General features: G+C 51.6%; 40 protein-coding genes and 2 pseudogenes. 18 read left to right on the forward strand and 24 right to left on the reverse strand.

Annotated features, from left to right (window positions below):
• Positions 1-28 precede the first annotated feature (28 nt).
• Complete coding sequence (locus Q1A48_RS13030; protein WP_299945542.1) at positions 29-2,899, forward strand: serine/threonine-protein kinase; 2,871 nt, start codon at positions 29-31, stop codon at positions 2,897-2,899.
• 57 nt (positions 2,900-2,956) lie between these two features.
• Here the strand turns inward: Q1A48_RS13030 and Q1A48_RS13035 are convergent, their stop codons facing one another.
• Positions 2,957-3,457, reverse strand: a complete 501-nt coding sequence (locus Q1A48_RS13035) for a hypothetical protein (RefSeq protein WP_299945545.1) — start codon at positions 3,455-3,457, stop codon at positions 2,957-2,959.
• Between the two features lie 1,064 nt (positions 3,458-4,521).
• Here Q1A48_RS13035 and Q1A48_RS13040 point away from each other — a divergent pair.
• The 4 genes and pseudogenes from Q1A48_RS13040 to Q1A48_RS13055 form a co-directional block, all read left to right on the forward strand.
• Positions 4,522-5,436 carry a DUF6345 domain-containing protein gene (locus tag Q1A48_RS13040; protein ID WP_299945548.1) on the forward strand — a complete coding sequence of 305 codons (915 nt, stop codon included), beginning with the start codon at positions 4,522-4,524 and terminating at the stop codon, positions 5,434-5,436.
• A 33-nt stretch (positions 5,437-5,469) separates the two neighbouring features.
• Positions 5,470-6,534 carry a hypothetical protein gene (locus Q1A48_RS13045; protein WP_299945550.1) on the forward strand — a complete coding sequence of 355 codons (1,065 nt, stop codon included), beginning with the start codon at positions 5,470-5,472 and terminating at the stop codon, positions 6,532-6,534.
• A 717-nt stretch (positions 6,535-7,251) separates the two neighbouring features.
• Positions 7,252-8,220 (forward strand): NAD(P)-dependent alcohol dehydrogenase, encoded by a 969-nt coding sequence (locus tag Q1A48_RS13050; protein ID WP_299945553.1) that lies wholly within the window; start codon positions 7,252-7,254, stop codon positions 8,218-8,220.
• Between the two features lie 961 nt (positions 8,221-9,181).
• A pseudogene (locus Q1A48_RS13055) lies at positions 9,182-9,394 on the forward strand (transposase); the annotation flags it as partial.
• 136 nt (positions 9,395-9,530) lie between these two features.
• On the opposite strand, the gene Q1A48_RS13060 reads toward Q1A48_RS13055, so the two are convergent.
• The 17 genes from Q1A48_RS13060 to Q1A48_RS13140 form a co-directional block, all read right to left on the reverse strand.
• On the reverse strand, positions 9,531-10,121 hold the full coding sequence (locus tag Q1A48_RS13060) for a carboxymuconolactone decarboxylase family protein (RefSeq protein ID WP_299945555.1): 591 nt from the start codon (positions 10,119-10,121) through the stop codon (positions 9,531-9,533).
• Between the two features lie 17 nt (positions 10,122-10,138).
• A complete protein-coding gene (locus Q1A48_RS13065; protein ID WP_299945558.1) occupies positions 10,139-11,545 on the reverse strand; it encodes a sodium-dependent transporter in 1,407 nt (468 codons plus the stop codon).
• 895 nt (positions 11,546-12,440) lie between these two features.
• Complete coding sequence (gene glpQ / locus Q1A48_RS13070; protein WP_299945560.1) at positions 12,441-13,538, reverse strand: glycerophosphodiester phosphodiesterase; 1,098 nt, start codon at positions 13,536-13,538, stop codon at positions 12,441-12,443.
• A gap of 195 nt (positions 13,539-13,733) precedes the next feature.
• Positions 13,734-15,365: a long-chain fatty acid--CoA ligase gene (locus Q1A48_RS13075; RefSeq protein WP_299945562.1), complete on the reverse strand. Its 1,632-nt coding sequence runs from the start codon at positions 15,363-15,365 to the stop codon at positions 13,734-13,736.
• A gap of 102 nt (positions 15,366-15,467) precedes the next feature.
• On the reverse strand, positions 15,468-16,928 hold the full coding sequence (locus tag Q1A48_RS13080; RefSeq protein WP_299945565.1) for a M48 family metalloprotease: 1,461 nt from the start codon (positions 16,926-16,928) through the stop codon (positions 15,468-15,470).
• Positions 16,929-17,107: 179 nt separating this feature from the next.
• Complete coding sequence (locus Q1A48_RS13085) at positions 17,108-17,770, reverse strand: hypothetical protein (protein WP_299945567.1); 663 nt, start codon at positions 17,768-17,770, stop codon at positions 17,108-17,110.
• A 12-nt stretch (positions 17,771-17,782) separates the two neighbouring features.
• Positions 17,783-18,451, reverse strand: coding sequence for a hypothetical protein (locus Q1A48_RS13090; RefSeq protein ID WP_299945570.1), 669 nt, complete (start codon positions 18,449-18,451; stop codon positions 17,783-17,785).
• Positions 18,452-18,474: 23 nt separating this feature from the next.
• Complete coding sequence (locus tag Q1A48_RS13095) at positions 18,475-19,479, reverse strand: VWA domain-containing protein (protein WP_299945572.1); 1,005 nt, start codon at positions 19,477-19,479, stop codon at positions 18,475-18,477.
• The gene (locus Q1A48_RS13100) at positions 19,476-20,558 is read right to left on the reverse strand and encodes a vWA domain-containing protein (RefSeq protein ID WP_299945575.1); all 1,083 of its coding nucleotides are present in this window, start codon (positions 20,556-20,558) and stop codon (positions 19,476-19,478) included. The genes Q1A48_RS13095 and Q1A48_RS13100 overlap by 4 nt, the downstream gene beginning before the upstream one ends.
• Positions 20,548-21,852, reverse strand: a complete 1,305-nt coding sequence (locus Q1A48_RS13105; protein WP_299945577.1) for a hypothetical protein — start codon at positions 21,850-21,852, stop codon at positions 20,548-20,550. The genes Q1A48_RS13100 and Q1A48_RS13105 overlap by 11 nt, the downstream gene beginning before the upstream one ends.
• A gap of 49 nt (positions 21,853-21,901) precedes the next feature.
• Complete coding sequence (locus Q1A48_RS13110; protein ID WP_299945579.1) at positions 21,902-22,696, reverse strand: MotA/TolQ/ExbB proton channel family protein; 795 nt, start codon at positions 22,694-22,696, stop codon at positions 21,902-21,904.
• Positions 22,697-22,719: 23 nt separating this feature from the next.
• Positions 22,720-22,932, reverse strand: coding sequence for a hypothetical protein (locus Q1A48_RS13115; RefSeq protein WP_299945581.1), 213 nt, complete (start codon positions 22,930-22,932; stop codon positions 22,720-22,722).
• 9 nt (positions 22,933-22,941) lie between these two features.
• Entirely contained in the window at positions 22,942-25,032 is a 2,091-nt protein-coding gene (locus Q1A48_RS13120; protein ID WP_299945584.1) for a PEGA domain-containing protein, read from the reverse strand.
• Positions 25,033-25,313: 281 nt separating this feature from the next.
• Positions 25,314-26,867, reverse strand: coding sequence for a hypothetical protein (locus Q1A48_RS13125; RefSeq protein ID WP_299945587.1), 1,554 nt, complete (start codon positions 26,865-26,867; stop codon positions 25,314-25,316).
• A 215-nt stretch (positions 26,868-27,082) separates the two neighbouring features.
• Complete coding sequence (locus tag Q1A48_RS13130) at positions 27,083-28,312, reverse strand: hypothetical protein (RefSeq protein ID WP_299945590.1); 1,230 nt, start codon at positions 28,310-28,312, stop codon at positions 27,083-27,085.
• Between the two features lie 17 nt (positions 28,313-28,329).
• Entirely contained in the window at positions 28,330-29,478 is a 1,149-nt protein-coding gene (locus Q1A48_RS13135) for a hypothetical protein (protein WP_299945593.1), read from the reverse strand.
• 171 nt (positions 29,479-29,649) lie between these two features.
• Positions 29,650-30,945 (reverse strand): hypothetical protein, encoded by a 1,296-nt coding sequence (locus Q1A48_RS13140; protein ID WP_299945595.1) that lies wholly within the window; start codon positions 30,943-30,945, stop codon positions 29,650-29,652.
• Positions 30,946-31,557: 612 nt separating this feature from the next.
• Between Q1A48_RS13140 and Q1A48_RS13145 the strand changes: the two genes are divergently transcribed.
• The 4 genes from Q1A48_RS13145 to Q1A48_RS13160 all read left to right on the forward strand — a co-directional run bounded on the left by Q1A48_RS13145 (position 31,558) and on the right by Q1A48_RS13160 (position 35,452).
• Entirely contained in the window at positions 31,558-32,628 is a 1,071-nt protein-coding gene (locus Q1A48_RS13145) for a branched-chain amino acid aminotransferase (protein WP_299945598.1), read from the forward strand.
• 382 nt (positions 32,629-33,010) lie between these two features.
• Entirely contained in the window at positions 33,011-33,607 is a 597-nt protein-coding gene (locus Q1A48_RS13150; protein ID WP_299945600.1) for a Yip1 family protein, read from the forward strand.
• A 673-nt stretch (positions 33,608-34,280) separates the two neighbouring features.
• On the forward strand, positions 34,281-35,156 hold the full coding sequence (gene yghU, locus Q1A48_RS13155) for a glutathione-dependent disulfide-bond oxidoreductase (protein ID WP_299945603.1): 876 nt from the start codon (positions 34,281-34,283) through the stop codon (positions 35,154-35,156).
• 86 nt (positions 35,157-35,242) lie between these two features.
• Positions 35,243-35,452, forward strand: a complete 210-nt coding sequence (locus tag Q1A48_RS13160; RefSeq protein WP_299945606.1) for a hypothetical protein — start codon at positions 35,243-35,245, stop codon at positions 35,450-35,452.
• Here the strand turns inward: Q1A48_RS13160 and Q1A48_RS13165 are convergent.
• The 3 genes from Q1A48_RS13165 to Q1A48_RS13175 all read right to left on the reverse strand — a co-directional run bounded on the left by Q1A48_RS13165 (position 35,445) and on the right by Q1A48_RS13175 (position 37,524).
• Positions 35,445-35,933, reverse strand: a complete 489-nt coding sequence (locus tag Q1A48_RS13165; protein ID WP_299945608.1) for a hypothetical protein — start codon at positions 35,931-35,933, stop codon at positions 35,445-35,447. The genes Q1A48_RS13160 and Q1A48_RS13165 overlap by 8 nt on opposite strands.
• A 37-nt stretch (positions 35,934-35,970) precedes the next feature.
• Positions 35,971-36,222, reverse strand: a complete 252-nt coding sequence (locus tag Q1A48_RS13170; protein ID WP_299945611.1) for a hypothetical protein — start codon at positions 36,220-36,222, stop codon at positions 35,971-35,973.
• A gap of 360 nt (positions 36,223-36,582) precedes the next feature.
• Positions 36,583-37,524, reverse strand: a complete 942-nt coding sequence (locus tag Q1A48_RS13175) for a D-2-hydroxyacid dehydrogenase (protein WP_299945614.1) — start codon at positions 37,522-37,524, stop codon at positions 36,583-36,585.
• Between the two features lie 152 nt (positions 37,525-37,676).
• Between Q1A48_RS13175 and Q1A48_RS13180 the strand changes: the two genes are divergently transcribed.
• Entirely contained in the window at positions 37,677-38,579 is a 903-nt protein-coding gene (locus Q1A48_RS13180; protein ID WP_299945616.1) for an EamA family transporter, read from the forward strand.
• 19 nt (positions 38,580-38,598) lie between these two features.
• Here Q1A48_RS13180 and metG read toward each other — a convergent pair whose 3' ends face one another.
• Complete coding sequence (metG, locus tag Q1A48_RS13185; RefSeq protein ID WP_299945618.1) at positions 38,599-40,626, reverse strand: methionine--tRNA ligase; 2,028 nt, start codon at positions 40,624-40,626, stop codon at positions 38,599-38,601.
• A gap of 210 nt (positions 40,627-40,836) precedes the next feature.
• Here metG and apbC point away from each other — a divergent pair, with 210 nt between their 5' ends.
• Positions 40,837-41,988, forward strand: coding sequence for an iron-sulfur cluster carrier protein ApbC (gene apbC / locus Q1A48_RS13190; protein ID WP_299945620.1), 1,152 nt, complete (start codon positions 40,837-40,839; stop codon positions 41,986-41,988).
• 625 nt (positions 41,989-42,613) lie between these two features.
• Entirely contained in the window at positions 42,614-43,012 is a 399-nt protein-coding gene (locus Q1A48_RS13195) for a hypothetical protein (RefSeq protein WP_299945623.1), read from the forward strand.
• Here Q1A48_RS13195 and Q1A48_RS13200 read toward each other — a convergent pair.
• Positions 43,000-44,013: a rhodanese-related sulfurtransferase gene (locus Q1A48_RS13200; protein WP_299945625.1), complete on the reverse strand. Its 1,014-nt coding sequence runs from the start codon at positions 44,011-44,013 to the stop codon at positions 43,000-43,002. The two genes, Q1A48_RS13195 and Q1A48_RS13200, sit on opposite strands and share 13 nt — an antisense overlap.
• Positions 44,014-44,155: 142 nt before the next feature.
• On the opposite strand from Q1A48_RS13200, the gene Q1A48_RS13205 reads away from it, so the two are divergent.
• From Q1A48_RS13205 to Q1A48_RS13225, 5 genes are all read left to right on the forward strand, one after another.
• Positions 44,156-44,461: a hypothetical protein gene (locus Q1A48_RS13205; protein ID WP_299945627.1), complete on the forward strand. Its 306-nt coding sequence runs from the start codon at positions 44,156-44,158 to the stop codon at positions 44,459-44,461.
• Between the two features lie 696 nt (positions 44,462-45,157).
• The gene (locus Q1A48_RS13210; RefSeq protein ID WP_299945630.1) at positions 45,158-45,478 is read left to right on the forward strand and encodes a GFA family protein; all 321 of its coding nucleotides are present in this window, start codon (positions 45,158-45,160) and stop codon (positions 45,476-45,478) included.
• A gap of 129 nt (positions 45,479-45,607) precedes the next feature.
• Positions 45,608-46,195, forward strand: coding sequence for a flavodoxin family protein (locus Q1A48_RS13215; protein ID WP_299945632.1), 588 nt, complete (start codon positions 45,608-45,610; stop codon positions 46,193-46,195).
• Positions 46,196-47,159: 964 nt separating this feature from the next.
• The gene (locus Q1A48_RS13220; RefSeq protein WP_299945635.1) at positions 47,160-47,426 is read left to right on the forward strand and encodes a hypothetical protein; all 267 of its coding nucleotides are present in this window, start codon (positions 47,160-47,162) and stop codon (positions 47,424-47,426) included.
• 53 nt (positions 47,427-47,479) lie between these two features.
• Positions 47,480-47,974, forward strand: a complete 495-nt coding sequence (locus Q1A48_RS13225; protein ID WP_299945638.1) for a DoxX family protein — start codon at positions 47,480-47,482, stop codon at positions 47,972-47,974.
• A 93-nt stretch (positions 47,975-48,067) separates the two neighbouring features.
• On the opposite strand, the pseudogene Q1A48_RS13230 reads toward Q1A48_RS13225, so the two are convergent.
• Positions 48,068-48,364 (reverse strand): annotated as a pseudogene (locus Q1A48_RS13230) (integrase core domain-containing protein); the annotation flags it as partial.
• A gap of 11 nt (positions 48,365-48,375) precedes the next feature.
• Here Q1A48_RS13230 and Q1A48_RS13235 point away from each other — a divergent pair.
• Positions 48,376-49,125: a hypothetical protein gene (locus Q1A48_RS13235; protein ID WP_299945641.1), complete on the forward strand. Its 750-nt coding sequence runs from the start codon at positions 48,376-48,378 to the stop codon at positions 49,123-49,125.
• The last annotated feature ends 83 nt before the right edge of the window (positions 49,126-49,208 follow it).

The raw sequence follows: 49,208 nt of genomic DNA on the forward strand, positions 1-49,208 counted from the left end.
AAGGAACGTTAGTTCCGTACAGACCGCTTTGAGCGGTTCACGATTAAAGCCACCGGCTTTGCCGGTGGATATTTACTTAATTGTTACTTTACTTCAAAGAATTCAAAGCTTGACTATGAAAATCACCAAGGAAAGCTGGGAAAGAATACAGGCTATTTTTAGCCAGGTTCTGCAGCAGCCAGAGGAAAATCGCCATACTTTTATTCAACAGGTCTGTGGAAAAGACAGACAATTATGCCGAGAAGTTGAGCTTCTACTGGAAGCAGAGTGCAATGCGCCCACATTTCTCAAAACGTTCGTGCCAAAAGCTAATGCAATTCAAGTTTCATTGCCACTGATTAAAACGGGTGATCGCCTGGGTGCCTATAAGCTCTGTGAAGAAATTGGACGCGGTGGTATGGGCGTAGTATATCGGGCAGAGAGGGAAGAAGGTAATTTCAAACAGGAGGTGGCAATCAAATTGCTTTGTGCGGAGATGGGCGAAGGAAAAATGGGTCTTGAGCGATTCCAGCTTGAGCAGCAAACCCTAGCGTCCCTCAATCACCCAAATATCGTTCAGATGTTCGATGGCGGTGTTACAGAATACCAGCAGCCATACATCATTATGGAGTTTGTCCGCGGTGTAGATATTAATCGCTATTGTGACGAACATGCTTTGGATCTGCGGGCGCGTTTATCTCTTATCTTACAGATTGCTGATGTCTTGAGTTTTGCACATGGCAACCTGATTGTACATCGGGATATCAAGCCTTCCAATATTCTGATTAATAGCGAAGGGCAGGTAAAATTATTAGATTTTGGCATTGCCAAATTTATTTCAAGAGAGCTGGGAAAGGGATTGACGCAGAATGGTGAATTCGTAATGACGCCAGGATTTGCCGCACCAGAACAAATTAAAAAGAAGCATGTTACTATTAGTATCGATATTTACCAGTTGGGCTTAGTGCTCTACGAGCTGATAACCGGGCATAAAGCTTACAGTGACCAGGCAGGATCGCTGTATGAGTTAGCACAGATAATGTGCGAAGGTTGCCCTACATTACCCAGTGAAATAGCAAATAAGAATTTACAAAGAGGCGCTTTTCCAAGTAAAAAACTTCGTGGTGATCTGGATGCGATTGTGTTAAAAGCTCTGCGTGCAGAACCAGAACATAGATACAGCTCAATGCGGGGGTTTGCTACTGATATTCAAGCCCACTTGGACGGAAATTTGGTTTATGCACGCCAGGGGAGTTTCCGCTATCGAGTACATAACCGCATTCGCAGGCACTGGCGGGCGCTGTTTATATCTGTGTCTTTTCTATGTATTATAATGGCATACACAATAACGGTAACCATTCAATCACGTAGCGTTCAACGGGCGTTAGAGAGAAGTGTATTTGAGGCACAGAAGGCCCAGCAGGTATCCGATTTTTTAATCAATATATTTAAACACTCAGATCCGAATGTTTCTGGATTAGATAAAATCAGTGCTCAGCAATTGTTGGAAAATGGCCAGGAGAAAATTCATGCAAGTCTCAAAAAAGCACCGGCAATTCGTAGCCATATGCTGGGCGTTTTAGGGACAATTTATTATAGTCAAGGGGTATACAATAAAAGCGAGGAGCTGCTAAGGCAGGCTTTGGAACAACAGCGCAAGCTGACTAAAAATGATTCACTAAAACTTGCCGATACAATGACCAAATTGGCTATTAACCTGAGTTCTATGAATCAGTATGAGGAATCAGAACAACTATTACAAGAAAGTCTTGCTATTTATCAGAATAGTAGGCGGAAATCTGTGCTCGAAAGTAACAAAGTTAACCAAGCAGAAACTCTCAATGCATTTGCCAATCTATTTCAGAAGCGGGGAGATTTTGAAAAAGCGGGATTCTATTTTAAGAAGGCAATAGATTTAGTAGAGGAAATTCCTGGAGGACAGAATGAAATGGCCGTTGCTTTCAATGGACTAGGTAATATTCATTACTATCAGGGGCGTTTTGAGGAAGCCACGGCACATATGCGAAAAGTAATACGCATTCAAAAAATCATCCACGGTGAAAAACACTCATATTATACTATAGCCTTAAACAACCTGGCCACGATGCTTACGGACTTGGAGCGCTTTGAGGAGGCCGCTGAGCTCAGTAGGCAGGCTTTGTCTATTCAGCAGCACATATTGAGCGCCGATCATCCATATGTAGGTGATTCGTTGCGGGCCTTGGGTGTATTGTCTCATCGAAAAGGAGACTTCGAAACTGCAGTAATCTATTTGCAACAGGCCTTGCGTGTCAAGCGCTCACAAAACCAACAAATTAATATCAGAATCGCTTTTGTCTTGCTTTGGTTGGGTGCCGTTTTGCAAGATAAAGGCGAACTTGATGCCGCTGATCGACATTATAAAGAAATGATAGAAATTTTCCGGAAGTTGAAAGTAGCAGACAAAATTATGGGCCGAGGATTGTGCCAGCCTGCTTCTTTGGCGATGGCAAAAGGAGATTGGGAAACGGCCGGACAGCTTTATACCAGGGCTCTCGATTTATTGCCCGAAACCGGAGTGCGTACCTCTATAGCCCAGCTCGGCCTGGCCAGAGTGCTGCTAGCCGAAAATAAAGAATTATACAGAGCAGAAGCGCTAGCTAAGGCAGCTTTGACCAGCAGACAAGCAAAATTTACTATCGGCCATAGTATGATTGCTGAAGCCGAAGCGGTGCTTGGACTAATCCAAGCAGCATACACTCCCACTACGGCAATACTCCGATTAGAGTCTGCTGATACTATATTGCAATCTCACCCTTTGTTTTTAAAGCGTCATAGTATGCACAACCTTGCTAAGCAAGTTAAACAGGCACTGAAACATTTAAACAATCATAGCGAAATTCTGGAGGAAACAACAGGTGTGCCCGTGAGCACACCATAACTTTCAGTTGATTTCGACATGTTTGGTAAGGGGAAGTTCTATTTCCTCCGGGAAAACTTACAGTGGATCAGTTCTTTCTGGAGGACCCAGTGCTTGGCAGAGAAACACCGGCCTATAGGTTAAAAATAATTCTCCAGTTCTATTATGCGAGGGATATTTCCCAACTATAACTTGAGATGGTTCTGGGCAACCGATATAGCCAGGGACTAACCACAATTTATCACTCTGCGAGTTATTGCAACTGAAATACGTACTTCCACAAGAGACAACTGAGTGGCTTGGTAAACAAAATCCTCCTTGATCATAGCGTTGCCAAAATTCCGGGCACGCTCCCTCAGGTGCTTCTACTGGCGGATTGGGGCTTAGCAAATCCTGTAGATTTACACATTCCCTTATTCCCGGCGGACGGAAAAACCCCTGATTACATTCTTCACTATTATAAACTGGCAACACTATCTCTGAGTCATCATGATCTGTACTGAATGCTGCAGTATTACCTAAAGAAAAAACAAGGATAAAAATTAGTGAGATAATAGACCTTTCTGTGTACTGTTTCATATCGTTTATCCTAGATAAATAAGGTGTAAGTTATTTGTTCATATTGTTGATGTTAGCAATTCGTATGGTTCACAGCCCATACACAATTTAAATCTTTAAACAAAATTTGATGGTAAGGTTTGTGTATGGGTCACAAAACTTGTTGATAAGTTGGCTATAAGTAATCTCGCAATACTGGCGAGTATTCGTGTAATAATATTTATCAAAGTACCAATTCCCTATATGCTCTGAATGGGATAGGCGCTGATCATCATTTGTCCAATCCCATTATTTTAAAACAGAATCTAGTAAAAAAACCGGACAAATTTCTCGATCTTTTTAATCTGTTTTCTTTCTGCCAGAATTTGCTGGAGTATTTTTCGGGGCACTACCGTTGCATCGGAAGTCTCAAATTTTGTGACGGTCGTAGGATTTTCTGAGCCACCCATTGTATTCAATTTTCAGGTATAGCATTAGATCTGTACATATGGAGCCTGTACGGGTGTACCTAGCAGGTTTCTAAAAAGGCTTACTTTGTTTTCTTAGCCTAGGAAGGCCGCGCACCTTCTACAAAAAATCAAGCAGCCATACGCTTGACTGTCAGATCCAAGATCTCTATTTGGGATAGCAGGCTACTGACAAAGTATTTTTCAGCAGCCTGGTAACACATGTTTTCGCCGTCTTTCTCTATCACTAAATAACCGGATGCTCACTGGTTAGCTCAAGATTGAATCCGGGTATGGTGAAAGCAGAGTCAATGATGTCAAAGTGGAACAACTATTTAATAGTTGTCCAGGATAATTTTCTGCCTTAATAGGGCTGCGCCATCTAGAGAAAAGAACAGACCTTATGATCCTTCCGGTGACAATCAGTTTTGTCACTGAGGGGTGGATTGCGTTGTATTTTGTGCCAAGCATCAAATTAATGTCCGGTTCTTATCTTTGACTCTGTATTACCTTTTGCAAGTGTTGGTATTAATCCTTCGCTTGGAGTTTTTGTTTTTCCGAATCATAAGCATAAATCGGAATGGATTAATTGACTCTTATTCAATCCACAGTTAGATCAATCAAGAGGGAGAATGTAAAGTGATTAAATATATCAGGCGAGTTTCTAATCTGATTGTGATTATTTCAGCTGCAACATATTTTAATAGTATGAATGTATTTGCTATGGAGGCAAAAGTTTTTGCGATCAGTGACTTTGTTCCTGCCGCAGCTGGCGGCTGTAATGGTAATGATATGGCATTCTGGGATAATATGGTTGATCGATGGTACGACAAAATGGGGGCAAAAGGTCATATCAAAGACGGTCAGTATACAAATGGCTTTATGACTATTAAGCGTTTTTGTGATCCCGATATTATAACAGGGTGTAACGATCATAATTTCCTTGATGAAGCCGATGCGGCGATGATAGCCACCCACGGTTCAGATAGTGGAGATCATTGGGCTGGAACAATGCGTAGACCCTGGTCTGGACATTGCAAACTGGATGCGGGTGGAACTGCAACGGATATGGCAGTTGGCGATTTCGATTTAGAATTTATTCATTTTTCTTCTTCTTATAGCGCTGACGATGATAATTTATCCGGTATCCGCGAAGCTATGTACGATGTTTCCGACACTGCGGTAAACGGCCGACGCGCTCATCAATGGGATGGCTTTCATGGGGTTATGTGGATTTCTCCTTCTTTTGCGAATGACTACAAAAATTTCGCTGATGATGCACATTCGATTTCTATGTCTAGCGCATGGGTCAACAATATGTACGACTCAACTGTTGATTGTAATTGGAATGATCCTTTTAACTGGTTTGGGAGCTGTCAAGAACAATGTCCAGTTGCATACAGTATCTCTTCCACAATAATTAGCGTGGTCAATCGATTAAACAATGAGCGCTATAACAATGTATATTCTGATCCAAATGGAAAAAATTGGTATGCGTATAAGTATATCCGTAAATGTAATCCTATTGGTGAAACAGCATTCAATCCCAACTAGCAACTCCACTTAATTCATATAAGGAATGGTCAAATGAAAACTAATCTGATTGTCATGGGCAAGACTTTATATCTTATAGCGCTTTTTTGTATGCCAGTAGTTTTTGCCCAGGCCCAAGATAATCCTGGGAACGACAAAGATCTTTCCAGAGAGGATCTCGAGTATATTATTGAAAGAGATATGCCGAAAGTTCTGGGTGAGAATAATGTAGAGTTGCTCACACAAATGTTACAACCAAATCGTGGAAATTCTCTGTATGAAACCTTTGATGGAAATAAAGCTGTGAATTATCTTTTCAAAGGAAAGGATGTGGTTTATGGGAAGGAATGTGATAAAGAGCTTTATCCTCAGGGCCAGTGCGATGTGGTCAGCGGTTCTTCGAATGGAGAAGAAGAATATTCAAAGTTTAGCTTTAATAACAATTTGTCATTGGCTGATATTCGATTCAGCGACCGGCCCGCCTTCGGGCCAGCTAAAAAGGTGGAAATTTCTAACCAAGAAGCTTTTTATGCAGCTAAAAAATTTCTGATAGATATCTTTGGTATATCCGAAGAAGAAATTCCAACTGCACCAAGCAATGCTAGTAACCCCTACCCGGTGAAGACTGTGAATATGGCCTATTCTGATGGTGCTGGTAGTAGTGGTTTCTTGCCAGTGGAAAAATTGGTTTCTTTCCCTCGCGGTTTATTTGTTAAAGGAGGGCTGGGTTGGATACCCGGGCCAGGCCGTCTCAAAGTAACAATAGACGACCAGGGAATTAATACTGCATCTGTTTCGGGTTGGGCAGACTTGAGTGGCTATGGATTAAATCTAGATCCTAGAGATGCCAAATCACGCAGAGCACTGGTTTCCGAACTGGCTACCCGTTTGCAAGATGAGGGCATTAATAGTTTGAATTCAACCCGAGGCGTACTGGCAATCGCTTTGCCTGTTGGCGCAAAATCTCCAATTCCAGTTTTACGAGTATACGCTGCCGCTTTGGAGAGAGATTTAGATGAAAAATCTCAAGGTAATAATGCCTCTTCGGCCGGAGTTGTATTAGATATTCCACTTTTGGTCAGTATCGATGAAAGTAAATCGATAGGAGATGGGGAATAGCTTCTACTACTTATGATCTTTAGTGAATGGCTCCGCTACTGTTAATAGTGTTAAGCTCAGTTAAGCATGGCTGAGCTTGCTAAGGGAGGCTGTGCTTGATTCAATAATTACGATTGAAGAAACTGTCTTGGCTACAAGTCTCCAGCTGTGTGCAATCATCAGGGTGTGTTTGGCGCCAATTTCCGTGCTTTCTGCTCAAGTGAGTCCTGCTGCAATGGAAAAGAACAGGAGTAAAACAGATAGATTTTTTTTGAACATTTCAAGGCCGTCCCATAGGGGTATGCAAGCCTTTCTAGCAAAGGAATATGACCGGGACATATCAGGGTAAGGCGTGCAGTGTAAGGTGGAGATCGGAGGAATATAGAATATAAGCATCCTTCTTCGGTTTAGCCATACTCTGCCGCCAGAGCGGGAACCAGCTCAGGTCAGGCTGTTCGATCCTTCGCAGATTCGTCTATCCGATTGACAAAGTGACCCAACCACTGCCAACTTCCACATCTTACAGCGGACCGATGGAGCGACTTACGTTTCGCGAAGCATTCTCCAGGACTTTTCAGTCAAACCGAATAAAAAATGATTAACTTTGAATGCTCTCAACTTAAAACCTGGGACTTGATCAGTAAACAACTTCAGGAAGTTCGAGTAGAATACTTTGGATCAAGGATAAATAGGTAGTTTATAATTCCTATACCCTCACGGCAATTAAGAGAACACAGCATGAAAGCTGCAATCTATACCCAATATGGATCCCCCGACGTACTTCAGCTTAGAGATGTGGACAAACCCGTGCCGAAAGACACAGAAGTCTTAATCCGTGTGCACGCCACGTCAATTAACGACTGGGACTGGGGCTTGCTCAACGGTGATGCGGTCAACCGATTAATTAACGGAATTTTTAAACCGAAAAAGATGAACATACTTGGCTCCGACATTGCGGGTCGTGTCGAAGCTGTCGGTAAGGCGGTCACATGTTTTAAACCGGGTGATGACGTGTATGGTGACCTGGCGGGTCGATTTGGTGGATTTGCCGATTATGTTTGTGCACTGCAAAACCAGGTGGCCAAGATGGCAATAGGCATGTCCTTCGAGCAGGCCGCGGCGATCCCCCAGGCCGGGATGCTGGCGCTGCAAGGCTTGTTCGATATCCTGCCCTTAAAAGATGGACAGAAAGTCCTTATCAACGGTGCCGGAGGCGGAGTGGGCACCTTTGGTATTCAATTTGCCAAGCAATTCGATGTTGAGGTCACCGGCGTTGATAGTACTGGAAAATTGGAACTTATGCGCCGGATTGGGTTTGACCACGTTATTGACTATACCCAAGAGGATTTCACCCAAAGCGGTCGGGAATACGATTTAATTGTCGATGCCAAAACAAACCGCTCTTCGTTTGTCTATTTGCGTGCGCTCAAGCCCAGCGGGGTTTACGCAACGGTGGGTGGGCGTGTCCCACGTTTGCTGCAAGTCGCTTTATTCGGAAAACCCATTCAATGGTTAACCGGAAAACAAACTCGCATTGTTGTTTTGCGAGCGAATCGCGATTTGGCCTATATCAATGAACTTTTCGAGGCAGGTAAACTGACCCCCGTTATCGACGGCCCTTACACATTAAATCAACTGGCCGATGCGTTTCGCCATTTTGGCAGGGCGGAACACCAGGGAAAAATTGTGGTTACGATACCCGCTTGATCGTTTTGGTATGAGCTGAAAAAAGTGCACGATAACCATTCGTGAACATAAAACTGCTGGGCACCTTGTGACTACCATCTTTTTATCAGAGAAGCTTGCCCATTAACGACGCGCAGCCCCAAGCTCGGCCTGCAAGACAAGACAAGACAAGACAAGACAAGACAAGACAAGACAAGACAAGACAAGACAAGACAAGACAAGACAAGGACAATGTCATTGTATTTTTTTGACCGGAACTTCTAACTGAATAGAATACTGAAAATCGTCCAAGAATTTCTCTTGGGTAGTTCTCAGGACAGTAGCTTGGCAAAATTCATCATCGACAGTCAGAATCCAGAGAGGATGGACGTGTTTCGATTGGCATCCTAGCTGCAACTTGGGTCTCTTGAGTAACCGGGATTGGGATAACCTAGATTTATTTTATAAAAGGAGAATGACATGTCATTTAAATGGAATCTGGTCTATTGCAAACCTGGCCAGGATGAAAGAGTAGAAGTCAACCTAGGCAAATTGGGGGTTTGAGGTTTTCAGGCTCAAGTTTGAGATTTAATTTACCGCCTCAGCCCCCACCGTTGCTTGCCACAGCGCAAATGGGAAAACGTGATGCGTAATCCAACGATCATACAACACACGCGTAGCGGGCATATAGCAAAAACCCGACATGCGCATGGTGAGCCTCGCGTCAAGCGGCTGTTACGAAGAAGTCACCATTTCATTAGTGCGCAGTCATGGTGTTTGATGCACCCCGCACGCAGGCGAAACCGGCGTTGGTGTGAGTTGGCACAATTGCGGCTCATTGTGGGTAGCAACCAGCGCGCTCCATGCATTGGTCACAGGCGGAAAGGGTGTTGTTTCCGGATGCTTAATCCACAACGGCTCACGGGTTCTCAGCAGGGTCGCAAGCTAAATCTTACCAGGGCGAGAAGATAAGGCCAGTACCAGTAGTCGAGTGGCCAGCTTCGCAGACTTTTCTCTACATGCCGGTGTAATGGCTGAAGCGCATCAGCAGGATAAAGTCGAGCGTCCATGGCGCTATGTTTGTCGCCCTGCGGTTTCAGAAAAGCGCTTATCGTTGACGGCCAATGGACAGATTCGCTACGCGCTAAAAACACCGTATCGCAATGGTACCACCCATGTAACTTTTGAACCGCTGGATTTTATGGCTAAACTAGCGGTTTGATTTGTCTTAGTTTTTCAGCCGGATCTAACCGCTTTTTTCAGTAGCAGATCATGACCCGGCGCGTGCTCGAGTATGTCTGGGTAGAGCAACCGGTGGATCGGGCCTTTTAGCAGGCACAGTGCGCGCAGCTTCAGCCGTGCTTGCCAGGATTCCAACCCGTTGCGGCGAGGTAGCGCTGCCCCGACTCTGCAGCGGGCGCCTCCAGTTCCGTACCCATCGAGTCGTTCCAGCGGTTCAGATAACCAAACAGTGCAACCACAGCCAGAATTTCGACGATTTCGCCATCGTCCCAATATTTCCTGAGCTGTTCGTCAATCTCCTCGTTGACACCGTTCGGTACCGAGGAGGCCGCGATGGCGAAGTCCAGTGCGGTGCGTTCGGCGTCGGTAAACAGCGAGCTTCGGGGATATTCCCAGATGTGCTCGAGTTTCTCGTCCGGCTCGCCGTAACGCTGGGCAGCCCGGATGGTGTGGGCCTGGCAGTATTGGCAGCCGGCGGCATGGCTGGCGACATAGCCGATCAGTCGTTTCAGGCCACTGGTGACGCGCCCGTGGTTCTCCATCACCGCCTTGTTGAGATTGATAAAGGCTTTGGCGATCTCCGGGCGCCGTTGCATCGTGAGGACGCTGTTGGGACAGAAGCCGAGAGTCTCATTGAAGAAGGCGGCGAGCTTGGCGACCTCTTCATTGTCGTCGGGGGAGAGAGGGAGGATCAGCGGCATATGGTCTCCATTTTTGTTCAGAAAAGGCTGGCGATAAAGATCGCTGCGATAGCGACTGGCACAAAGTAGCGGGCGAGCAGCCTCCAAGTTGGATACAGCACACCGTTGGCGCTACCGAACTCTTCGCGGCGCAACTGCTCACCGACCTTCCAGGCCACGAAAATCGATACCAGCAGCGCACCGAGTGGCGAGGCGAGATTGGCGACCAGGTGCTCGAGCCCCTGGAAAATCGACAGGTCCCGCCAGGGCGGTATCCACGCGAGCGGCCGCACATGGGACCAGATATTGAACGAAAACACCGTCGACAATCCCACAAACCAGGCCACGGCCCCGGCACTGAGCGCAGCGCGCTTACGCGAAAGGCCGCGATGCTGTTCAAGCCAGGAGACGGCCGGCTCGAACATCGAAAAAGCCGACGTCAGAGCCGCGAGCAGCAACAGCACGAAAAACAGGGTGCCGAAGAGCGCGCCGCCCGGGATCTGCCCGAAAGCGACGGGCAGCGTTACGAAGATCATTCCGGGACCGCCAGAAGGTTCGAGACCGAATGCGAACACGATCGGAAATATCACCAGCCCGGTCAGGAGTGCGACCAGGGTATCGGCACCGGCGATAACACTCGCGGTGCGCGGAATCGATGCTTCGCGCCGCAGGTAAGAGCCATAGACAACCATGCCCGCACCGCCGACGCTGAGGCTGATCAGGGCCTGGCCGACGGCGAGCAGCAGCACGTCGGCGTCGAGTTCGGAGAAATCCGGCTGGAATAGAAAACGCGCCGCTGCCGCGCCGTCGCCGACCGACATCGAATGCACCACCAGCACCACCAGCAGTAGGGCGAGCCCCGGCATCATCCACTTGACCGCAACCTCGATACCGCGGCGGATGCCGAACGCGACCACCACTAACGTGCAGCTCATAAAGGCGCCGTGCCACAGGGCCTGGCGCAGCGGGTCGGCTTTCAACGCATCGAACAGCGCCGCCGAGGTGTCTGCTTCCAGGCCGGCGAAGCGGCCGCTCAATGCCTTGAACAGATAATCGAAGATCCAGCCTGCGACCACGCTGAAAAATGTCAGTAACAGGAATGTGGTCAGCACCAGCAGCCAGCCGAGTTGCCGCCACCGCCGGCTGAGCCCTTCGGTGGCGGCGATGCGCTCGAAGCAGTGATCGGGACTCGCCTGCCCGCGGCGGCCGACCATAATGGTTGCGATTAGCGCCGGCAGCCCTATACTCAGCACGAATAGCAGGTAGACGGCGATAAAGGCACTGCCGCCGTTCTCCCCCGCAACATAGGGGAATCGCCAGATATTACCGAGGCCGACGGCGCTGCCGAGCGCGGCCAGCACGAAGACCATGTCCGAAGACCACTGCTCGTGCCCTCTGCGGGCGACCTCTTCCGTCCTTGCAGGCTTCTGGGCGACCTGTTCCATTCCTGCATGCCTTTGTCGGTTTGGGAATAGGGAATATAAACACCCTTTTTTACCAAATTCAACGAACGGGACCCAGCGTTCGGAAATATCGTTTTCCAGCTTCTGTAAGAGCTTTCCGTGCTCCACGTTGCTGTCGCAGCCGCGAACACCAGCGCGCTGGAACTGGAGCTGCTTCCAAAGGTTTCCGCCACAATGACCACCTGCCCGAGGGCGGACAAAAAATCTTCTGAATGCAGGCTGCTTCAAAATAACGGTCACAGTGACTGAAATTCCCACTGGTATCTGGTCATATTGCCTGTGAAACTGCAGCACTATCCAGGTGGGCGTATCTCCAGGGGGTTCTCACTCCGCCGGTTGGTATACCTTTGCGGTGCAGCCAGGGCAGCGTCACTTCCAGTGTTGCGTGACTACGGTAGCACCAGTACAGAGCGGAAGCTCACTGGCTTGCCGTACTGGTTGCGCTTACACAGCCATGGTGTAGTCCATGTTTGGTTTTCGCGGTGATACCCGCGAACGCTGAGTTACATGGCGCTTCGCGGGTGGAGCGATAATCGTTGCGGTATTTTTTATCTGTTTATTTTTCTTTAGACTGCGTCGGTGAAGCGGCCGGGCACTTTGGCAGCAGACCTACCGTAATCCCTTTTTGTAAGGAATTCAATCAAGGTAAAGCTTTAGATGGCACTGAATTCATCTCCCCACCGGTTGGCGAGGTCTAATTCTGCGCACCAGGGCATCAGCTATCCGACCCCTGGGTATCCAGGGCCTGTTCGGTAAGGGATACCCGGGTCGCATTTCAGTATTGGAGTGCCCTTTTTAAATAAACCGCCGTCTACAGACCTGCAAGTACGGTGATGTAGGATTGGCGAGCTGGAATCCCACCTTTTCCCGATGGTTTTTACCTGGCGTGGGGTCGTACGCGCACGCTGGACAGATAATTCACCACTTTATCCGGGTGGTCAGTAAAGAGACCATCGACGTGCAGTTGGGTTATAGCGAAGTGTAAAAACCGGTTGAAGTTCTCAAACGCCTCCGGGATTTTTTCCGGATCGGCGCGGAAGGTATAGGAGTGTACCTGTAGCTGCCTGCGGTGCGCACGGCGCACAACATTGTTTGCACGGGGTTGGCCGTTTTTGTATTCCATCAGCATCGGGTACCAGGGGCCGATCCCGTCTGCATAAGTGGCGATCTTGCGCAACCCGCCCGGCTCCAGCATCCAGTCATAATCATAATGTTGGATGGCACCGTCAATTTCAATCTTTTTTTCCCCCCAGCTTGTTGCAGCAATCAGCTGCACCAGGGGCAGGTCCATACCTAGAGTCGGCATCAGTTCGAACTTGATCCGCTGTAGTTCCTCTGCATCAAAGCACTGTAGGAATACTTTTTGTTGCCCGCTGGTATAGCCGTATTGCTTGAGTATTTCCAGCGCAATGGCAGCAATATCCCTGCCCTCCCAATGGTGGAAATAGGGTTTTTTGATTTCCGGGTAGATGCCGATATCGTAGCCGAGGGATTTATTCAGCCCCTGTATCAGTTCGATTTCCTCCTCGAAAGTAGAGAGCTGGAAACTGGATTTCCACACAGGAAATCGATGCGGATACTTTGCTTGAGGGCCATCCTTCCCCATAACAAAAGCCTCGCTAACCTGCAATTTTTTTAACTCTTCCAGGGTGAAGTCAATGGTGTAGTAGTGGCCATCTTCCCGGGCGCGGTGGGCGAATACTTCGGCAACATCGGTGGTGCTGTCCAGGGTGATATCATGCATGACGATCAGGCGATTATCCTTGCTGAGCACCAGGTCCTGCTCGATATAATCCGGGCGCATGCCGTAGGCCAGGGATTTGGCCTCCAGTGTATGTTCCGGCAAATAGGCCGATGCGCCGCGGTGCGCAATCACCAGGGTGTTTTTGACGTTGCTCTCAGTGCTCTCCGCGCAAGTGAGCCCCGCCGCAATGGAAAAGAACAGGAATAAAACAGATAGAATTTTTTTGAACATTTCAAGGCCGTCCCATAGTGGTATGTAAGCCTTTCTAACAGAGCAATATGACAGGGATATATCAGGGCAGGGCGCGCAGTGTAAGGCGGAGATCTGTTGAGCCTGGTGTGGGGCACTGTGACTGGTTTCCCTGCAACCAGGCAAACTTTCAGGCACTTCCCGCCTACAGGGCGTGTTAAACATTTGGTTGGCTGATCACACGGTTTCTTCCCTGGGCCACAGGTGCTCTGTGAACTGTTGGCGCAGTGCTTTTTTACTGATTTTGCCCGTGGCTGTGTGGGGCAATGCGTCGACGATTACGCAGTCATCGGGAATCCACCATTTGGCGAACTGGTTTTGGAAGGCACTGAGAATTGTATCCGGGGCGAGGCTGGTGTTCGCTTCGGGTACAACTATCAGCAGTGGGCGCTCCGCCCACTTTTCGTGGGGTACACCGATCACGGCTGCCTCCGCGACACCTTCCAGAGTCATGGCGTAATTTTCCAGTTCGATTGAGGAAATCCATTCGCCACCCGACTTGATGACATCTTTGGTACGGTCGGTAATAGACAGGTAACCGAGGGGGTCTATGGTGGCGACATCGCCGGTATCAAACCAGCCATCCGTGGTCAGAGCCGATTCTTCCGCCTTGTAATAGCGCTCGCAGACCCAGGGGCCGCGCACTTGCAGGGCACCGAAGGCGCGGCCGTCGTGGGGCAGGAGGCTGCCCTGGGGATCGAGAATTCGCATCTCCACACCGAGCCCGGCCCGACCCTGTTTCAGACGCAGGTTTTTGGCTTCCTCTGGTGGGATTGACTCCGCTACTTGTGCGTTGTAGGTGCCGAGTGGGCTCATCTCGGTCATACCCCAGGCGTGGTGGGTGTAGACGCCGTGTTTCTGCTCGAATTCCTGCATGATGCTCCAGGGGCAGGCGGAACCGCCAACCACCACACGATTGAGGCTGGGAATGGTTTCGCCACTTTCGCGCAGGTATTTGAGCAGCGCCAACCAGACGGTGGGAACACCAGCGGCAATAGACACTGATTCCTCCTGCATCAGTTTGCTCAGGGTTTGTCCACACCCCATCCTGGGGCCGGGCAGGACCAGTTTGGCACCTACTGCCGGCGCGGCATAGGGGATAGCCCAGGCGTTGACATGGAACATGGGCACAACTGGGAGAATGGCTTCATTGTGCCGGATGGCAAAGGCATCCGGCATCAGCACACCATAGGTATGCAGGGCCATTGCGCGGTGGGAATAGAGCACACCCTTGGGCTTGCCCGTAGTGCCTGAGGTATAGCAGAGGGCCGCTGCACTCTCCTCGCGCAAATCCGGCCACTGGTATCCGCTCGACCCGGAAGAGAGAAGCTCCTCATAGCAGAAATAGCCCGATGGCAAATTTGCGGGCATATGCGCCCTGTCGGTCAGGACGATAATGCCTTCAACCGCGCTGAGTGTTTCCGCGATGGCCTGTACAAGTGGTACAAAGACCGGATCGATAAAAAGCCAGCGGTCTTCGGCGTGTTGGATAATATAGCCAATCTGCTCGGGGAAGAGACGCGGGTTAATGGTATGGCAGATGAGACCGCTGCAGGAAAGCGCATAGTAGAGTTCAAAATGCCGGTGGTCATTCCATGCCAGGGTGCCGATACGGTCACCACTGACTGCACCGAGCTCAGTCAGTGCATTGGCGAGCTGGCCCGCGCGTGCAAAAGCCTGTCGGTAGGTGTAACGATGTCTTGGATTGTCTGCGGTTACTGAGACGATCTCACTGTTTGGCGCATTGCCCAGTGCTTGGCGCATAATCCCGGTGAGAGTGAGTTGTGACTGCATCATCAAACCGTGCATCACTAACCTCCTATTATTGTATTTGTTGCGACCTGTGCGTCCAACGGATCAGGTGATCAGGTGGAGGAAGGCTGCCTGGAGTCGTGCGGATAACCGAGGTGATTACTGCACAATCTTGATCCACTGGCCGGATTTGGGTTCTCCACGGGGGTAGTACCCATTTAAAAGCCGCAGTTGCTCCTCTGCGTAATCACCGATTTCCATATGTTTAGCCAGGGAGGCAAAAGTGGTTTTTTCGTTTGCTTTTACATAGCGAAGACGCCTGATCTCTTTCTTCACCATATCAGTTTTGCGCAGGGGGCGGAAGCTGCGAATGCTGGTCAAAAACAGGTTGTCGTAGCCTTCGAGGGATTCTTTGTTCTCGATCGCGGGATCAGCTACCTTGCCTTCGAGCATAAACTGACGACTCCCATAGTAAATGACCGCGACTCTATCGGGCGCTGCACTCCCCTTTTTCGTAGCGGGTAATTTTCCTGTATGGCCCACAAGTCTATATTGCGTCAACTTTTCATCCTGTTCCAGTTTGCCTATAGCGTACTCTTCCCGAAGGGCCATATCCGCGGGCTGGTTACCATTGCGCTGGGCCACCTTGACGGTAATCGTTGCTTGGTTGTCCGGGGCAGTGCCAATAATTTCGGAGCGTTGGTTTGTCACTGTCCAGCCATCGGGAAACAGAAGGGAAAAACCCAGGCGTTTATGATTAAAACGGTTTTTTTTCGACTGTCTTGCATTGTCTCCATAGACCAGTCCATCGGTCTTCTCCCGGTAGTAGGCCACTTTGGTGGCACTGTCCGTTTCCGGTAATTTGCCCGCTGCTTTCACCACTTCCTGTAGGCGGATATCGTTGCGGGGGTGTGTGGAGAAGACACCGTGATAGGTCTGCTGCTTCTTGCCCTCTATGCGGGCGCGGCGCCGGGCAAAGGTCTCCTGGTCTTTTAGCAGGCCGATGACATTCATCATGGCTTCAGGGTCATAGCCTGCATTGAACATATACTGGGCGCCAAACCGGTCGGCTTCCAGTTCCATCTCACGTCCGTAGCCCTTTACTGCGGCAGTGGTCCACAAGTTGGCAACGTCGCCGACCACACCGCTGCCGGTGACCAATACCGAAAGTACCGATGCCACATTGGCGCCGGTGGCTGCCGTTTTCTGACGCACTGCGTGGCGTGCAGTGATATGGCCGATTTCATGGGCGAGGACAGCTGCCATCTCTGCCTCCGAATGCAGATAGGTCAGCAGGCCCCGGTTGATATAAATATACCCACCGGGCAGGGCAAAGGCATTGATATCCTGGCTGTCGATAATGGTGAAATGGTACTTGATGTCGGGTCGGTCGCTGGCGACGGCCACTTTTTGCCCCACATGGTTGACGTAAGCAGTGAGGACGGGGTCGTGATAAATCGGGGTGCTTTCAATCAGTTTCTCGTGCATCTCCTTGCCGATGGCGATCTCCTTATCCTCAGACATGAATACCAGGTCTGGTCGGTTCGTTGCCGGATTAAATGCGCATCCTGTATTCACCACAATCAACGTAATGGCGAACAGCCGGTAAAGATGGTTCATTAGCTTCTGCCTCCCTGAGTATTTGTTGATTCGGCGATCAACATTTATTTGGCTGTGCGTCCTGAAATACAATCCTTGCGGTAGCTCAAAGACCTGCACCTGTCTAGGGTTGGTGATGGTACCTCCCCGGTACCGGATTCCTGTTGCAATTTGTTTGGTCTTTTTTGAATTAGTACTTTTTACGAACTGGCGCCACGCAATGGCATCAAGAACTGTTGCAATTGTGCCGCCATGCCTTTACAAGCGTTGTTTTTGACTCTGGCAATCAGAGGAATCGGGATAACAATGGCGGGCATATAGGAGGTTCCCTTGGCATCCGCACTCAATTTTCCAGACAGCTCCCGGTCGCGAAAATCCCAGATGGAAGCTTCGTAATCGGATTCCTTGTCCCAGGTGCCGAAACCAAAGCAGCCCGCACCGCCAGTACTGATGGTGCAACTAATTGAGCCGGCACTGGCTGTCGTCTCCGTGGAGCCATCTATCCAGATTATATATTTTACCCCGTATGCCTCCATGCGCTCGCGCACACCAGCGTTTTCCAGCAGGCGATCGAGCGAGCGCACATGCATGGGCGCCGTGCGCGGCTCAAACCAGGGATACATAATGTCTACGAATTCCTTTTCTGGAATAATATGGACACCCAGCTCGGGGTTGTGCAGCTCGCTGCCAACACAGGAGATCAGGTCGGGTTCGGTTTCGTAGTCGCTGGAATGGCGGCGGCCCAGGATGACAACCGAGTCACCCATGGCAAGTTCGCCGTCGCTACGCCGGTACTCATCGATAACGATAGTGGTACAACCACTTAGGAAAATCAACGTAGAAACAAATACTGGCTTTAACACGACATACTCCCTCTATTCAAACTTTCTGGATTTCACTTTGAACTCCTGCAGAGATGCAGCCCTGAGTTTTCCGGAAAGGAACGCCCGAAGTTCAGGCACTTTTTCGAAACCCGTGTAGAGGGTTGCTCCCGCGTCACGCAGGGCAATATTGATTGCCTGGGCCAAGGCCTGTTCCTGGGTTTTCAGGAAGGCCGTGGGGGTTTTTCCATAGGCGGTAATCACCCAGTTGGCGAGCTGCTCCCCTTGGGGGTCGTAGGCATTGATCTCGTATTTGATCCACACTTCAAAAATATTCACCCGGGTTTCCCGCGGCATGGTGAATTGAAGCTCGCGCACTTCTGGCACTATGACTATTTCAACATTGGCGGGAATTTTTTGCGGAAATTGCGACAGGGAAACGGTATTGGAGAACATGGAGCTGAGAACAGTTTCAAACAGTTTCTTCTGCGCCTTGCCGGTACTGATATTCCATTCCTCGCGATCTTCACTGTCTTCGCGATAGGTGTAGTTCTTGAAACCCTCACTGAGAAAAATACCCACGGACAGTGGGATTTGTTCCCCTACGGGTGTAGGATAATCATCCGCCACTTGTACTGTATGGGAGCAAGATGACAATAACAGCAAGAGGCAGGCCATGGCCATCAGACGGATAGGGCAGTACTCCTTTATCCCGTGCTTCATATACTTCTCCAACTATCTGTTTGCTAGCGGAAATCGTTCAGCCCTACAAAGGTACCGCCATTGCGGTAGGTGAGTTCCCGCATAAGGGCTGCAAACCGAAGTCCGGTGGTTTGTAGATGGGGAGGGCGGGAAAACTGTATTGGGAAACCCACCGCATGAATGCGGATATTGCGCTTGTCTTCACCGTGCCGTGCATTTACCCGCTCTACTGCCAGCATGACATTGCGAATAGACTTGCCGGTGAATTCATCACCCAACACATAAATGCTGATTTTTTTGCTGGGATCGTAGAAGCTTCGCACCGCTTTTTGAATGCCTTCCACCGGGCTGGAGTTACTGAATGGGTTCCAGGTCTTGAGGCGCTTGAGGATAGCCTGACGGCGACCAGGGGTATCCGGAATCCACTTGTTACGGTAATTGAAAAACATGTAGTCGCCCATGTCGTTCATTACCTGGATGCCTTTTACCTCGGGGTAGAGGTCCAGCGTATTGACCATTTCATCCATCATGCGTTCCCAGCCGTAATTAAACATACTGCCTGAGGTGTCAACGATGAAAAGAATGTATTCACTGTCTACCGGAATCCCGCCGATGACATTATTTTTACGCTGGTAGTTCTCCCCAAGTAATCGGCGCATTTCATCAGTCATGGTTTGCAAGGCGATGGTCAGTTCGCCTTTCAGCCTGCCTTCCTCGTGTTGGCCTTCAGTTTTGCTGGCATAAACCGCCTGCAGCGCTTCAAGCTCTCCGCGCAGGTTGGCAATGCGCTTGCGCTCAATATCGATCTGTTCGCGCTTGGCATTGAGATCGCGGTTGAGAATCGTGGTTTCGCCGCGGATTTCCATCAGCTGTTGCTGCAATTCAATGACCTGGGCCTCCAGGTCTACCTCACTCTCTTCCAGAACAATGGGTTCGGCAGTTTTTGCAATCATCAACAGCAACACGATGGCGCCGAATCCGCAGCAGATCACGTCGAGAAAGGAAATACTGAACTCTTCCTGTCGCTTTTTTTTTCGTGAACCTATCATGGCCAGTCCCTTGACGGGGCCAGGAAGGAGCCCTGAGTCTGCATAGCCAGTTTCCAGAATTCGCTGGCGGCGAATGGATCTCCCTCCATGGGCGCCAGGATGATGTTGACGGGAATATTCTTGGGGAGCACTTTAACGGCACTTTTGAACAGATTGCGCCTGTTCCTACCGGAAATCGTGCTGCCTCTGGGCGGCTTCATTCCCTGGGTGGGCAAACCATCCGTAATCAGAATAATGTTGTCCGGTAAAGGCGTCATGGCGTGAATGGCGTTGAAAACCCTTTCCAGGCTGGTACCGTTTTCAGGTACTATCTCATTCAGCTCTTTGATGGCCTGATCCAACTGGTCGCGATCATCCACATTGAGCCAGCGGTCTTCCGTACCGGCAATAGCAGCGCGGAATGACGTATTAAAAGTATAGATCTGGTACCGGCTATCCGGCGGTAATTGTGCCGTTAGCCAGGAAACCGTATTGACCGCCCTGCGCCACTTCTCGGTTTGGCGTTTGATCCTTGATGACATATTTCGGGCGCGGATGATTTTTATCAGTTCGTCTCCCAGCATGGAGGCGGATGCATCCAGTAGAATAAGAATGCGGTTGCCTCCCAGACGCAGACCGGTGAGGTATTGGCGATCGCCATCGCCGATATACTTGCGTACATTATTGCCGAGCTTTTTGTTTTCCTTCTCGAGATTTTTCTTGGCCTGCTCTAGCTTTTTCAGCTTATCCCGCAGTCTTTTTATGTCCTCCTGTTCGTCGACACTATCCACTTCGGCGATATTGCCTTTTACCTCTTCTATTTGCTCCAGTATCCGGCGGGCGAGACCCTGTGTTTGGGCCAACTCATCGCTGGTGGTATCCAGGGTATTGCGTGCTTGCACCAGGTGTTCCTGGCCAAATTCGACTTCTTCCTGCAGCAGATTGACTTCGGCGCTCAGGTTCTCGGCTTCGATTTCAATCTCGTGATCTGAGCCATGCTTGATGATTAGGAAGATCAGGGCCACGGCACCAAACCCACAGGACATGATGTCGAGAAAAGAGAGGCTGAAAGTGGAAAAACGACGCTGTTTACGTCTCATAGTGCTCCACACTGATTGCGGTTATCGCATCGTGCCTATCCGCAATCCCAATTCTGTCGCCCGCATTTAGATTGATTGGCGCCGTAATTTCCTCTCCGTTGAGCATCAGGCACACACCGGCGTCCACCCGCAGAGCCAGCCTGCCAGCGTGGTTGGTAACCGTTGCAGCGGGGTGCTCAGGCGGAGTGGAGGTCACCTGAAATTTATCCTCGTGCCAGAAGACAAATAGGGGTTGATGTGCCCCGAGCGCGCGATGCCCGAACAGAAGATGTGTTGCCCCTATCTCAGATGGGCAGTCTACCTGCACGGTGACCTCGTTTTCGGGCAGGGCGCTGACACTATTGATCAGGCGTAGCGCCGGGGTGTCACTGCGCAGTTCCTTCCAACGTCTGCTAATTGATTGAACGATGCAATCTCTGGGAAGAAGATACATGCGTTGCGCCAGTTGGATACCCCCGGGGATTTCTGCCCAGCGATGTGAAATAAATTTTACACTGGCACTTTCCTCAAGGTTTTCAATCATTGCCCGCACCCGTGAAAGTATCGGGGTAGTGGCGTCCTGTAGCTGCCGAAGAGTGACTTTTGCCGTGCGGTCATCCAGTTCTGCTAGTACTTCTCCCTGTCGCATGGCGCGATTTACCCATTGTGGCATCAAATCGTACAGCTGTTGTTCGGACCCGGCGGAATGCAGTGGGTCAAAGCGGCATTGCATAACAAAAGCATCGGTAAATACGCGCGCCCAGGCTTCCTGGAAGTGATGCAAACCGGCATCGGCGATGGCTTCTGCAGCAGTGATTGTTGCCTGCTGACTCACCTCAATGCGGGACACCAGGGTCTGGTGCAGCTGTAATTCGACATGGAGCTGAACACCGGTGGGGGAGAGGTTTCCCGTACAGGCGGTGGCGGTGTCGACCAGGCCGACGACATGAATGCCGCTCTCTTTCAGCACGCCGAGCAGCAGCGCGAGCTGCTCACGGGTAAAGTTTCCGGGCACGGCGACAATCAATTCATCGGGCAGGTCGCAAAGTTCGCTGATCTCCTTCAGGTGGCAGTAGGCAAGATCCGCATGGTGGCGACAGCGCAGGTTCTCGGATTTCAGTGATTCAAGGCTCAATCTGTGCCAAAACTGATTGTTCACCTGGGTGGGGTGGCTGCGTGTGCGCATTTGAGCGGCGGTACCTACGTGGATACTCCGCGGTTCAATCACTGCTATACCTGGGCTCTCCAACACCTCTACAGTGCCGGAGAAAACCCTCAAACCACAGTCATTGATTTCAAGGACACCTTGTCCCATGGATTATTCCTCGCAGCGGTTAAACAAAATACTGGTGTTTGGTGCCCAGTTAGCTGATTTTTAAAAATCGCAGAAGGCGATTGTCACAGTAATTTTGTGTGTCCAAAACCAACCGTTCCTGCATCAGTTGTAACTGGTGGGTAAAAAACATAATGACAATACTGATGACCAAAGCGATGAATGTGGAGTTAAAGGCGACACCCAAACTCACGGTAACGCCAGCAATATCGCCCTCTACGGCCTTGTGTGCCTGCGAAAGTGCTTCGCCGATACCCCGTACAGTGCCGATAAAACCAATCGAGGGAATGGCCCAGGTAATGTAGCGGACCATGGCCAGTTCTGAATCGAGCCGGTCACCCTCGGTTTCACAGACCTCTTTGACTGAATTGGAAACTGCCGCCACATTTTGGGTTGACCCGAACCGTTGCAGCGCAGTGAGCAGGGCCCTGGGGACAAGAAAGCGGCGTTCACTCTCGGGCAGCGCCTGTATCGGGCGGGAGAGATCACGGGTGTCCTCGGGCAATATTGATGTGCCCTCGCTGATATTCAGCAGGGCTTTGTCGAGTAATTTCCGTTCACGCATACTGCGCTGGGCCTTCAGTATCATAATCGCCATCGCCCAGAGCATCAGTACAAAGCAAGCTTCCTGTTCGTAGTCGCGCATCACAATATAGATGGAACGCTGTTGCACGTAGGTCTCACCAGCAGCTTCGCGCGCTAATTGTTCTTCGATTAATGCATCGGCATTGGGGCGGATGATTGCAACATAGATCGCGTGAACAAGAATGATCGAACCCAGAAATGCAAATAACTGGAAAATAAATTCTGATGATTTAAAGTTCATAATTGTACTCTTGGAAATCCTTTCTATATATCCACGGGATAGGAAACCGAGAGGTCCTCGGAAATTTCCTCTGAGGCTTTGTAATCGTCAGAGCGTTTCCCATCACTTTTATTGTTCTCTACCTCATTTTTTTTTTGCACAACGGTATTGTCTGATACCCTTTCAGCGTCCTGTTTATCCTGGGCAAAAAGGGGGAGTGAAAGGAAAAGGAAAAGAATAAGATTGTTGCGGAACATGTCGCCCTCCTAGTTTATCCAGCGCGCTATTCTGAATCCGATATCATTGCGCGGTGCCTCTCCGTAGTCCCGGTAAGACAAACGCAACTCTGTCAGCCCTGAGTGGCGCCAACTGGAGCCGCGAATTACATGGTAGTCACCATCCTGCGGACCCATGGGATTTTCCTCACGGCGTGTTGAGAGGCCAGTACCGATGGTGTAGAGGTCGTGTATCCATTCTGAGACATTACCACCCAGGTCGTGAATGCCCAGGGGATTGGCGTTGTAGCTGGCGACGGGAGCTGTTGCCGCATAGCGGTCGCTGTATGTGCGCATGACGGTTGGAAGCAGTTTTGCAGCATGGCTGTCGGCATAATTTCCGGAGTTATCGCTAACTGGAAGCGTATTGCCCCAGGGGTATTTACGCATGGCGCCCCTGTCGTAACGTGCCAGCCAGGCCCACTCTGCTTCCGTAGGCAGACGGTAACCGTTTGCCGCAGAGTCGAATCCGATGATCCCCCCTTGTCCGGTCAGGTATACCGGCGTTAAACCGTCACGCTGACTCAGCCAGTTGCAGAAAAGAGTGGCGTCGGCCCAACTGATATTGACCACAGGCAGGTTATCGTTATCCAGGCTCACACCATTGACATGGCTTGAGCTGTGCATACGTTTATATTGGCGGTACTCTCGATTGGTGACTTCTGTAGTGCCTATATAGAAGGGACGGGTAAGGGATACTTGACGCATGACCTCATTGGCGCGGCGCCCCTGTTCACGACGGGAAGAGCCCATGGTAAAGACGGTATTGGGGCGCATCAATTTCATGGTTCCGCCCGCGCCGTGGCGAAACTCCGATGGCACCTTGTCCCAGCGTGCCTGTTCGGAAGAGAGGAGGACCGCGCGCACCGTTTGTTGCAGTTTGGCACTGGGTACAATACTGGTATCAAACTCTGCATACCCCTCCTTGCGCACGACGATACTGTGACTTTTGGCGGGGAGGTTGAAAGTCTGACCACTTATCCCGGCGTACTGTCCATCAATATAAACTTCGGCATCGGCGGGGACACTGGTTATATGGACCCTGCCATAAATCGCACTCAGGTTGATACTGAGATCGCGCTCCATGCCAGCACCCAGATCAATGGTGTGTTCGACCGAGGTATAGCCGTCCTTGAAAAAGCGCAGCCGATGAATTTCCCCTGACGAGAGTTCCAGTTTTAAGGGTGTGTGCCCGCGAAATTCACCATTGACGGTGACTCCTGCACCCTCAGGAACCGTGACAACCCGCAGCAGTCCGTCGGCCGGGCCCAGGTGCACCCTGGCCAGGGTCTGATCCACACCGGCAGTGACCGCCACGGGAATATCCACTGTCTTGTGATCCGGAAGTGAGACAGAGACAGTTTGATTTCCCTGGATTAATTCAGCAGTAAGTGGTGTGGTACCGAGGACGGTTCCATTGACCGTGACTGTGGCCCCAATAGGATTACTGCTGATATGTATATTGGCCCAGGCGGGGCGGAGCTTTGCCTGTAGGCGATGGGTATTGCCCAATCCCTCAATCTCTATCTCCTGTGTAAAGGGCAGGTAGCGATCAGAGAGCACGGTCACTTGCATGATCCCGGCGGCAACCTTTTCTACCAGCCCATTTTCGTTGCGCACCTCATGACCATTGATGAGTACTCTGATCGGTACCGCAGGGTCACTTTCCACCTGTAACCTGCCCGGTAATTTTTCCAGGGTAACAGTGTGGCGGCTGTGCCCATCACCAGTGACCTCTATTTTTCCACTTTTGGGTAGATAGCCCTCGGCACTGATGGTGAAGCGGTAACTGCCTGGCAACACCAGGTGACCATCACCCAAAGGGAGGGCAAGGCCACTAATACTGACGTTTGCATTGGCGGGTTTGGTATCGAAGATCAGAGACCGTGCACTCACCAGGTAAATGAGTGCGAGCAGGCCAAGTACCAGACAAAATGACACAACCAGGGCACGCTTGGAGAACAATAGGCGGGTGCGGGTGGCGTTTAGTTGTACTGGCGTAAAACCGATAGGTTCGATGAAGGGGGAGTCATCGAGCGCAGATTTTTCATCGCGGACAGGTACTGCCTCTTTCACTGCCATGTTTGCTTCCCTATCGCTGCGCACTTATGGACTTATCGCAATTGCTCTGGCGTCGGTACGCCTGTGCCGAAACGGATACACCGGTGTCGCGAAAGCGGAGGTGAATGTCTAACGGTGTGCAACAAAGCTTAGCTCGCAGGTACTGAGGGCATTGCGCCTGGCTGTCCGTTTGACACAAAATCCCTCTTTTCGCGACAACGAGCGAGCATTTCTATTTCGGTACCGCTACTCAATAATAACGTTATTTTTTAGAGTGGTACCCATGAGCAGGGTTCTTGTCTCTAGCTGTTATTGACGCCGTTTATTTTATCAGCGCACTGAATGACGATTTCTGTGACGGGTTTGCCGGGTATAACAATAAATTCACGCCGCACATCCCTGTAGCCTTCGCGAGTGCCTACAGCGGTATAGCGACCGGGTTTTAGTGCAATTTCGCGCTGGTCAAAGCTGCCCAGCCTGCCCACATGATAAATGGTGACGTGCGTGCTACGATCGGACTTAAAGCGGACAGGTAATGGAATCATTGCCTGTGTGAGCGCATGCTCAAGATCCTTGATTTGGCCTTGTAAGCGTGGCGTCTGTGCGTTGAGCGTGCGTGCATCTGCAAGCACCTGTCGGGCCATGGAATTGCGCTTTTGTTCGCCCAGAGTCAGGGGATCCTTGAGTAGGTCCTGCATTTTGTCATCGAGCCGGGCTCTTGCAGTAGTACGCGCCTTTCCCGTGATTGCGGCGACCAGACTGGCATCTTTTTTAACCAGGGTGGTATAGCTGAGTAAGGCCTCATGCCAAGCCTCCCTGTCTTCCTCTTTACGGGCTTGGTGAAATAATCGATCAATTTCTTCTCTCTCAGCACCATTGCGGGCCTGGGTCAGGCCAATGCCGGGCGCTTTGGCATGGGGTTGCAGTTTCTGTGCCTGTTTAAAGTATTTTTTTGCAGATGCATAATGCTTGCCCGCGATGGCGGCGTATCCTGCCGACATGGCATCCTGATAATTTCGCTCAGTAATCTCCAGGAGGACTTTTTTCAGCAATGCCTTTGCTGGCACTGTTTCGGTGTCGATAGCGAGTGCTTTTTGCAAGACATTTTTTGCCAGGTTCAGGTTTCCATCCAGATAAGCAGCTTTGCCATGAATATAGTTCCACCAAGCCAGGGGTAGCCGGTCTGAACGCTCGAGTCCCTTTTGTCCTCTGGGGTGGCGTTCAGAAATAGTCAGCACCAGTTTAAATGCGTCTGCCGCAGCTGCCCGGTTGCCCTTTTCGAGAGCCTGGTTTCCTTCAGTGATGTGTTTTTCCAGGCGGTCGGGGATACTCTCACGCAGTGATTCCAGAGCCTGCAGGGCTTCTCTGTATTTTTCCAGTGCTTGCAGGAATTGCCGCTTGCGGTAAATCCCGTCTGCCTCTAACGCGAGAACCTCAGCCGCGGTGAACTCCCCGAATGCCCATACTTTCACCCGTCTCTCCAGCAATTCTTCCTTTAGGGCGAGAATGTCTTGTAGCGTCTCCTGTACGTTTCGACGCTGCTGCATAATCTCCGCATCGCTATAAGGGGAAGCCTGCCCAGAATTGACGGATTTATCAGTTTTTACAGAAACCTTGTCGGTGTGCTCCAGGCCCAATTGCGGTTTGTCTATCACTCTGGGCAATCCCCAGAAGACCCCAACCAGAGCACAAACCAGCACAATACCAATGGATATTGGCCAATAGGATTTCCTCCGAGGATATTTGTCAACGCGCTCAACCGAGTTGTCGGGCTTATGCGCCTTCTCACCGCCAAAAGTGAATTCGGCTGGTTCAATGGGGGCTAAATCTTCCTTGGAGTGTTCGCGGGGCTGCATAATGGTTCCGCCGTGTTATTCATGTCTCCAGTGAAGATTTCGGGTGTTTTGAAAAGACAACCAGGTTAGTGTGGTAGCGTGTCGCACCTCTGCTAGACAAGTGTCTTCACGTTTCTGCGTCAGAATCTTAGAGCTGGCAGTGAAATAGTTGACAGCCTGTCTATCTGATTGGCGGCTTAGCGGAGACCTGGTTTGTAAAGGTATCCTATTTGCTCCTAGATACTGGAAGTCGATGAGCCGGTTTCCGCATTGTAGATTTCCTTCAAAATTTCTCGCCACTGCCTGTATTGATTCTCTACGGAACCAGTGAGGGTTACTGTGCGATCTTCCAGCTCAACGATTTGTGGTTCTACCTCTGCCTCCATGGAATCCCCCAGTTCCTGCAGGGTCTCCAGGTGCATTTTGGCATCCGCGCGGCGGTCGAACGCACTTTTGACCAAATAGCCTCCCGCGCCTAGCCCAACCTGTCCAGCGGCCCGGGCACTGCCAGCCCCCGAGCCAGCTGCGGCAATGCCACCGATAATAGCGGCAGCGCCAATAAGCGTATGGTTGCGGGCCTTGCGTTTTAATTCGCGCATCTCCCGCACCTCTTCATAACTTCTGGCGCGCCATTCCTGATAGGGGACTTCCATCGTTTTTGCAAACGTTCCGTAATATTCCTGAAGGGTATCTACAAATAGATGATCCCGCTCCCTGATTTTACGCACACGTTCGAGCATTGGATCATTTTCCGCGGGCAGGGCGCCCAGGTAGTAGATACCATCCTGTCTTTGGCGCAAGTAGCGGTTGAAAGCCTCCGGAGAAAAGCTGCGCGCGAAACGCATCTCTGAAATTGTGCGAAGTTCGGCGATTTGCTGGTTTGACAGTTTTTGCCGGTAAGCGAGCATATCATTGGCGATGCGGTTGTAGATGCCCTGGAAGGCGTCACCTTCGGTGGGGTGCTTGCGGTCATAAGCGTAGTGAGAGGCGGCTTCGGAATAGGCCCTGGTGAACCAACGTTGGCCGCGGGAGTCGGTCACTGTAATCTCCACAGACAATGTTTCACCATCGGACTGCACAATACGACCTGAGACAGTGACATCGATATTGGTGCGGGCGGAGGGGATAACCCGCACAGCCCCCCAGCCTAAACTTGACTGGAGTGAATCTGCCAGGGTTACCGCCATGTATCGGGATTCAGCCTGGCGCAACTCGGGAAATACAAGCGTATCCTCCCCGGCTTCGGCACTGTCCAGGCCGGGATTAAATTGGATAACCCCCACATCCAGTAGGCGCGCTTCGGCGATGCTTTCATCTTCTATGGTCAGAGGGGTAAACGCAGTGGTTCGCACTTCGGTAGTAGTACAACCGGTGAGCACAAAGAAAACCTGGAAAAATACCAGCCAGGTACCGTAGCGCTTTGACAGAAGTTGACCACCAAGGCCATTTCTCTTGAAAAATAACATGCCGTTTTCCTTAAGTGCTATTTTGTGGCACTTTTGTATTTCCGGTACTCCTCCCAGAGTTTTTCCCGCAGCTCGGGATCGGTTTCGCGCGTGGCGGCCTCGCGAATCTGGCGTGCTACCACATCGTCATCGGTACCACTGGGGATGTCGGCGGGTACCACCGCCTGTGTATTTCTATGGTTGTAATCCCCCTGACGGCCAGAGGCTGGCAGGCCGGGCCCGGTAATTTGACCACTGGAGTTGTTTTGCTGCGGCCCGCCGTCCGCAGAGTTGTTGCCACCGGGCGGTGCGGGAATCTCGGCTTCAGCGGACTCTATAAGGTCCTCCAGGGATTCGCCCGCAGGGGGCTCGTCCATCGCTTCTTCACCAGTTTCTGCGGAGGCGGAGCCGGGTTTGTTGCGAACATAGTCCCGCTCGCGCAGGATCATACCGTCATAGCTCACCATCGTGGACTCGAAACGCCCCTCCAACTCTGCAACCCGTTCTGCAGCCGAGGTGGGCATTTCGTTGGGGGCGCTGCCCGTGCGGGCAGCACCCGCCGGTGATTGCCCCGATGTGGAACTGCTACTGGAGGCGGCGCTGCTGGAGGTACTGCTTGGCGAGGCGCTGCTGGATGAGGCACTGGCAGAAGAGGCCGATTGCTCTTCTTCGGAAAAATCGATGTTTTCAGGCGGGGAGCCCTGTTCGCCGGAGGAGGGATCAGGCGGCATTGTTCGATCTTGCGGCACCTGATCGGAATCGCTGTACATCGGTGAAGAGGGAGAGCGGCTGCGCGAGTCTGGTGTCGGCAAATTGTCCTCTACCGGACGCGTCCGTGATGACTGTTCGCCGCTACTGGCGGCTGTTTGCGTGTCGCGACGGGATGTTGTGTCCGCTGCCGGTGATTTGGCGCCTGGCTGGCTGGAGGAACTGCTGCGCGGTTGGCCACTGCCTGCCGTTTGGGGTTGGTTGGGGCTTTGTGAGCGGCTGGTGGACGGTGAGCTGCTCTGGGATTGTGGTTGTGAGGGGGAACTGGCCGAGGGCATCGACGGCACTGCCGGAGGCTGGGATTGCGTCTGCTGGCTTTTGCACCCGGCAATCGCCGAGACCAGTAGTGCGGCAGAGAACAGGGTGTGCCAGCCTGTGGCCTGGCGGTGGCTTTTGCGTACCGCTTCCCGAGATGTCATCTCTTCTCTCCTTAGATTGCCTGGCAAGGTGCCGTGGCAAAGGGGGTTGGCTGTGAAAACGGATGGGTATTGCCAACCCGACAAGTCTCAGTGTGGAATCTTAAAAATAGCCGTTCATAAATGGTAAATACGATTTCCACATAAATACTGGAGTGCTGTAAAGCAAAATCTTCAGTTGAAGACAAAGCGCTGTACTAGGCCGCGAGTTTCTACCGCTTTGCCATCTTCAAAGCGCGGTCGGAACTTGGCGCGTTTTAGAATGTTGCGAACTTTGGAGCGGGTGTTTATTTTGCCCGGCGGGTAGGCTCTCAGGATCTTGATATTGCGCGCTTTGCCAAAAGCGGTAACGTCATAGGTAACCGTAATGTGGGCGTTGGCCAGCGCTTTGCTTTCCGAGTCCAATATCGGCAGTGCCGGAAGGGCGACGGGGCGGCCAAAAATGGCCTCGATCTCATCATTTGAGGCGCCATTGTCCCAGAGGGCCTGGTAGGCTTCGCCATAAGTCTTGCGCGCCGAGTGCCATTTGTTGAACATCAGGTACCAGTCACCCAGTTCCACTTTGGCTTTCGCCGAGGCTGCCGGCGGAGACTGTGGGTTCTTTTGGTAAACATCGACAATTCGGGTAATGGCTTTTTTGCCGGTATTAAACCCTTTCATCCGGTACTGATCCAGTTTGGTATTCTGGTGTACGCCGGGGCCGATATTCCTAAAACTGGTATTGATAATCAGGGGTGCCTGCGGTTCGCCTTTGTAGGTGGCCAGGTAATAGTTTGTGGCTGTCAGCCCGCGAAGCGCATCCACCAGGCGAAGATCCGCAGAGCCAAAGTTTTTGGCGATGATATCAATCGCCAGGGTGTAGAGATTGGTGGCGCTGATCAGGTGTTCAACGACTGTGTCGCCTTTTTCTTCTTTAAAGGCCTGCAAGTGCCAGCGGCTCAAGTTGTCAATTGCCGGCAACATGCGGGGATCTTTTTCTCCGTAATTTTTTTCGTACAACCAGTAGAGGTATTGTTGGTTGTCATTGGCTTCATCCCAATGATTCATTGCGATCTGGCTTTCGATCAAGCGTTCAATCATAGGAATCTGGTTGAGCGAGAAAAGCCCTTCATTAACACGGTTTACCAGCATTGCCCGCCGGAATTCCCCGGCGGCCTCCCGGTGTGCACCGGCTTTTTGTAAAGCCGTGGCCAGCCCCAACAGTTGTTCGTCAATGCCTGCACCATAGGCGCCGTGCTGGGCCTCCAGCTCCTCGATGCGTTCGCGATAATTCTGCACGGCTTCAGAGGGTCGCAGCTGTCGCTGTTTTTTCTTTAGTGGCTTGGAGGCGGCTTCGATAAACGCCTGGGGAGGGGCGGAATCCGGGTTCACAGGGACGCCATTTGTCGCCAGGGCACTGTTACACAGCAATGCTGTGGCTGTAAACATCAAGCCGATAGCGAGGGAGTTGCCGGTATCTGTCTGTGTCACAATTGAACCACTTCCGTTCCATATTTGCTTTACCCACTCCCGCCAATCGCGCTTGTGCTATTGCGCGGGTCTGTGGTCCTCGTTTCCGCTCGCAAACCTGGCTGGCAAATACGGCGGAAGCTCTCTCCTGAAATATGGTTCCATCCAATCCTGAGGGCCGGCGATTCCTCGCTCTGAAAGGCCTTCAGTAAAAACGCTCCCTGGCGCTGATATACGCTTTTCTGGCCGCGTATTAAACAGTATAGCCAGCATAAACTGTCACCAGAGGCACCGTGACGGAGACTTCAACCCACCATCGCGGTACCAATAAGTTTTAGGCCACTCTTTTGGTTTAGCAGTTTGGAGAGGCAAAGAATCCCGGATTCATCAAGCAGATGCCAAAAGTTTGCACAGGAGGATTCAATTTTCTTCTGCACGAGCAGGTGGCGCTTGCAGCCGGTTGCGAGATAGGTCGTGATGAGAGGGGCAACTGGATGAGAAAGGACTTCCATCCTGACCAAAGCGCCTTGTTAAAAGGGAAGTGGCAACTGCTCAAGGACTCTTGAAAACTGCATTTGGATTACAGCGCCACAGGCAGCATAATCCTCCAATTGAAGTAAGAGGAGGATTTTGGTGAGTATCTCTATTGATCCTGATGCAGTATCGAGTCTGCACAGATACAAAATGCCGAGAAAACTGGGCTTTGGTAGGGTACTAGCGCCAGTGATGTTTCGTGCTATCTGCCAGGATGGCTGCTGGAGCAGAGGGGAACTGGTTCCCTATACGGCGATATCTTTGGACCCCGCGGCTAAAGTGCTGCACTATGCCCAATCGTGCTTCGAGGGAATGAAGGCGTACCGTACACCGGATGATGGAGTCGCCCTGTTCCGCCCGGAAAAAAACGCCGCCCGCATGACATACTCCGCCAAACGCCTGTGCATGTCCCCTGTACCCGAGCCCCTGTTTCTCGATGGGGTGCGCACAATAGCTTCCTATTGTGCAAATCTTGTACCTGGCAACAGTGGTGAGTCTCTGTATCTGCGCCCTTTCCTGATGGGCACGCAGGCCGACCTGACTGTATCGACCAGTGCCTCTTATGCGTTCTACGTGATCGCCAGCCCATCGGAAGCCTACCATTCCGGCAATATGCGCCTCTGGGTGGAACGCGATGACACCAGGGCTGTGGTAGGCGGTACCGGAGATGCAAAGGTCGGCGGCAACTATGCGGCTTCCCTGCTGAGTACGGGGCGCCTTCGGGAACGGGGTTACGATCAATCCCTGTGGCTTAATCCTGCCAACCGCAGTAGCGTGGATGAACTCTCCGGTATGAACTTCTTTGCTGTCATCGGAGATGCACTTTATACCCCGGCACTCAATGGCTCTATTTTGCAGGGGATTACCCGTGACTCCCTGATCGAACTGGCCAGGGATCAGGGGCATCTGGTGGTGGAGGGCGAGATCCATATCAATGAACTACTGAAACAGGTGGATTCCGGTGTCTGCCCAGAGGCATTTGCCTGTGGTACCGCTGCGATCATCAGCCCCATCAGTGTGATAGGAGACGCAGGTAGCAGTTACCGCTTATCAAAGGCGCCCGGATCTGTCGCCCAGAGTTTGCGTCAGGCGCTTTTGGATATTCAGGAGGGGCGGACAGAGGATCGCTATGGCTGGATGCAGCCGCTGGAGGCAATAAGAAGTAGCTGAGACTGGCTACATCCTACCCCGGAGAAGCAGCCAGGGGTTTTCGGGAAAGATACTTGGCCCAAAGACTCTGCGACAATCTTTCAGCAATGAGGTTTCCGTTGTTTATCTGATTTTGTCACCATCGTACCGGGTTAATTCGTAGCACTTGAATGTCACTTATTGTTTCGGGGGGAAACGTCAATATGGACATTCCCGCCAATCTCCCTCTTACTGTTGACTTCAGCGACTGCAGATTCTACAACTAGCTCGGTACTAAAAGAAACGGACTGGAACTTGGAGGATGACCTTTTAGTGGTGCCTCTCATTTTGACCAGTGGTTCCAAGATCAATTTGAGCAGCCAGGTCGCACTCAAAGTTCCTTACAGAGCGTGAGGAAGACGGAATGTTGATCCATATGTTCGGCCTTATGATGCAACCGCGCAGGCAGTGGCAACTGATTGGCAACCTATCCGAGAAAAATTTACGCCGGCAAATACCTTACGTCATCCTGCTGGCCCTGTTGCCGGCGGTGGCCTGGTATTTTGGCACAACCAAAGTTGGCTGGAGTATCGGTGCTGGTGACCCAGTAAAGATTACCGATCAGAGCGCCCTTGAGCTGGTTGCGGTTTTCTATTGCACCATGGTGCTGGCAGTTGTCGCAATTGGCTACTTTATTCACTGGATGGCCAAAACCTATGGCGCAGAAACCCACCCAATGAAAGGCGTGGTTGTTGCCGGATTTACCGCGACGCCGATTTTCCTTGCCGGTATTGCCGGTGTCTATCCGCTACTGTGGCTGGATATTCTCTTGGCCACAGTGGCCGTAGCCTACGCGGTTTATCTGCTGTATATCGGCATCCCAATAGTGATGGGCGTATCTGAGGAGCGGGGTTTTCTCTTTGCCAGTGCCATAGTCATGGTTTCTTTGGTGGTTGCCGTGCTGATCATGGTGGGTACCGTGCTATTTTGGAGTTATGTCTCTGCGCCGGTCTTTTATTAATCCTACACCGGGAACTGCTCGCGCAGGCTGGCCTTATTAACCCTTGCAAATGCAGTTATTTTTCTGTTGTGCCGACGCTGAATGGGTGGTAGTCAAATAGGGCATGGAAGACTCTTTGACTGCCGGGTTATCAGCAGCGACGGTAAATCCATTACCCAATGCCCCACTGTCCCGCTTATGGTGGTTTCTTTCACTTTCATACCTTTGAAAAAACTGCGGAGGTTGCAGGTTGTTGATATCCAATAACCTTCTTGTCTTTTGATGAAAAAAGTTGCAACGGTATTTGAGGCCGGGGCTAAAAAACTGGGCTATTAGATCGCTCAACACCTGCATCGGGATTTGTATGGTCATTGACTGGAGAATAGCGACCTTAAAAACTCAGGACGAGATAGATGGGGAAATATGCGATCTAACTATCGACCAAGAAAAACATGAAGATTTGAAAAATCGTCAAATATAATCAAGAGCTGCTTGTGGATCAGGTTGCAAAAATAGTATGCACTTCATAGCTGAATACGCACCTTGCACGGCGGCGTCAATGTCGACAGAATACCGAAAGCATTTGTGAATCTGTTTGGGCTTTATTGGTTAGCGCAGAGATCACGGTTTACGGTAAATTGGTCGATCCATAACTATTGTTGGATTGTCGTGTAACCCCAGTTGGAGTCGTTCAATGTCGGATCAACCCTATACGCCGCCAAAAGTCTGGAAATGGGATACGGAAAGCGGGGGGCAGTTTGCGAACATCAATCGTCCGGTAGCGGGCGCTACCCATGAAAAAAAGCTGCCGCGCGGCAGGCAACCCATGCAGTTGTATTCACTCGCGACCCCGAATGGGGTTAAAGTCACGGTTATGCTGGAAGAGTTACTGGCACTCGGTTTTGAAGGTGCGGAGTACGATGCTCACCTGACGCGCATAACTGAGGGCGACCAGTTCGGCAGTGGTTTCGTGGAAATTAACCCCAATTCAAAAATTCCCGCCCTGGTGGACCAAAGCACTACACCGCCGATCCGGGTATTTGAGAGTGGCTCGATTCTACTCTATCTGTCAGAGAAGTTTGGCGCCTTCCTGCCACACACCCCGGAGCAGCGTACCGAAGCCCTTAACTGGTTGTTTTGGCAGGTGGGTGCGGGCCCCTACCTGGGGGGTGGGTTTGGGCATTTCTACGCCTATGCGCCGGAAAAATACGAATACCCCATTAACCGCTTTGCGATGGAAGTAAAGCGGCAGATGGATGTTCTGGATCGACAGCTGGCAAAACACCCTTTTATTGCCGGGCGGGAATATACGATTGCGGATATGGCCATCTGGCCCTGGTACGGCGCACTGGTGCGTAACGAAGCCTATGATGCCGCCGAGTTTCTCGATGCCAAAAGCTATCAGCACCTGAACCGGTGGGTTGAAGATATTGCCGCGCGACCGGCGGTGATACGGGGGTGCATGGTCAACCGCACCTGGGGTGAACCCAGTGAGCAGTTGCATGAACGTCACGATTCCAGTGATTTTGAGACAAAAACCCAGGACAAGATGCTCCAGGAGGGTGACTAGCGGCGTGCCACTCCGGTCTACAGAGCCCCGCGCTGGTTGAAACTACCATAGGGAATTGAGCAGCCCGGCTAGAAAGCGCGCAGAGAGTGCATCAGCTGTACCATCCGAGAAGTGCGTGGGAATCGCCACAATTTTTCGGTGGCAAAACCGGCAACGAACGCCAGGCCCAAGAGAATGGGCAGGGGAGTTGCCCGCAGACACCGGTAGACTTGCTGTCGCTGCCGGTCGGCTATGCACAGCAGACTCTGGCGCTGTTTCTCAGTATCCTGGCTGCACTGCCGGATTTGCTTATTTAATTGTCTCAGTGACATCGTTTAAAGCCTCTCTGATCTGCCGTTTGGTTTCTTCGAATCCGAGCAGTGGGCGCAGTTTTTGCTGGTAGACCAGGACCCCGATAAAAATAACTGCTTGTATTAATACGAAGACCAGAAACCCAAGATACACCGATTGGGAGAAGTAATAGGTAATTAAGCCCACCCCCCCGCAAAGGCTCACGAGTAGGGCTGTGCCCAGAGGCACCAGCATCAGTTGAAGAAAAATCAGGCGTTTGCCGGCGGTTAAGGTTCTATCCAGTTCCAGCTGGAACAGTTTCTGGATATTGGCCAACCAGGCAGTCAATAGTACCAACATGGCTTCGGCACGGGCCAAAGTCATTTCCAGGCGGTTGTCAGCCCCCTCGCTGTGGTCGTCCTGACCGGCGGGCTTATCCCGGCTGCCTCCTCGTGTTGTAGAGTCGGGATTTACGCCAGATGCCTGGGATTTTTTTTCAGTGCCCATGTTGCGAATATTCTTCCCTGTTGAAAAAAGAAAAAAGTTATTTAAGGAGCTTGGCGATAACCCAGCCGACCATAAAAGCACAACCTACTGCCAAAATCGGGCGTTCCCTGACCGAGGATTCCGCCTTTTGCATAACATCGGTAGCGCGTTGTCTCTGGGTTTCAACAGAGGACTTGGCTCTCTGTTTCAGGTTTTCCGCGGCCTCTGAGGCAGCCTCCCCTGCGAGATTGTAAGCCTGTTGCAGCTTTTTCTTGCTGGAATTTGTCTGTGGAGCTCTTGCGGTTGCCATTGGGGTTTCTCCTTTTCAGGGGTTGATTGCTGATTGCCGACGCATTGTATAGTCGCGCCGGCGAATTCCCACTCGGACAGGTAGTTTTAATAGGGTAATAGAAAATAATCACTGTAGATTTTTCATGAAAAAAGTTATATCAAGTGCCCGCAGGGCCGCTTGCGGTAGCAGTGTTGAAGTGGGGGCAATGCTGAGGATAAGCTTCTGGTTGGTGCAGGGCTCAGGGGGTGAAAATCAAACCGGAATGGATGACCTCCTCTCGCCCTGCAGGGACTGACCCGGCAATCGAATCGGGTTTTCATAACCAATGAGGTAATCGCCCTATGTCTTTCGGCGCAACCGCGAGAACTTGTGCGTGACTCACAGAATGGCATCCCGTTTCCAGGTTTTTATATTGTCCACCACGCCATCGAGAAGCCGCTGGCGGCTCTCACGGCTGATCCAGGCGTTGTGAGGGGTGATAATCAGGTTGGGGATATCGCTGTCCAGCAGGGGGTGGTTCTCCGGTGGTGGCTCTTTGTTGAGCACATCCAGCGCGGCGCCTCCCAAGTGCCCACTGCGCAGCGCATCGGCCAGGGCCTCCTCATCGACCAAACCGCCGCGGGCGGTATTCACCAGTAGAGCGCCGGGTTTCATGGCTGCGATAAAGGGGCGGTCGATCAATTTTTCTGTCTCCGCGGTGAGGGGACAGTGCAAGCTGATGACATCCGATTCAGCCTGCAGTTGTACCAGGGGAATCCGGTTGTTTTGTATTTTGCCGCGGAGGGACTCGGCGACCAACACCCGCATCCCCAGAGCCTGCCCAAGCCTGGCAACACTCTGCCCCAGTGCCCCATAGCCGATAATACCGAGAGTCTTGCCAGCCAGCTCTATCACCGGGTAATCCAGCAGGCAGAAAATCTCAGACCGGCTCCAGCGTCCGTCCATTACGTCCCGGTGGTAGCGGTACCAGCGGGAGGCGAGGGCCAGGATCAGTGCCAGGGTGTGCTGTGGCACAGAGGCACCGGCATAACCTTTGACATTGCGCACGGCAATGCCGAGATCCCGTGCGGCCTCCAGGTCGATATTGTTGGTGCCGGTGGCACAGACACAGATGAGTTTGAGATGGGATGCCCGTGTCAAAAGCGGGCGATCCAGGATCACCTTGTTGGTGATTACTACTTGGGCATCGACGATGCGTCCGGCAGTTTCGCTGGCGGAAGTGGTATCGTAGAAATCCCAGTGGTCTAGACTGTTTTGCAGGGCCGACGTGTCCAGTTCCTCGAGCTTCATTGTCAACGCGTCCAGAAATACGCCGCGCATAGGGTCTCCTTGGTATCTGTACATAAGGTACAGATATGCTATGGCAGTGGGCGCCGAATGCAATGGCGACTCCCGAGTATGGCGCGCTGAGTCCGGTGTGCATGACTACGGTGCGTTCGTGAGCCCTTCTGTTGTTATTGAAAAGGGCGTTTATGGGAATATCGATAACCGCTGCAGCTCTGGTTCTGGTATCGGCATTTCTACACGCGGGTTGGAATCTACTAGGAAAGTCCCGCACCCCTTCCCCGGCATTTTTCTGCATCGCCACGCTCAGTGTAGGCCTGCTGCTGCTGCCCCTGGCTATTTGGGTCTTACAGCAGGCAAAGGCACTGCCCAGTGCGTTCTGGTTGTTGTTGGTGGGCAGTGGTTTTTGCCAAATGGTCTACATGGGCAGTCTGGCGCTGGCCTACCAGCGCGCCAACATGGGGCTTGTGTACCCCATTGCGCGGGCGCTGCCGGTGCTGTTGGTGGCGGTGGCCACGGTTCTGTTGGGCCAGCGGCTGCCGGGATTGGCCTGGGTGGGGATGATGTTGGTCACACTCGGTTGCCTGCTGGTTCCCCTGGTGTATTTTCGCCAATGGCACTGGCGGGCTTACTGGCGCGCGGACTGTGCCTGGGCACTGATGTCGGCGCTGGGTACCGTCGGCTATTCCCTTGCAGACAAAGGGGCGTTGATTTATCTGGAAACGGCACTCGATGGTGCGGTAACACCTTTGGCAATGGCCTACAGCTACCTGGGCATGCAGTTTTTTGCCTGTGGGATATGGCTGCTTTTGGGTTGTCTGGGAAAGCGCGGGCGCGTCCAGTTGGCACTGAGTTTGGGGGATTTGAAGCTGGGAGCCTTGACAGGCCTGATAATGGGGGTGACCTACGGCCTGGTACTGCTGGCGATGACCATGACGGAAAATGTGAGCTACGTGGTGGCCCTGCGCCAGCTCAGTATTCCTCTGGGGGTTGGGATGGGGATTTGGTTGTTAAAGGAACCGGCGCACAGGCCCCAGCTGCTGGGCGTGGGGCTGGTGTGTGCCGGGTTGATTGCGGTGTCTCTGCGTTAGGGCCGGGTAGCCTTGGCCATTACATCACGCGCATGCCCGGTTTGGCGCCCTTATGGGGTTCGAGAATCCACAGATCCTTGCCGCCGGGACCCGCGGCCAGCACCATTCCTTCGCTAACCCCAAAGCGCATTTTGCGCGGTGCCAGGTTGGCGACCATTACTGTGTGCTTGCCCTCCAACTCCTCCGGTGTGTAGGCGCTTTTGATACCGGCAAACACCTGGCGGGTTTCGCCTCCCAGGTCCAGGCTTAGCCGCAGCAGTTTGCCGGCGCCCTCCACGTACTCGGCTTTGGCAATCAGGGCGATGCGCAGGTCCACTTTGGCGAAATCGTCAAACTGGATCTGCTCGGCGATGGGGTTTTCGGCCAGTGGGCCGGTGGCCGCTTTGGCTTCGGCCTGCAGTTGCACCAGGGATTCTTTGGCGGCATCCATCACCGCGTCCACCTGGGTTTTCTCCACGCGCTGCAGCAGCGGCTTAAATTTCTTGATCTCGTGGCCTGCCAGCGGGGTGGTGGCGTGCTTCCAGTCCAATTCACTATTGAGGAACTCCGCTGCTTTTTGCGCGGTATTGGGCAGCACCGGTGCCAGCCAGGTGATCAGGGCACGGAACATATTCACCCCCTGGGAACAGATCGCCAGGACTTCCGCCCCGCTGCCCTCCTGTTTAGCCAGGGACCAGGGTGCCTTGTCGGCAATCCAGGCATTGGCGGCGTCAGCCAGAGCCATAATGTCGCGCATGGCGCGGGCGTATTCGCGCTGCTCGTAATAGTTGGCAATGCGTGGGGCGGCTTCAATAAACTGATTCCACAGCTTTCCGTCGGCCAGCCCGATAGCCAGTTTGCCACCAGCTTTGCTCACAAACTTGGCGGTGCGCGAGGCGATATTGACAACTTTGCCCACCAAGTCGGAATTTACCTTGGCGATAAAGTCGTCCAGGTTCAGGTCCAGGTCGTCCACGCCCGCGGTGAGCTTGGTGGCGAAGTAGTAGCGCAGGTACTCCGGATTGAGATGATCCAGGTAGTTACGGGCGTTGATAAAGGTGCCGCGGGACTTGGACATCTTCTTGCCGTTCACTGTGAGGAAGCCATGGACGCACACCTTGCTGGGGGTGCGCAACTCCGCGGAGTTGAGCATTGCCGGCCAGAAGAGCGCGTGGAAGTTAACGATATCCTTGCCGATAAAGTGGTAAACCTCGGCCGCGCTGTCTTTCCTCCAATATTCCAGCCAATCCCTGCCAATGTGGTCGCAGTAGTTTTTCAAGCTGGCCAGGTAGCCAATGGGGGCATCCAGCCAGACATAGAAGTATTTGCCCGGTGCATCCGGGATTTCAAAGCCGAAATAAGGGGCGTCGCGGGAAATATCCCACTCCTGCAGGCCCTCTTCCAGCCACTCAGCTAGCTTGTTGGCGACCTCATCCTGCAGGGTGCCGGAGCGGGTCCAATTGCGCAGGAATTGGGTAAAGGCGGGCAGGGTGAAGAAGAAATGCTCGGACTCTTTTTCTACCGGAGTAGTGCCGGAGATGGCGGAGACCGGATCGATCAGTTCGGTGGGGCTGTATGTGGCGCCGCAGACCTCACAGTTATCACCGTATTGGTCGGGGGTGCTGCAGTGCGGGCAGGTACCTCTGATATAGCGGTCCGCCAGGAACAGCTGTTTTTCCGGATCGAAGGCTTGGGTGATGGTGCGCGAGGCGATATGGCCATTGTCGCTGAGGCGCCGGTAGATCATGGAGGACAGCTCGCGGTTCTCCTCAGAGTGGGTGGAGTGGTAGTTGTCCACCGCGATCAGGAAGTCGGCGAAATCCCGCTCGTGTTCTGCCTGCATACGGGCTATATGCTGTTGCGGGGTAAGGCCCAGCTGTTCAGCCTTGAGCATGATCGCGGTGCCGTGTGCGTCATCGGCACAGAGATACAGACAATCGTTGCCGCGGGTGCGCTGGAAACGCGCCCAGATATCAGTCTGGATATATTCGAGTACGTGGCCCAGGTGCAGGGAGCCATTGGCGTAGGGGAGTGCGCTGGTGACTAGGATTTTGCGCGTATCGGACATCGGTTTTTCCATCGCTGAGGGGTTGTGGCCAGAGGCTCCGCTGGAGGGGACGGAGATTGTCAAAAGACCGCGGAATATAGCAGATTTGAACTATGCCGGGGAGATGGGATCGCGCGCCCACGGCATGACCGGATTGATCCGGTCGCTGGCCTTGGCGCGGATCATTCGAGACAATGCAAGTTGGACAAGAAGCAGCGAGAGGGGAATACCGTGAGCGATCGTCATCACGACCATGAAGGACTGTCACAGGAAGTTCAGGCAGAGCTGGAGCGTTTGGCTGAGTGCCTTGGTCAATTGCACGACCCGGTCAGCGGTTTACCGCTGGATGCGCTGGATGCGGAAATAGAAGTGGGTTTTGAAGGGGACGGGGTCTTTGCCGGTATTACCCTCGGGTACCCTTGTGCGAGCGAGGAGGAGCACTGGCGCGAGCGGGTGTTGAAAGCGTGCGAACCCCTGTTGAAAGGGGGCCCTTTGGCCGGCAGTAGCTTACAGTTTGAGCTGTTCAGCGACATTCCTGCAAATTCCGTTGCAAATGTGCCTGAATCCTTACGCGGTGTAAAAAATATTGTTGCAGTGGCCTCCGGTAAGGGTGGCGTGGGGAAATCCACCACTGCGGTAAACCTGGCTCTGGCCCTGTCGGCAGAAGGCGCCAGTGTAGGGCTCTTGGATGCGGATATTTACGGCCCGAGTCTGCCTACCATGCTCGGTACTGAGGGTGTGTGCCCTCAGGTTAAAGAACAGAAAAGTTTCGTGCCGGTGACTGTTCAGGGCATTGAGACCATGTCCCTGGGCTACCTGATGACAGAGGACACCCCCGCTGTCTGGCGCGGCCCTATGGCCAGTGGTGCGCTCAACCAGATTCTTACGCAAACCCTCTGGTGTGATGCCAAAGGCGAGTTGGATTACCTGATCGTGGACATGCCCCCCGGCACCGGGGACATCCAACTGACATTGGCACAAAAAACCACCTTGGCCGGTGCCGTGATTGTAACCACTCCCCAGGATCTTGCGCTGAAAGATGCCATAAAAGGTGTGGAGATGTTTCGCAAGGTTTCGGTGCCGGTGCTCGGTATCGTGGAGAACATGGCACTGCACACCTGTTCCAAGTGTGGCCACAGCGAACCTGTTTTCGGCACTGGCGGTGGTGCGCGCATTGCGGAGCAGTACAATACGCACCTGCTTGGAGCACTTCCCCTGGCACAGAAAATCCGCGAGGACGCAGACAGTGGGCATCCCAGTGTTATCGCGGATCCGGAGGGAGAGATCGCCGGTTTTTATCGACAAATAGCACGCAGAATGGCAGCTGAGATCTGGTTAAACAACACTGGTGATGAGGCGTTGCCAGAAATCGAAATTAGTTGAGCGCAATCGCGATGCCGGTCACAAAGAAGTGATTTTTTGTTTTTTTGGGTTTTTCGCGGATTGATTTGTCCCTATATTGACGCTCCCGGTGCGCCCCTTGTGGAAATCCCAGTTACGTGAAAGGGGTGTCAAGTGTGTGCGGGGTCGCTAGCCCTGCCACGGTTTTTCAACTGCCGGCATTTGCAGAGAATACGAGAGATATAATAATCACTGTTGGTTTTGCGTTATTTATTAGCCAGCCGCTCTCGATCCTGCTGAACCTGGATTGATACTCCACAATTGCTGCTGCCCTGTCGACGTTGTCGGAAAAATCCGGTACTGATACTGTATTCTTGCCGTGACGGTCAGGATTGTCTGGGGATTTATTCCTCGCGGACAACCGGAATAACTGTCCTGAGTGGCACACACAAACCGGTAAAATCCCTTCGCATAGGTTTCTGCGTATTGTGGACAACACACCGGCAGGTCAGCGCTTAGCTGATATGGCCTGCAGTGATACTGTGAGGGGCGTGAGGGAAAAGCGCTTGACGAGCCTGGTTAGAAAACACGGTGGGGAGGTAGGAAACAGGCGTTACTGAAGCGGTAATTCATAAAAAAATAGGCGAAAGCATGGATGCTGGCATCAATGAATTTTCATATCAGTTATCGATCGGTGGGTGGCGTGGCGCGGGTGCTGTTTTATGGGCCAGTGGGATTTGCAGAGAAAATGGAGGCCTCGGCCCGCCTGGTAGAAAAATATCGCCACAGGGTGCCGCTGCGCGTGTTGCTGGACTTGCGCTATGCGCGTTCCAAAGTCACTTTAGAGGAGCAGCGGCAGTTTACCAGTTACATTGCGGAACACCCGGTGCTGCGGCGAGCCTATATTGCCGTGCTGCACCCGCGCAGCCGCTGCACCGTGCCGCTGGCAACGCGGGGTTGTTTATTTCGACACAGTTCTAGGGAATTTGTCGCCGAGGCCGAAGCCGAGGCCTGGCTCTCCCGGATCAAGGGCGCACCCAGGCCTGTGGCGCTTCAGTCGCTATAAGCCCGCTGCGGGGTTTGTGCCGGTTGGGATTGTGCCTGGCGGAGGCGCTCTTCTCTTTTTTGCTGGCGCTTGTCGACTATCAGGTCCCGAACATCCTGGCCCATATGCTGTTCACCGCGCTGCTTTGCCAACTGGATCTGCTTTTCGCGTTCGCGAAATCGGGCGCGGTCGGCTTCCTCCACCTTGTCGTGACAGTGGGGGCAGCTGACTCCCTGCTCGAACAGTGGAGATTGTTGGTCTTCTTGGGTGATCGGCATACGGCAAGCGTTGCACTGGTTGTAATGACCGCGTTCCAGGTCGTGGTTGACAGTGACCCGCTCATCAAAGACGAAGCACTCGCCCTCCCACAGGGACATCTCCCTGGGTACTTCTTCGAGGTACTTCAGGATACCACCGCGGAGGTGGTAGACTTCCTCAAAGCCCTGTTCTTTCATATAGGCTGTGGATTTTTCGCAACGAATGCCGCCGGTGCAGAACATGGCGACCTTCTTGTGCCTGGCCGGGTCCAGGTTCTCTTTGATGTACTGGGGAAACCCGCGGAAGGTGTCGGTCTTCGGGTTGATGGCATCCTTGAAAGTGCCCACCTGGAATTCATAGTCGTTGCGAGTGTCCACCACGACGACCTCCGGGTCGCTGATCAGAGCATTCCAGTCTTTGGGTTCGACGTAGGTGCCCACCACACACAGGGGGTCAATACCCTCCACACCCATGGTGACAATTTCCCTTTTCAGCTTGACCTTGCTGCGCAGGAAGGGCATCTCGTCAGTGAAGGACTCCTTGTAGTCCAGCTCAGCCAGGCGCTGATCGGATTTTAAGTAGGATAGAAGTGCATCTATGCCATCGCGGTGACCGGCAACAGTGCCATTGACCCCTTCACGGGCGAGTAGCAGAGTGCCACGTATACGGTTTTTCAGCATGACATGCAGCAGGGGCGTGCGCAGGGACTCAAAATCCTCCAGACTGACGAACTTGTAAAGTGCGCATACAACGAATTGATCCATGGTACTTCCTTATTTGCGGGCCGGAGCGTAAATCCGGAGCAGAAAAAATCAGTGTGGATTTTATCGTAAAAAAACAGCTTGTCGTACCTTTGACTGGCAGTTTACAGCTGTCCCGGCTGGCGGTTGACCGGAAGGCCGCAACTTGTCAAAGTTCTGGTTGAAATTTCAGGGCCTGAGTGAGGAGAACCCTATGGACGAAGAATTTGCACCGAGAGAGTCAGAGTTGAGCCGGATCTACCGCGAGGGTGATGTGTCTGTCCGGATCGATATTTACGAGGGTGAGGGAGGTGGCTGGCTGCTCGAAGTCGTCGACGAGAATAACTATTCCACCGTATGGGAGGATGTGTTCGAAACAGACAAAGAGGCCCTCGGCGAGGCGCTCGACTCCCTCCGCGAGGAGGGCATCGCCTCCTTTGTAGGGCCGATTCAGGAAACGAACGGCAACTGATGAGTCAACTATTGGTCTGGTGATCGCAGTGACTTGCCGGTGCTGATTTGGCGCGAACGGTTGGAATGCAGGTAGCTCTCCGCAGCTTTATCTCTATTCCTAACGCGGCCATTGGGCGGTATCTCAGCCCGTTCAACCCGCCACCTTATCGAGATTGAGGTCTCTTTGGTGGTGGCCAATCCGCCCTGGTGGACCATGAACTGTGGCTACCCTCCATCTAGTACGCCCACTTTACCGAGGGCGACGGCCTATTTATCAAAGGCCCGAAGGGGGATATGGTCAGCTTTAGCCACGAAACCAACTTCGATAACTCCTTGGAAACCCTGAGCTTAATTATGGGCCTAGATCGGGAAATCTAAGTCTTGAAAAAATGATCTATAGTGTCCCATTGTATAAAAAATGGGCGTGTTCCATTTGTAGTAGCGGAACAGCTGAGCTTGGGTTGAGTTTTAGTAATATTGCTATCGTTGTTGAATCCAAGAGTATTAGAGTTGAATAATTGCATAACAAGTCAATGGTGCATCAGCTCAGCAAGCTGGGCCTGGATTCCCATTTCGTACCTTCGACACAACATTACAACCGCACATTGAGGTGTAAATACTACCAGGGAATAATTAAGCTGGAGAATAAAGTGAGTGGCTTCTCTTTAGGTGGATGTCAATGTGGCGGAATCCGTATGAGTTTTCCGGGAAGATAATGCAATTATTTGTCTGCCATTGCGCTAAGTGTCGAAAGCAATCTGATTCTGTTTTTACGAACAAAGAAGCACTCTGTGTCCCTAAAGGCAAACCAAAATTTTGGTGCCCCACAGCGGATTCTGGCAATGCGCTTGAATGCGCCTTTTTTCCTAAAGGCGGGATCAGGTTATGGCAGCAAAGGCGAGGTTCTACTGAGATTGTTAGTGTAAAGGGCGGATCTTTAGATAACCCCATTGATATTGATAAAGCTATTCACATCTGGATTTTTCGTAAACTTCGAGGATTTCATATTGCGAAAGGTTCTACTCAGTTTCCATAGGAACCAGTGGTCGAGCAATACTAACCAGGCTCGCTCAGCCCCCCGGCCTGGGCTGGACAGCCTGCGCTGCGCTTCGACTGACCTTGTTAACGGTGTTATGTTCTTATACCAAGCAATAAAGTGCAATTAATGATAAAGATTGGAATCGTATATTTTTCTAACACTGATGTAACAGGAAAGCTCGCAAAGGCAGCTTGCAGCGAATTGGTTAATCAGAAAGTTTTATTTTTCTTTCATCAGATATTAGGAGCTGAAATAATTGAGGAGCGGTTTATAAATAAAATACTAATGGACGAACTTAAAACCTGTGATGCAATAATTTTTGGTTCTCCAACTTATATGGGTAATGTTGCAGCACAATTCAAAGCCTTCGCAGATGCGACAAGTGATTTCTGGGAAACCCAAGATTGGTCAGGAAAAATTGCTGCTGGTTTGACTTCAGGAACGGGCCTCAATGGAGATCAAGCCTCAACGCTCCAGTACTTTGTAACTTTAGCAAGCCAGCATGGCATGATCTGGGTTGGTCTTGATGCTCCTTTTAGCAATACCGTCAAAGATGTTAATCGGTTGGGTTGTCAGCTTGGTGTAACCTCTCATAGCCTTGATGGCAGTGCCCATGAAACAGATATAAGGAGTTCAAAGTACCTGGCACATCGAGTTTTGACTACAGTGCAAAAATTCAAAAGCGGAACATATCCCATCGTTTCGGACCTGTAAGGGGTGGGCTAATGGCTAGCCGGTGAGATGGCGATTGATGCGTCTTGCGTAAGCATGTAAAGGTAAAGCATAACTCACGTGGAAAATAGCTGGCTACTTGGCTCGAGGATATACAGGGTGACCCAGCTTCAAGCTTTCCCATAGTGATTCAAGTGGAAGGGGCCCGCAATTGACTGGAGAAATCTTCGCCCTTCTCAACCTTCAAAGCATTGATAGCGCCGCTAAATGATTATTGAAGAGCGTACTCTAAAGGGCATTCCAAAATATGAGCAGTGGCGGAAAAAGCGGGCTAAAGCGCTGCTTTCTGATGCTGAAGAAGTTGACAGACAGGGCTCCTAAGTGGTGGTAAAGGGCTATGCGTTATGATGACTCCGATGGGAAGCCAGACCTGAAGGTAGTCAAGTAGTATCTCTCATGTAGGGATGCCTGTCTGCAGTTGATAAAAAACTCATAAACAAGCCACGGGTCGGAAAAGTTTAAAAAGTGAAAATGGGCCTTTAGCGCAATTGGTTAGAACACCCGGCTCATAATCGATAGATCCCCAGTTCAAGCCTGGGAAGATCCGCAATTTTCCCATATAAATCAACAGATTAAATCACTCAATCTGGCTTTATCACTTTTTTCAGGATTCAAATTTACCATGCTTGTAAAAGAACTGCAGGACATTGCGATCCACCTTCACCATTGACCAGGAGTGGGTGCTGGTGAGGGACTAGAAATAGCCCTCGAGCTGCTCTTGGGTGAGGGTGTCGGGGGGCTATCAAAATATTCGCAGACGCGCCGTATGGCGCGACTGTCAAGGTCAATGGTCGATTCGGCTTTGCCCTGACGTTTGAGTGGGCTAAGATGTTTGAGGTGTAGTGAATCGTATCGTTTCTGCTGTGCTTTGCTCATATAGATATTCCTCTGGTTGCCGTGCTCGAATAGGAGTGCGTAGACAGGACAGCTCGCCTGGGGCTCAGGAATGCGTAAATCACGTTCAATCGATGTGTCACCTGCAACATCATTTGCGCCTGTAGCAGGGGTGTTGGCCGCATTTTTTATTTTAGGTGAAATTCAAACGCACTCACAGTTTATTGACGGCGCAATATTAATGATTGGTTTAGCTATTTGTTTATATGCGATTTATCTACAACATGAAAAAAACGTTACAATACATGACTCACTGAGTGAAGATGAAGTCGCGCCAATGTTGAATGCAGAGTGTAGAGCAGGCTTTAAATACGTATGAAGCATCTAAATTAAAAGTTCATAATTATGCTATAGCCATGTAAGAGGGTAAATATGTTTACACAATTTTTTCCTTTAATTAAAAGACTACTTGTTGGTGATCGTAGCTGGGAATGGTTACCTATTTTGGTTGCACGTGTATCATTGGGGTTATTTTTTTCGGTGTCTGGGTATAACAAACTATTTATGCCTGAGAGGCATGCAGACCTTATAAATTTGATGAGCGAAATAGGAATGCCCTTTCCTGAATTTATGGCGCTGTTTTTAGGTTGCGTAGAGTTTTTTGGTGGATTGCTATTAATAGTGGGTCTTTTGTCAACACTTGCTGCGATTGCATTGACGATTGCAATGATTGTTGCCATCACCACTGTTGAAATTGAGCATGTTATTCCTAAAGACATTGGGCCATTGGATTGGATGAGCTGGTTTCTTTATTTGCCCCAAGTTTTATATATTATTTTATTTGTATGGTTAATGGCTACAGGTCCTGGTCGGTATAGTTTAGATTATCTAATCGCTAATAAGTTAGGCGTTAATAATAAAAATTAAAGGAAATGGGATGATGGACTTAGCAAATGTACATTGGATTGCTGTCATTGTTAGTGCAGTTATTGCCTTTATAGTAGGTTGGGTGTGTGGTGGTCAACTTTTTCCGGACAGTAAGTTAAGATTTTCTTCCGCCTTTGCGGGTGGTATACCATCGTTGTGCTGATGGGGGCGTTCCCAGTTGTAGTTGGTAATCAGATAGTGACTGATGTCCCGGCTTGCCTCTGCGATGGAGGCGTAGCCAAGAGACGGTACCCATTCGCTTTTCAGGCTGCGGAACAGTCTTTCCATCGGAGCATTGTCCCAGCAATTTCCACGACGACTCATACTCTGAGTCATCCGATAGCGCCACAGCCGCTGCCGGAACTTACGGCTCCCATATTGACTCCCTTGTTTTTCGCAGCGTGCCGCTGCCGCTGCACTTTGCCGGCAATGAGCGCGGGGCTTTTGGTTTTCCGCAACCGGGCACCCTGGTGGAGCTGGCCTTTGCCTATGGCCGCCCGGACCAGCCGTTTATCCGCACGGTGCTGTGCCGGGGTCTGGGTGTGTCGGCATTGGATCGCGAGGACTTAGTCTGGCAGCAGAGCGATACCGTGCGCCAAAAGGTGGATGCCCAGGCAACCTGGCACTGGGAAACCCACGGCGAGATCCGCGAGCGCGCGCTGCAGAAAACAATTGAAGCGGCCGCATTGCATACAGACTGCGACAATGAACACCGCCAGGTGCGCCAGCATTCCATGGAAGCAGTGGCGGGCATAAAACTGATCGAAGCCCTGGGTGCGTTGCGGCTACTGTCTGGTGGCAGTGCCAATCTGTCTGCGCTGGATAATCTCAATCTCACCACTGCCAGTGATATCAATGTCACTGTGGGGCGGGATTTGAAAGAGCAGATTGGGAATATGCGTGAATCCGTGGCCAAGGTTCTCCAGATCATCAAAGTAAAAGATGGTGGCAAGGTCTGGTTGGGCAGTGAATCTCTGAACGTGCTGAAAGTGCTGGAGGATTTGATAGGCGTGGTATCAGCCCTCGCCGGCACTTTCGCGACTCACTCCCACCCTGGTAATGGTCAGAAGCCGGCGCAAGAGGCGGCGATTAATGGGCATAAGGGTAGTACGGATGGGTTGGGGGATAGTCTTGGGACAGTGGTGGGGTGAAATAATGTGTAGTAGTTCAGACTTGATCTGACAGTTACCGGTTTTTCTGACGGTGGTCTGTCAGGTCAGGTTCAGTTCACGAA

Origin of the sequence: uncultured Microbulbifer sp., from assembly GCF_947489355.1 — a bacterium.
GTDB lineage: Bacteria > Pseudomonadota > Gammaproteobacteria > Pseudomonadales > Cellvibrionaceae > Microbulbifer.

Bases quoted from the DNA above. Each gene is read 5' to 3' on its own strand.
- Q1A48_RS13200 (WP_299945625.1), bottom strand. From the start codon at position 44,013: ATGGATCAATTCGTTGTATGCGCACTTTACAAGTTCGTCAGTCTGGAG.
- Q1A48_RS13105 (WP_299945577.1), bottom strand. From the start codon at position 21,852: ATGGGACAAGGTGTCCTTGAAATCAATGACTGTGGTTTGAGGGTTTTC.
- glpQ (WP_299945560.1), bottom strand. From the start codon at position 13,538: ATGTTCAAAAAAATTCTATCTGTTTTATTCCTGTTCTTTTCCATTGCG.
- Q1A48_RS13150 (WP_299945600.1), top strand. From the start codon at position 33,011: ATGTTGATCCATATGTTCGGCCTTATGATGCAACCGCGCAGGCAGTGG.
- Q1A48_RS13095 (WP_299945572.1), bottom strand. From the start codon at position 19,479: ATGATAGGTTCACGAAAAAAAAAGCGACAGGAAGAGTTCAGTATTTCC.
- Q1A48_RS13090 (WP_299945570.1), bottom strand. From the start codon at position 18,451: ATGAAGCACGGGATAAAGGAGTACTGCCCTATCCGTCTGATGGCCATG.
- Q1A48_RS13065 (WP_299945558.1), bottom strand. From the start codon at position 11,545: ATGGAACAGGTCGCCCAGAAGCCTGCAAGGACGGAAGAGGTCGCCCGC.
- Q1A48_RS13045 (WP_299945550.1), top strand. From the start codon at position 5,470: ATGAAAACTAATCTGATTGTCATGGGCAAGACTTTATATCTTATAGCG.
- Q1A48_RS13225 (WP_299945638.1), top strand. From the start codon at position 47,480: ATGTTTACACAATTTTTTCCTTTAATTAAAAGACTACTTGTTGGTGAT.
- Q1A48_RS13110 (WP_299945579.1), bottom strand. From the start codon at position 22,696: ATGAACTTTAAATCATCAGAATTTATTTTCCAGTTATTTGCATTTCTG.
- Q1A48_RS13180 (WP_299945616.1), top strand. From the start codon at position 37,677: ATGGGAATATCGATAACCGCTGCAGCTCTGGTTCTGGTATCGGCATTT.
- Q1A48_RS13050 (WP_299945553.1), top strand. From the start codon at position 7,252: ATGAAAGCTGCAATCTATACCCAATATGGATCCCCCGACGTACTTCAG.
- Q1A48_RS13100 (WP_299945575.1), bottom strand. From the start codon at position 20,558: ATGAGACGTAAACAGCGTCGTTTTTCCACTTTCAGCCTCTCTTTTCTC.
- Q1A48_RS13115 (WP_299945581.1), bottom strand. From the start codon at position 22,932: ATGTTCCGCAACAATCTTATTCTTTTCCTTTTCCTTTCACTCCCCCTT.
- Q1A48_RS13075 (WP_299945562.1), bottom strand. From the start codon at position 15,365: ATGCACGGTTTGATGATGCAGTCACAACTCACTCTCACCGGGATTATG.
- Q1A48_RS13120 (WP_299945584.1), bottom strand. From the start codon at position 25,032: ATGGCAGTGAAAGAGGCAGTACCTGTCCGCGATGAAAAATCTGCGCTC.
- Q1A48_RS13210 (WP_299945630.1), top strand. From the start codon at position 45,158: ATGCAATTATTTGTCTGCCATTGCGCTAAGTGTCGAAAGCAATCTGAT.
- Q1A48_RS13130 (WP_299945590.1), bottom strand. From the start codon at position 28,312: ATGTTATTTTTCAAGAGAAATGGCCTTGGTGGTCAACTTCTGTCAAAG.
- Q1A48_RS13170 (WP_299945611.1), bottom strand. From the start codon at position 36,222: ATGGCAACCGCAAGAGCTCCACAGACAAATTCCAGCAAGAAAAAGCTG.
- Q1A48_RS13175 (WP_299945614.1), bottom strand. From the start codon at position 37,524: ATGCGCGGCGTATTTCTGGACGCGTTGACAATGAAGCTCGAGGAACTG.
- Q1A48_RS13195 (WP_299945623.1), top strand. From the start codon at position 42,614: ATGAATTTTCATATCAGTTATCGATCGGTGGGTGGCGTGGCGCGGGTG.
- Q1A48_RS13125 (WP_299945587.1), bottom strand. From the start codon at position 26,867: ATGCAGCCCCGCGAACACTCCAAGGAAGATTTAGCCCCCATTGAACCA.
- Q1A48_RS13220 (WP_299945635.1), top strand. From the start codon at position 47,160: ATGCGTAAATCACGTTCAATCGATGTGTCACCTGCAACATCATTTGCG.
- yghU (WP_299945603.1), top strand. From the start codon at position 34,281: ATGTCGGATCAACCCTATACGCCGCCAAAAGTCTGGAAATGGGATACG.
- Q1A48_RS13060 (WP_299945555.1), bottom strand. From the start codon at position 10,121: ATGCCGCTGATCCTCCCTCTCTCCCCCGACGACAATGAAGAGGTCGCC.
- Q1A48_RS13215 (WP_299945632.1), top strand. From the start codon at position 45,608: ATGATAAAGATTGGAATCGTATATTTTTCTAACACTGATGTAACAGGA.
- metG (WP_299945618.1), bottom strand. From the start codon at position 40,626: ATGTCCGATACGCGCAAAATCCTAGTCACCAGCGCACTCCCCTACGCC.
- Q1A48_RS13135 (WP_299945593.1), bottom strand. From the start codon at position 29,478: ATGACATCTCGGGAAGCGGTACGCAAAAGCCACCGCCAGGCCACAGGC.
- Q1A48_RS13165 (WP_299945608.1), bottom strand. From the start codon at position 35,933: ATGGGCACTGAAAAAAAATCCCAGGCATCTGGCGTAAATCCCGACTCT.
- Q1A48_RS13035 (WP_299945545.1), bottom strand. From the start codon at position 3,457: ATGAAACAGTACACAGAAAGGTCTATTATCTCACTAATTTTTATCCTT.
- Q1A48_RS13080 (WP_299945565.1), bottom strand. From the start codon at position 16,928: ATGAACCATCTTTACCGGCTGTTCGCCATTACGTTGATTGTGGTGAAT.